Genomic DNA, 57,671 nt, shown 5'->3' with positions numbered 1-57,671 from the left:
GACTGGACCAGGCCAATGAATATGAGCTTATTGAGGTATTCGGCAAAATACTAAATACAGTCCGAGGTGTAATGGATACCAGAAGATATAATCAGAGAATCGTTAGAGATAATCCCCAGGCCTGTGTCACCGAATGGGAAGTGGAAATTGATCCCAATACCACAGATCCCTTCCGCCTTCAGTCGAATATCATGAAAATGGTGAACGACATTCTTGATGCCGGCGGCACCATACGAATCAACAATGTTCCCTATCGATATTCTCCCTCTGAAATGAAGCTGATGATGGGGGTTTTTCCAGGTGAAGCCACGTCAAGATCCATTCAGTTTATTATTAATAGAGAAAGGGTCAGGGACAGAGAGTTTAAGGGCCGACATGACCCTGAAAGAGCGACTCAATATTCCACTCACGATCAAATTTTTGAGTAATACCCATGGCAAATTGATTTACAACAAAAAAAGGCGTGTTCATAACTTGTTTGAAACCGCAAACATCAAGATTGATTCTATCGTATCTGATTTATTCGGTGTTACAGGCCGAAATTTGATCTCTTTGTTTCTAAAACTTACGAATACCCAGATACAATGTATCAAGATCAATTGAGAAAAATACCGGGATCTGCTAATAACAAATCATGAACATACGATTAAAAGATATCATTGATCTGGATTATCTCATCAGCATGGATGATGCCCTTGAATCTAAAGAAGAAATTACCTCCAGGGCCATGAAAGATAGAAAAATTTTCAGTCAATGCAAAGCCGGGTGCAAAAACGATACTGCTCTTCTATTGTCATGGCTGAAATTCAGGAAAGCGGAATTTGTTCAGGATAGAGACAAAAAAGGACTGGCCCTGCTGCCCGGCACTTTTTTTTCTTCCCTTTACACCTGGGTGGTATATGCCATGATATTCTTCGGGAGCATGGCAGGCATATCACTGGCTTATTCATTCCTGGCCTACCACGGGACCCGTCCGATCAATGTGGCGGTGTTTATTGCCTTGTTTGTCGTATTGCAGGTGGTGTTGATTCTTCTCACCCTGATACTGCTGGCAAGAAGAGCAGCAGGAACAAAAAACAGGGAAAACCTATTTCACACTTCCATCATTCACACACTGATAGCTGCATTTTTTTTTAATGTCCTGCCCAAAATCCTGAAAAAAGCAGACTGGCCTGTTTTCAAAAAAAGTCTGGATACCCTGGAATATACGTCATCTCTCATCCGAACAAAAAACAGGGAATACATGCCTCTTTTTTTCTGGCCGTTTTTTATTCTGACATCCGTGTTTTCTTTTGGGTTTTCAACGGGTGCCTTTGCCGGCACTTTTTTCAGGATTATTGTCAGCGACATGGCGTTTGGATGGCAGTCCACCATCATGACCACAAGTAGCAGGGTCCATGATATGGTGTCCTTCATTGCCCTGCCCTGGTCCTGGTTTATGCCGGCATCACTTGCCCATCCAAGCCTTGAACAGATAGATGGTTCCAGGATCATTTTAAAGGACGGAATCTCCGTGCTGGCAACACAGGATCTTATCTCATGGTGGCCGTTCCTGTGCATGGGCATCGTGTTTTACGCGGTCATACCCAGGGCAGTTCTTATGATTACGGGGATTTTTGCCCGGAACCGTGCCGTCAAAAATTTTAATTTTGAAAGGCCCAGGTTCAAACAGGTGATAATCCGCATGCAGTCTCCTGTTGTTGACATTGATACCCATAAAACCCAGGTGAGCCGGGCTGTTGAACCCAACCCGATCAAGGAGATGAGCAACGCCCTGCCTGTGGCAACAAAACCGGAAACTCCGAATCATACAAAGGATCAGATAAAGGTTCAAATAGAAGTTCAGACTGATCAGCCAAAGCCACTGAATCATCAAAAGCCACAGGATCAACCCAAACCGTCAGCTCAAACCGCATTGATCCTTGCGTCAAAGACGGCCTATACAGATGCTGCCATTGAAAAAGTAATCCAACAGATTAAAGAGTACTTGTTTTTTGATGTGAACAAGAGCATAGGAATCCAGTTTGATTTTAATACCGATACTCAAGCCGTCCACCAGGTAAAAACCGGTGATGAAAACCAGGTGATACTGGTACATGAAGTATGGCAGCCGCCCATAAGGGGACTTCTCTATTATATTCAACAGATACGATCGGCCATGCCTGAAAACAAAACCTTGTGGATTTTGCTCACCCAGGATACGGGACAGGAAAATCTTTGTGTGGACGACACGGACATTAATTTTGAGATCTGGAAACAAGCCGTTTTTAAGCTTGAAAATCCCGGCATAGTGCTAAAAAGGTTTATGTAATGATCATACCCGAATTTGCAGTATTGGGCCACCCCAATGAAGGTAAGTCTTCCGTGGTCTCCACCCTGACCGAAGACGACCGGATCAAAGTCAGCCGGATTCCTGGTGAAACCACAGTATCAAAAGCCTATACGGTAAAAATTGACGGGGAAGATATCATCCGGTTTGTGGATACGCCGGGATTCCAGGTTCCCCGGCAGACCCTTGCCTGGTTTCGAGCCTTTGACGGTGATCCGGACCTGATTGTTGAACGGTTTATTGATACCTTTAAACAAGATCCTTTTTTTGCAGATGAGTGTGAACTCATGGGGCCTGTGGCCAAAGGAGCCGGTATTATTTATGTGGTGGACGGCTCAAGGCCGGTGCGGGATGATGACCTGGCTGAAATGGAAATTTTAAGACTGACAAGCCGCCCGAGAATGGCCATTATCAATTCCAAAACAGACGGAAAAGACTATACATCAGACTGGAAATTTGAATTTAGAAAACATTTTAATGCCATACGGATGTTCAATTCCAATACCGCCAATTTCACTGAACGCATTAAAATGCTGGAAAGCCTGAAATCCATTGATCAGGAATGGGAACCTGTTTTGTCCCGAGTGATCCTGGCCTTTAAAAAAGACTGGCAGAAAAGAAACCGGTTGGCCGGTGCCTGCATGACCCGAACCATTGAACAAAGCCTGTCTTTTTTTATCTGTGAAACCATCACTTCCACTGATCAGGATCAAATTAAAGAAAAGCTCAATGAAAAATACCAGGCCCATATCAAAGATCTGGAAAAACAAATGTTTAAAAAAATCCGAACCCTGTTCAAACACAATCTGTTTGAGGTTCACCTGCCTGAATATTCTATCCTCAGGCATGACCTGTTTTCAAAACAGACCTGGGAGTTGTTGGGACTGACAAAAGAACAATTGGCAGCCACAGGTGCCATTATCGGCGGCACTGTGGGGGCGGTACTCGACACTGCGGCAGCCGGGATTACTTTTGGTGTATTTACAGCCATTGGCGGGATTTTAGGAGCTGGTTCCGCCCTGTTCAGCGGGAGGAAAATAGCTGCAAAGAAAACCGCAGGCATGCGGCTGGGCGGTGATAAACTCCAGCTGGGACCTAATAAAAATATTCAGTTTCTGTATATTCTCATGGACCGGGCATTGATTTATTATTCCCATATGATTAACCGGCCCCACGGCCGAAGGGATTTGACGGATCTGCCACAAAATACAAAATCGGGAAAAAAAGGCTTTTCCACAGGATTTACAAGCCGCCAGAGAACGGTGTGTGCAAAATTTTTCAAAGCCGTGAACGGCCGGTCCCTGATCAAGGAAAAAACAGCCCTGTCGGATTTTGAAGATTTAGTCGAAACTATGTTAAAAAACATATCCAGTCAATAATCTAAGGAAAGCAAAAAAAACTTAAAAACTTTTATCCAGATGGATAATTCACCTATATTACGGGGTGGACCCAAAAATATTGACGGATAATTTAAAAGGAAGTCAAACCCATGTTATCAAATCTTTTCAGCCCGATCCGAATCGGCAGCATGACCTCAAAAAACAGGCTGATGATGTCTGCCATGAGCATCAATTTTGGTGTGGATAATAATTGCTGCGTAACAGATCAGTTGATTGAATATTTCGTACAAAGAGCAAAAGGCGGGGTAGGCATGATGCTGGTGGGCGGCGGCGGTGTCCATCCCGGAGGCCAGGAACTGCCGGACCTGCCCCAGATGTATACTGATGATTGCATCCCTGCTCTTAAAAAAATGGTTCAACAGATAAAACCCTATGGCACACTGTTTGGGGTTCAGCTGATGCATGGCGGCCGCCAGTCTTATCTTCCCCAAAAAGTGGCACCCTCTCCCATTCCGGCACCTGCGGTCGTAAAAGGAGAGGTTCGGGCGCTTGAAATTCATGAGATAAAAGAGCTGGTTGCCTGTTTTGGGGATTCAGCCAGGCGATGCAGGGAAGCGGGATTTGATTTTATCGAACTTCACGGTGCCCACGGGTACTTGATCAACCAGTTCATGGCGCCCAATTCCAATATCAGGACAGATGAATACGGAGGATCTTTTGAAAACCGGACACGGTTTTTATTTGAAATCATAGCTGATATTCAGGCAAAAACCAAAAAAGACTTGCCCATCGGGATACGCATTAATGGAAACGATTATATAGAAAACGGATGGACACTTGAGGATACGGTAAAACTTGCACCGCTGCTTGAAAGCGCCGGCATTGTATATCTTCACGTTTCAGGCGGGGTATACGGCTCCACGGAACTGACCATTCCCTCCATGTACACCCCCCACGGGTGCTTTGTACATCTGGCCGAAGAAGTTAAAAAACATGTTACCATTCCCGTGATTACCGTGGGACGAATCAAGCACCCTGACCATGCAGACGACATCATAAAACAGGGCAAAGCAGACATGGTGGCTATGGGCCGGTCTTTTCTGGCAGACCCCTTTTATCCTGAAAAGGCGAAAAAAGGTGATTTTGAACAAATCCGGCCGTGTATCGGCTGCTGTCTGGGTTGTATTCATGCAGTGCTGGCCAAAGAACCTGGTTCCTGTGTGGCTAATCCTGATGTGGGAAGAGAGTATAAACTCAAATCGGAAAAACCGCCGGAACACTCGCTGAAAATCCTTGTTGCCGGAGCAGGTCCTGCCGGAATGGCAGCTGCAAGACAATTTGCCCTCCAGGGGCACAAGCCAATTGTGTGTGAGAAAAAACCGGAATCAGGCGGTTTGCTGGCCCTTGCCTCAACAGCACCTGGGCGCGGGGAACTCAATGATATCCTGGAGTTTTTTAAACAGGAGCTGAAGCGCCTGGCTGTGGAAGTCCGTTATAACACAGAGCTTTCCCTGGATCTGATCAATGGAATCAATCCTGACAAGGTTATCCTGGCCACAGGATCACTGCCGGACATGCCGGTGATCAAAGGGCTGTTTCAAACAAAAATGGACCTTGCTACAAATATTGATGTGATCAGCGGCAAAGAACCTGTTGGAAACAAGGTGGTCGTGCTGGGCGGCGGCATGACAGGCTTGATCACAGCGGATTTTCTGGCAGACCAGGGAAAACAGGTGGTTGTCTTGAACCGGAAAAAAAGTTTTGCAGAAGAAATGTCCAGCAATGACCGGTATTACTTAAGAGAACGGCTGAACAAAGAAACCGTATCCTTGTATAAAAATGTGTCGATCAAACAGTTCACAGACAACGGGGTAGTGTTTAAGGCCAATGGAGAAGAGATCACATTAACCGGTTTTGACTCAGTAGTGATTTCAGAAAAGCAAAGCGCTATAAGGGATGCAAAAGAACTTGAAGGAAAAACAACAGCCTTGTTTCACCTGATAGGAGATGCCAAAACACCACGGCATTTGATGTACTGCATCAGTGAGGCCGAAGAAATCGCAAGGTCGGCATATTGAAGCAAAAAAAATAAGACTGCCTGCAAATCAGCAGGCAGTTGCAGCGTTTATCAGCCATGGGTTGCTCCCTTACTGCTGATAAACGCCGGTTACGATTATTTCATTTAAGAATCCGATAGGCTGGCAAGTTGCTCTTTGATGGCATTAAGTTCGGATTCCAGGATGTCTGCCCGCTGCTGCAGAACCTGCTTGGTAACAGGCGCTGAAGCTGTGACAGGCACCTGGGAATACCATCGTCCACATCCAGGTCCCCGGCCAAAACTTCTGCCTCCCCGGCCCCCTCTGAATCCAGATCCAGGGCCTGCGAACCGTGCATTTCCAAACCCGGCTGCCCCGGCCATTTGACCATTGGCGCAAGTTCCCCGGCCTCCTCCTGTCATGGGTCCCTGATTCATGGGTCCCTGCTGATTAAATCCCGGCATAACTACCTCCTTTGCTGATAATTGGTTTGTTTTGAATTAGCGATTACCGCGTCTGCAGCCGCCGCTCTGACCCCGGCCCTGACATCCTTGGCCCTGGCATCTTTTACCCTGACCTTGGCCTTTGCCCTGGCCTCTTTTGCCCTGGCCTTGTCCCTGACCGCCTCCCTGGCCTCTGCCTGTTGCGGCTCCTGAATCCCGGCTGTTGTCTTTTTTCTGGTTTTCCATAATGTTCTCCTCTTCAATGTTTTTATTGCATCCGCCTCTTCTCCTGCGGCCTCTCCCCTGCATCTGATAACATCCGCCGGTGACCTTGAGGCGTTTGCCGGTCACAAGGGCTTCGGAGAGATTGTACCTGGCCTGTTTTAAAATTCTTCCAAAGGTCTGCCTTGACACATTCATCTGTTCTGCTGCCCGGGACTGGTCCAGTCCCATGTAGTCGCTGAGCCGGATAGCTTCAAACTCTTCAATAGAGAGAACCGTCTCTCCATTGTGAGAAATCCCATCCGGGGTAAATCCCTGTATATCGGGATGGGATTGAATGTATCTCGGGCGTTTAGGCCTTGGCATGATTACTCCTTGGTTTTATGACAATTGTTGGTTAGCGGTTGTTTGACCAATAATCGAATTGATCATTTGACTATAATGATAAGCGTGTTATAATTCGTTGTCAAGAAAAATAATGGTCAAATGACCAAAACAATAGACATGGCAGATTGACCTGCCACAACAAATAATGAAAGATGTTTAATTTCAGCAGGTTAAAAATTCTTTCATATAACTGCCACGGGCAGACCTGGCCTTTCGCTCAGATTTGCCCACAACAAAACATGAAGGTGATGATGAAAACATACAATGACTGTATTCCATGCCTTGTACGCCAATCCCTTGGGGCGGCAAGGCTAGTGACCGATAATGAGGACGTGCATCGCAATGTGCTGAAAAAAACACTGGCTGCCATGGCCGTCATGGACATGAAACAATCCCCCCCTATGATGGCTCGTCTTATACAGCAGACCATCGCCGAGATGACCGGCAATAAAGATCCTTACAAGGAGGTCAAGCAGCAATTCAACCGATTTTCCCTGGAAATTTATCCTGATCTTGAGGCCAGGGTAAACCAGTCAGACCTGCCGCTTAAGACGGCTGTTCAACTTGCCATTGCCGGCAATATCATTGATTTTGGTGCGATTTCAAACCTGGACAAAAAGACGGTTTTTACCACCATAGACCATGCATTGACTCACGAGGTTAAGGGAGATATGGACAATTTGATCCAGATCTTTGACAAAGCCAGGCACATCCTCTGGATTGCAGATAATGCAGGTGAAATCGTATTCGACCGGCTGGTGCTGAATCTGATTGACACAAAAAAAGTGATCTTCGTGGTCAGGGGTGGTGCCATCCTCAACGATGCCACAATTGAGGATGCAGACAAGACCGGTATCAGAGACCTGGTGACGACAATTGACTCTGGAGCCGCTATTCCAGGAACCGTTCTGAATGAATGTTCAAAATCATTTCTACAGGCTTTTGACCGGGCAGACCTGATTATTGCCAAGGGCCAGGGAAACTACGAAACCCTGCCCCATGACGACAAGCGGATTTTTTTCCTGTTCAAGGCCAAATGCCCGGTAGTAGCCGAATTGGCACAGGTGAATCTCAACGACATGGTGGTCTGGAATCAAACAAGAAAACACGGTTTTCAGTCGGGTACTATTTAGCGATTAACATTATAAGGAGAATAATAATAAGACTCACCACACCAGGGATATGACTCACATCGTACAATATGACCATAATAAGGTGTGGCGTAATAACTGCGTATGTGATTAGTGTTTGCATATGAAGGAATTATATTTTTACCCAGTCCAGAAGGCCACCATATCAATTTGTCATAGATAAAAAATACCCTGACCTGCATATTTGCAGTATAAACACCATGCCCATTCGAAGCAACATCCATTATTTCAACCCCTTTTAAATACGATTGCGTTTGGGCTGTAATCTTATCCATGTTAATATCGGTTCCATTTCTACTGGAATATGAATTGATCAATGTTCCCTTCAATTTTTCCGAAAGCTGTCTGTAACCGTCAAGTATTGCCGATCTCTCCCCTAAAATTTCTGCCTCCCCGATCCTTACAGCGCTTTCAGGAGCAAGCCCTTTACCGGTAACCTTGAAAACCACTATTCGTTCATTGCCTCCTCCTGCATCACTTTCCTGTATAACGCTCCGGCCATCTATTGAAGCCATGTCAGCAGAATAATATGGCGCGCATGAACACAAAAAGGATAAAGAAATTAAAATCACTAAAATACGTTGGCCTTTCATGAACTTCCTCCTTGAACAAAAATCAAATATACTATCTCTATTCTTTTCATTGTGCAACTATTTGGACAGTTAACAATACTTTTTCACTACTTGAGAACATCGGCATATGAAAAAGATAACTTAACCCAAATGTACTCTTTTCTCAAAAATTTTCCCATAGAGATTTTAACATCAACTTCAATTATCCCTTGTGATAACCAGCCTGAATCCAATATGATCACTTCTCATACCAGGTATGGATTTATCCCGGTTCGTGCATCTGAGATGTGATGTATTATCCTTAAACGATCCTCCCCTGACAACCCTTGAAGACCCTTTTGAGTCATAAAACGGGTTCTTCCCGGCATGTTTTGCATAGGCCTTTTTGTGATAGACATCCAGGCACCACTCTTTGACATTACCACCCATATCATACAATCCCAGGTCATTGGAAAAAAAGCTGCCAACCGGTGCGGTTTGTCCATGAAACTCACCTGAATTACAGGTGGCACAGTTTTCTTCGGGACGCCAGGATTCATTGCCCCAGGGAAAGGTCACCTTTTGCCCGCCATTTCTACAGGCGTATTCCCACTGGGCTTCCGTAGGCAATAAAAATTTTTCACGGGTTTTTGCATTAAGTCTCTGAATGAACCTTTGAACGTCATCAAAAGAAACCGTTTCAACCGGGTGCCGCAAATCACTGGAAAACCTGGATGGATTCTCCCCCATGACACGATTCCACTGTTCCTGGGAAACTTCATATTTGCCCATCCAGAACCCATCCACACAAACTTTATGGGCAGGCCTTTCATCTTTATTACAGTTTCCCGAATGTTTATGACATCCCATTATAAAACACCCTTTGGGAATAAAAACAAATGCCATTCCCGTTACAGGCTCGTTAAATGTTTCCCCTTTTGAGAATTCCGGCAGTGTTTCATCATCAAATGTCTGGTCACAGTTTCCCGAGTACCGCCACAACTCCAACTTTGCCCAGATTTTTTCAGCCCGCACGGAGCCATTGTCATATGCTTTTTTAATCCAGCATTTGGCTTTAAACGGATCCTTTAATGTTTTTTTCCCGTAAAAATATGCAAGTCCAAGATCACACATGGCCTCAACATCCCCTTTTCTTGAATTTTCCAGCATCAAAAAAAAATCCTGATGATTCTCTGCATGGGAAATTGAAATAACCAACCCTATCATGACGATAAAGGACAATAATTTTTTCATGGCACTCCTCAATATATTTTCCTTAAAAGTTTTATTTATTTAAAAAAGCAAGTCAAGAAAGAATATCTGCTGAAAACAAATTTAATCGCTTTAAAAAAACAGGGGATTATAGTATTAATAATACTTTATATGAAAGCCTTAAAAAATTCAAACTATGACTTTCATGTTTTGTTGTGGACAAACCGAGGTTACCGGATTGCAGTATAAAAAAGCCATTTCTGCCGTGGCATTTATTCAAATAAAGATTCTTGAGCAGACCCAGATAAATTTGACCCCGGCAAAGTTTGCTGATGCAGAAAATTGAGTGATATAATTTAAGATTCAAGAAACCATTAACAGACAAAGGAGAACAAACTTATGGCAAGTTTAAAAGGAACCCAGACCGAAAAAAACCTGTTAACCGCATTTGCCGGTGAATCCCAGGCAAGAAACAGGTACACTTATTTTGCCAGTGCGGCCAAAAAGGAAGGCTTTGTTCAAATTTCTGATATTTTTACAGAAACAGCCAACCAGGAAAAAGAACATGCCAAAAGATTTTTCAAATTTCTTGAAGGCGGAGAACTTGAAATTACAGGTGCATTTCCTTCAGGCGTGATCGGAACAACACTTGAGAATCTCAAAGCCGCAGCAGCAGGAGAAGAATATGAATGGACCAAAATGTATCCTGATTTTGCAAAAACAGCCAGAGAAGAAGGATTTAATGACGTTGCCGCAGCATTTGAAATGATTTCCGTGGCGGAAAAACAACATGACAAAAGATATACAGAGCTGGCTGCCAATATTGAAAATGGAACGGTTTTTAAAAAGAACCAATCTGTCAAATGGAGATGCAGAAATTGCGGGTATGTTCATGAAGGCGATCAGGCCATTGAAATGTGCCCTGCCTGTGTACACCCGCAGGCTCATTTTGAACTGCTTGCTGAAAACTGGTAAAATTCAATATTTTCTTGACCACTTTTAATCTTAACTGCATTGAAGGGGTAAGCCGGCTTTGATTAGCTTATCAAAAACGGTTACCCCTTTTTTATGCTGCAAAACGATATTGATTAATTGACAATGAATAAATAAGAACATATATTTTCAAGATTATGTTTTAATCGTAAACTTAAATTTAGGACGGCTGCAATGACACAAAATATAATTGAAATTGAAGATGATGAATTCGAAGAAAAAGTTCTCAAATCAGACAAGCCTGTAATGGTGGATTTCTGGGCACCCTGGTGTGGACCCTGTAAAGCCATTGCCCCTACGGTTGATGCCCTTGAAAAAGAGTACGGCGATAAAATGACATTTTTAAAAGTCAATGTGGATGAAAATCCGATCAGCCCCAGCAAATATGGTGTCCAGGCAATCCCGACGCTGATATTCTTTAAAAACGGGGAAATAGCAGATCAAATAACCGGAATGGTTGCCAAAGAAAAACTTGAAGAAACCCTCAAAGGAGTCTTGTAAGGAGAGAGACCATGACACAAACGGACTATGACCTTGTTATTATCGGTGCAGGTCCTGCCGGTCTGACAGCAGGTATCTATGCTGCCAGGGCGAGAATGAATGTCCTCCTTTTGGAAAAAACCGTGCCGGGCGGCCAGATACTGGTAACCGACTGGATAGAAAACTATCCTGGTTTTCCCGAAGGCATATCAGGATATGACCTTGCTGAAAAAATGAAAATCCAGGCAGAAGAACTGGGCTTGAAGATTGAAACAGCTGAAGTTCATTCTCTCAATCTTTCCGGGCAATCAAAACAGATCGTCCTGAAAGACAGGAGCATTACCGCCAAAAGCCTTATCATTGCATCAGGCGCATCCCCGAGGAATCTCGGTATTGGCGAGGATAAATTCATGGGAAAGGGCGTCTCTTTTTGTGCCACATGTGATGCACCTTTTTTCAAAGAAAAAACGGTTGTTGCAGTTGGCGGCGGTGATACAGCAGTGCAGGAAGCCATCTTCCTGACAAAATTTGCCAAAAAAGTATACCTGGTACATAGAAGAGACGAACTCAGGGCCGCCAAAATACTTCAGGAAAGAGCCTTTGCAAACGACAAAATTGAGTTTGTCTGGGACAGTGTTGCAACAGGTATGGAAGGTTTTTTCGGCCTGGAAGGGGTCAAGGTAAAAAACCTGAAAACCAATGACGAAAGAACCCTGAAGGCAGACGGCTGCTTTATCTGGATCGGCATTTTGCCAAACACTTCTTTTTTGAATAATGCCGTTGAAACAGATGAATTTGGCTTTATCCGTGCGGATGCAACCATGCAGACATCGGTTCCCGGCGTATTTGCTGCCGGTGATGTCAGGGACACCCCTTTAAGACAGATATCAACTGCTGTGGGTGATGCTGCCATTGCGGCTGTTTGTGCAGAACACTTTATTGAGAACCTGTAATAATGAAAAAATTAATTTTATTCTTTATGATGGCGTTGTGGTTTTCCGGATGTGCCTGGTTTGAAACCTCGCACGAAATGGAGAAAACTGCGGAACAGCTTGTTTCAGAAGGATCTTCCGCCTTTGCTGCAGGAGACTATAAAGATGCTGTAAAAGCATATACGGATTTGAAAGACTGGTATCCGTTCAGCAAGTACGCAATTCTAGCCGAGCTTAAAATTGCGGATGCCCATTATGAGCTTGAAGCCTATGATGAAGCGATTTTTGCCTATGAAGAATTTGAAAACATGCATCCAAAAAACGAAGCTGTCCCCTATATTATTTACAGGATCGGGCTTTGTTGGTTTAATCGGCTTGATTCCATAGACAGGGATCACGCACCTGCTAAAAACAGCCTGACCCAGTTTCACAGATTAATCGACCAGTTTCCGGAAAGTGAGTATGCCCAAAAGGCGGAAAAAAATATTCAAACATGTATAGAAAGCCTTTCCAAGCATGAACTCTATGTTGCCAATTTCTATATGAAAACAGGAAAATACAAGGCTGCATTAAAAAGATATGAGTATCTTATCGAAAATTATCCGGATTCAGAGGAAAGCAAACAAGCATTAAATAAAATGCCCAGATGCAGGGAACTTGCCAACAAAAAATAAATTTTTCTTTACTTTTATTTTTTTATGGTATATTAATTTCAGGTTATTTTTTTTGTTAAAAAATTTTTCTTTTAGGAGTATAAAAATGTCGAGAATATGTGCAATTTGCGGAAAAAAACCAATGGTTGGCAACAATGTCAGTCACGCCCATAATTTGAATAAGAGAAGATTTAATCCAAACCTTCAAAGAGTTCGTGCAGTTATCAAGCAAGGTTGTGTCAGAAAAATAGATGTTTGCACAAGTTGCATTAAAGCAGGAAAAGTAACGAAAGCAGCATAAGCCACCTCTTTTTTCAGGTCATTTCAATGATCCAAAGAAAACGATTCAAAATAACCGGCAGATTATTTTAGAACAGCCGGTTATAAGAATTCAGTCAAATTAAACGGCACAACCGGTTTGACGATAACCGTCTGCCGGTAAAGCCGTTTGTTTTCAACAACGATATTGCAATAAAACTCATGGTCAATAAAAAATTTTTATTGACAAACACTATGAATTTCAAATAGTAAGACATAAGTTAGCTCACTGGGGGTGCTTTTTTAAAAAAGCTGAGAGAAGTTGAAACTTCAACCCTTGGAACCTGATGCGGTTAGTACCGGCGTAGGGAAAGTGTATGAAACAACACCTTTTTTTAATTTTCAGTTTTATCCTTTCTTATATCCCGAAACATAATATCCAGCCGCTCAGATACCATAAAAATAGATGCCATAAAAATGAACATGTTTACAGTTTGGAGGTTTTATGGAAATAAACCTGAACGGAAAAAAATTGACGTCAAACAGCCTGACCCTTATGGATCTTGTTCTTGAGCAAGGGTTTAAGCCTGAGTCCCTGATTGCTGAAGTCAATTTTGAAGTGATCCGGCAGGAAACCTGGAAGCATGTCTCCCTCTCTGATGGAGACACTATTGAATTATTAAGTTTTGTGGGAGGCGGATAAATGACGGACATTAAAAATGACAGACTCATGCTGGGCGACATTGAATTTACAAGCCGTCTGATTACCGGAACAGGCAAATTTTCATCCAGGGATTTTATCGCTCCCATGCTTGAGGCCAGCGGGTCACAGATGATCACGGTTGCACTCAGACGGGTGGACCCCACAGCGAAAGATGAAAACATATTAACGTATATTCCTGATTCAGTCACTTTGCTGCCCAATACGTCAGGAGCCAGAACCGCATCCGAAGCAGTCCGTATCGCAAGGATCGCCAGGGAAGCCGGATATGGAAAATTCATTAAAATAGAAGTGATCACGGATATGCAATACCTTATGCCGGACAATCACGAAACTCTTTTGGCAACACAGATTCTGGCAAAAGAGGGGTTTATTGTTCTCCCCTATATGATGCCGGACATTACCGTGACCAAACAATTGTATGATGCCGGGGCTGCGGCGGTAATGCCCCTTGGTTCCCCCATCGGCACCAACCGTGGACTTGAAATGAAACCCATGATCAAGCGAATTATTGAAACCAGTAAAATCCCCGTGGTGGTGGATGCCGGTATCGGCAGACCGTCCCAGGCAGCGGAAGCCATGGAAATGGGTGCGGATGCAGTGCTTGTCAATACCGCCATTGCCACCAGTAATGATCCGGTCCTGGCGGGCAAAGCATTTTCCCTTGCCGTAAAAGCGGGCAGGATGGCCTATCTTTCCCGCCTGGCGGACAAACAAGCGTATGCCCAGGCGTCTTCGCCCCTGACCGGATTTTTAAGGGAGTGACACAATGTCTTTTATGAAATTGATAAACAGGTTTGAATCTTTTGATTATGACGGATATTTCAAAACCGTTACAAAAACAGATATTCAAAAATCTTTGAACCGTGATATTCTTGAGCCTTACGATCTTCTCAACCTTTTATCCGAACCGGCCCGGGAATTTTTAGAACAGATGGCTCAAAAGGCGCAGCAACTGACCCGCCAGTATTTTGGCAGGACCATCGGGATTTATGCGCCCATGTATATTTCCGACTATTGCTCCAATCACTGTACCTATTGCGGATTTAACTGTGCAACCCAGTTTAAAAGAACCAAACTCTCCCTTGCGGAAATTGAACAGGAATCAAAGGCAATTTCAGACCTGGGTATCCGGCATATCCTTATTTTAACAGGAGAAGCACCTGCTAAAACACCCATGTCTTATCTTGAAGATGCGATAGGAATCTTGAAAAAATATTTTTCATCCATTGCCATTGAAATCTTTCCCATGGATGAAGACCAGTATCGCATCCTGAAAAACGCAGGTGCTGATTCTTTGACCGTGTATCAGGAAACATATGATCAAGATCTTTATAAAAAGGTCCATCTGAAAGGAAAAAAAACAGACTATAAATACCGGTTATTAACCCCTGAAAGGGGTGCTGCCGCAGGATTCAGAGCCGTAAATATCGGGCCTTTGTTCGGTCTTGGAGACCCTGCACCAGAAGCCTTTTTGACCGGTCTTCATGCCAAATACCTGGAGCAGGAGTTCCCTGATGTGGAGGTCTCCTTGTCCCTTCCCAGGATGAGACAGGCAACCGGTGCGATCAAACCCAAAAACATATTGTCAGACAGCCGTTTTGTCCAGTTCATGCTGGCCTGGAGGCTGTTCATGCCAAGAGCCGGGATCAACATCTCCACAAGAGAGTCTGCCGATTTCAGAGACAAAATCATTCACCTGGGTGTCACACGTTATTCTGCAGGATCAAAAACCGATGTGGGCGGCTATTCATTAGAATCCAATGATGCAACAGTCCAGTTTGATATAACCGATACCAGGAATGTGGCCCAAACAATTGAAATGATCAAACAAAAAGGGTATCAACCTGTTTTCAAAGACTGGGAGATCTTCTGATGAAAACAGGAATTGCCGGTATAGGCGGGATTGGATCAAACGTGGCCAGACACCTTGCCCAGTCCGGGGTCAAAGAGATCAAAATTGTTGATTTTGATGCTGTTGAAGCCTCAAATCTGAACCGCCAGTTTTATTGTTTCTCCCAGGTGGGGTTAAAAAAGACCGACTGCCTGGAAAAAAATCTAAAAGCCTTATTCCCGGGTATGGGCATTGAATCGGTTGAAAAAAAAATCAAACCCGGAGATGCAAAGCAAATTTTTTCAGACTGTGACATTGTGGTGGAAGGGTTTGACAACAAAATCTTAAAAAAAATGCTCATTGAAGAATTGTGCGGAACCGGCAAAATATTGGTGTCGGCTTCTGGAATTGCCGGGGATAATATGGAAAATATCACAACCCGGAAAATGGGCAATTGCCATATTGTCGGGGATTTTGTATCGGACCAGGCAGACCATGCGCTTTTTGCGCCAAAAGTTACCATGATAGCCGCTGTCATGGCAGGGATTGTTTTAAGGCATATAAAGGAGAAATCACATGACTGAAACAAAACGATTGGATACAAATATTAACCGGTCTGTCAAAGGATCAAAACAGCTTCCTCATGGCATCTACGGCATTTTAGGAGAAAAATTTTCCCTTGGACTGAGCAATGTGCAAGTGGCAAGACAGATGGTGGATGCCGGTGTTGATGTGCTTCAGTATCGCGAAAAGCTAACCGATAAAAGCCTGAAGCAGATGTATGAGGAATGTTGTGAAATCCGGAAAATAACACAGGATGCAGGGGTTCCTTTTATCATCAATGATCATGCCGATATCGCCCTGATGGTGGGGGCTGACGGCATTCACCAGGGACAGGATGATCTGCCCGTAAAAGAGCTTCGAAACATCGCCCCTGACATGATGATCGGGTGTTCCACCCATTCGCCGGAGCAGGCAAAAAAAGCCATAGCAGACGGTGCTGATTACCTTGGTGTAGGCCCCATATTTGCAACCCAGACCAAGGAGGATGTCTGTGATGCAGTGGGATTTGACTATCTTGAGCATGTTGTAAAAACCCATGACATTCCCTTTGTAGCCATTGGCGGAATCAAGCGGCATAACTTAAAGGATATCCTGTCAAGGGGTGTAAAAACCGTCTGCCTTGTCACGGAAATCATAGGCGCCCCGAATATCACAAAAAGAATCAAAGAAATCAAACAGATATTAGGAGAGATAAAATGAAACAATCTTACACAACCCAGATGGATGCCGCAAGAAAGGGAATCCTCACCCACCAGATGAAACAGGTGCTTGAAAATGAAGCCATTTCACAAACCGATCTCATGGAAAAAGTGGCTTTGGGGCATATTGCCATCCCAGCCAACCGGAACCATCTTAACATTGCGGCAGCAGGTGTTGGACAAGGGCTTAAGACGAAAATAAATGTTAACTTAGGAGTATCCAAGGATGTCTGTTCATTTGATGCGGAGATGAACAAGGCAAAAATGGCCATAGAGTTCAAGGCGGATGCTGTCATGGATTTAAGCGTGTCCGGCGATACCGAAGGCTTCAGAAAACGTCTGGTCAGTGAAATTCCAGTGATGATAGGTACTGTCCCCATCTATGACACCCTGACCCGTACCGGCAAACCCACTCAGGACATTACCATAGAGGACTGGTTTGAAACCGTTGATATCCATGCCCGAAACGGCATTGATTTTATCACCATCCATGCCGGACTTACCAGAAAATGCGCCACAAGCATCAGGACAAACCCCAGGCTTTGCGGAATTGTCAGCAGGGGCGGAGCCATATTGTTTGAATGGATGGAAAAAACCGGCAATGAAAACCCCTTTTACGAACATTTTGACCGGCTTCTGGACATCTGTGAAGCCCATGATGTCTGTATCAGCCTCGGGGACGGACTTCGACCAGGTGCCATTAAGGATTCAACCGATGCTCCCCAGATCGAAGAACTCATCACCCTTGGAGAATTGACCAAACGGGCATGGGAAAAAAATGTCCAGGTTATGATAGAGGGACCGGGTCATGTCCCACTCCATGAGATTGAAATGAATATGAAACTGCAAAAAAAACTGTGCCATAACGCACCTTTTTATGTTTTAGGACCCCTTGTGACAGATATTGCTCCAGGTTATGACCATATTACATCTGCCATTGGCGGGGCACTTGCGGCAATGCACGGGGCGGATTTTCTGTGCTATGTCACCCCTGCCGAACATTTGCGGCTGCCCACAGCTGATGATGTAAAAGAAGGAATCATGGCGTCAAAAATTGCAGCCCATGCCGGGGATCTTGCCAAGGGAATAAAGGGCGTTGAAGAGCTGGACCATAAAATGAGCAAGGCCCGGGGAAAACTTGATTGGGACGGTCAGTTTGATTGCGCCATCGACCCTGAAAAGGCCAGGGAGTATCGAAAATCTTCCCAGCCGTCCGGATCTGACAAAGATGTATGCACCATGTGCGGTGATTTTTGTGCTGTAAAACGAGTTGAAAATCTTTTATAAAAGTCTCTGTATAAATTTTTCAAGACTTGCTTATAATCTTAAAACTTATCCTAACCTTCCTGAATTTATGGAAATTTCTTCATTGTGGCTGGCTTTGACGGGTTGACCACAATGAAGATTGATTAAAAATAACGATAACATCTCTTTTTTACAAAACGGACAGAATGCTGTTGCCAGATTGTTGTTATCCATAATTGATTCTGCTTTAAAACTCATCTCAAATTGAGTTGCTCCCGGATAACTGCAACTTTTGTTTTTACAAATGAATTTGATTCCCATTTTATACTCCTTTGTTTAAATTATGAATCAAAAAAAGCTTGCCAAAAACAGCAGCTCTGTTGCATAGATTATCTTCCTTTGATGTTGTGTCAGTATTCGGACTTGATAAGAATTTGATGTGTTTAGCGAAACTATCATTTTTATGATGCAATAATAGTTCCGCTAAAAATTTAAAAAAATTTTATATTTTCTGCTCAACCTTGTGAAAACAAGGAATACAAAGATTTTTCCCGTCAAACATCCGGACTCTCGATTCCATTGTCATCTCCCCGCAATCATCGCATTGAATGCTTTTCAGTATCCGGGCTGGCCTGACCGGTGGAACATCTACATCTTCCGTCAAAAAAAGATCTTTCAGATCCGCCTCTAAAATCCGTTTGATTCGATCTTCCCTGTCTTGATCTCTGGCAAAATCATCTTTGAACACGGCCCTGAAACCTTTTTGGGTGTCCCTGTCATAAAATGTAAATGCGGATTTTCCAAAATCTTTGTGGATCAGATTCCCCTTGCCAAAAGAACATCCGGTCAGAAACTGGATGGCATCTACGCCGCACATATCTGTTTCAGTGACGCATACTGGTTCTTTTGTATTCCGTATATCCAGCTTTTCCATTGCCAGTTCGGATGCCCGAAGCCCTATGGCCAGCCCCGGACAACTATGGCCATGAAATTCAATTGTTTTTTCAATCACCTCTTTTTCCAATGAACATGCCATTATACTATCTCCTTTTTATTGATTTTGCTGTTGCTTGCGGTAACACATAAAATCCATTATACATTTGATGATCGCAGAATGAAGCAAAAAATGCATTTCAACTGTTATTTTTCTCTGACAAAATAAATTTCTTTAAAAAGGCAATTTCATCAGTCCAAAGTGTATTGTCAGGTGTTTCCAATATAAGGGGAATATTGTCCCATTGAGGAGAAACCATGATGCGCCGGAAAACCTCCATTCCCAGGTTGCCCTTACCCAGGCTTTCATGCCGGTCCACTCGGGAGGCATATGCCTTTTTTGTATCGTTAAGGTGCATTCCCCTCAGATATTGAAACCCGATGATATCGTCAAATTGCCGCCAGGTATCTTCAAATCCTTTGGCTGATTTCAGGTCGTATCCTGCGGAAAAAGCGTGACAGGTGTCAATGCACACCCCGATTCGATCTTTGTCCTCCACCCCCTCAATCATCTGTGCAATCTGTTCAAATGAAAATCCCACGTTGGTCCCCTGGCCGGCCGTATTTTCTATGACAGCCGTCACCCCTTTGGTCTGATCCAGCGCCAGGTTCAAGGATTCTGAAATGGTTTTCAGGCATTTTTTAATACTGGTGTCTGTCATGGCTTTTCCCTTTTGCAAATGGCTGCCGGGATGGAAATTCAAAGAGGTCAACCCAAGTTGCCTGCACCGCTGCAACTCATCTATGAATGCAGCCCTGGATTTTTCCAGGGCAGATTTCTCCGGGTGACCCAGGTTGATCAGATAGCTGTCATGGGCCAGTATCCGGTCCGGTGTATAGCCGTATCTGCTGCAATTTTCCCTGAAAGAATCAATGGACTCTTCTGCCAGTGGAGGGGCATGCCATTGTCGCTGGTTTTTGGTGAACAGGGCAAAAGCCGTTGCGTTGATGCGGTGGGCGTTTACCGGGGCGTTTTGCACCCCTCCCGCGATACTGACATGGGCACCTATATATTTCATGAGTTTTCCTCTTGCTGGTTATCAATTTTATGCTCGATATACTTATAAATGAATAACAGTTTTTTATCAATGATCCGACCTGCCGTAAATTGAGTGAAAAATCAATTTAAAATCAACGAAATATCCAAATTTCACCGCATTCCCATAAAACGCTACGGTATTAATTGCTGGTTGAATAAATGTTCTCAATTGTATGTACTTTTTGTAACAATATTACATTTATTACATAGAATAATAAAGTTTCTTAAATAGCTGTAAATACGACCAATTAAGACTCTTGTAGGATTGTAAAACCGGTGCATTTATTGCATGAATCATTACAAAGAAATGATAAAGCCAAACCCGTTGAGAGGCAGGGGCGGAAAACCACGGATCTTAAAGAGACAGCCGGATTGCCTATGGGAGGTGACTCGGCTTTTTTTTTTGTTAATTTGGAAAACCAAAACAGGATGGCTGGATGCCGAAATGCATTAACAATGAAAAAAGGAGGAAATGATTATGACGTTTCAAAAAATGATTGCAACCATGATGTTCCTGTTGTTTGCATTCGTGGTTTTTTGAGCAGGCACGGGTGCGGCTAAGGACAATGAGCAACCAAATCCACTTACACTAAAGGAACAATTAGGCAAGGAACTATTTTTTGACAAGATTGCAGATCCGGACTGGGTTTCCTGTGCAACGTGCCACGCACCGAATGTGGGCTGGACAGGCCCTTTCCCCGGCATTAACCTTGATGGAGCGGTATACAGAGGGGCGGTTCCCCAACGCTTTGGCAACCGGAAACCACCCAGTGCGGCGTATGCTACTCTTAGTCCTGTTTTCCACTACGATGAAGAGGAAGGTCTTTTTGTGGGCGGAAACTTCTGGGATGGCCGAGCAACCGGTGAAGCTCTCGGGAATCCGGCTGCTGACCAGGCATTGGGCCCTTTTTTGAATCCGGTGGAGATGAATAACGCCAGCAGACAGGCGGTATTGGAGCAGATAGCGGCCTCAAAATATGCCTCGCTTTGGGAAATAGTCTGGGGAGAACCGATCAGTTATGAAACCGAAGCGGATGTCGACAAGAACTATGACCGCATCGGATTGGCGATCGCTGCTTATGAAGGTTCACCGGAAGTCAACCAGTTTTCTTCCAAATATGATTATTATCTGGAAGAAGAGGCTGATCTGACGGAACAGGAAACATGGGGGCTTGAATTATTTGAGGGAAAGGCGATGTGTTCAGCCTGCCATCCCAGCGAACCGGGACCAGACGGGGAATCTCCATTGTTTACGGATTTCACGTTTGACAACCTGGGTACGCCTAAAAACCATGCGAATCCGTTTTACAATATGGATGAGGTCTTTCTTGATGACGGCACCCCGATCAATCCCGTTGGGGCAAACTGGATCGATCCCGGCCTGGGTGGCTTCCTTGAGACCCAGCCTGAATGGGCTGCCGTCGCGGCGGAAAACATGGGCAAACACAAGGTTCCGACCCTTCGAAACGTTGCCAAAGTGCCGGATGACAGTCTTTTCCCAAAGGCCTATCTGCACAACGGGGTTTTCAAATCTCTGAAAGAAGTGGTTCATTTTTATAATACCCGCGATGTCGAAGACTGGCCGGCACCTGAAGTAGCTGACAATGTCAATACGGATGAACTGGGTGATCTTGGATTGACCGATGAGGAAGAGGACGCCATCGTGGCCTTCATGAAGACGCTTTCCGATGGATATGTCATTCCCAAAGTAAAAAAATAATCCCCTATCCGGTAGTACAATGAAATAGCCGACCATCCCCTTCCTGATCTTTGATTCGGTGGGGGATGAATCGGGATTTTCAGTCGAGTTTCCCTGTTACCGCCTGGCAAATCTCCAGAACAGCCTGGGATATATGTGGCCCCTCAAGACTCCTGACCACTAAACAAATTCTTTTATCATAGAAGACGACTGGACAGAGGGTTGGATGTTCAGAGTGTGTGGATTCCATCATTCTTTTTGTGCTGAATTTAAAAAACACTTTGTTTTCAACAGAATTTTTTTTATTATCATCCATACATTAACCTGCAGGATTTAAATTTATCTATTATTAAAAAACAAAGGAAAAAAATGAAAAACCCGATTGATAATTATTGGAAACTTAAACTTGAAAATGTAAAAGAGGCCCTTGAGTCAAATAATTTTGAAGTGTTTATCACGGATAATTCAGCAGACGCCTTAAAACTTGCTTTGGAAACCATCATACCGGCAGCCAATGTTAAAAGCATATCATGGGGCGGTTCCATGACGTTTATAAAAACAGGCCTTTATGAACATCTTAAAGATCAAAAAGAGTTCGATATTCTTGATATCTTTGATAAATCCCTGTCCAATGAAGAAAAAGCACAAAAAAGACGACAGGCGCTTTTAACCGATCTTTTTATCACCGGAACCAATGCCCTGACCGAGGATGGATATCTGGTCAATCTTGACATGATAGGCAACAGGATTGGCGCAATTACATTCGGGCCCACAAATGTTCTAATCCTGATCGGCCGCAATAAGATCGTGCCGGATATAGAATCCGCCATGGACCGGATTAAAAACTATGTGGCACCCGCCAATGCCATGCGCCTTGATATGAAAACGCCATGCGTTAAAACCGGGGCCTGTTCCGAATGCAGCAGCAAAGCCAGGATCTGCAACTCATGGATCATCACGCAAAAATCTTTTCCCAAAAAGAGAATTAAAGTGGTACTGATAAACGAAGATCTCGGGTTATAAGAAATAAAACGGCCGCCTGTTAACAGGTGGCCTTCCCTTTCTTATGTTTCAGGCATTGAGCAACCCTGAACAATAAAGCATTATATGCTCTGAATCGGCGATCTTATATATCTTTTAATATTTGTATGAGACTGATTACCCAATCAAGACAGGGCTCATCAATTGGTGCTTGCTCACGTCTTTTTTGACCAAGATATTCACAATATATTTGAACCCATTTACATGAAAGGTCTTTCTCATTGGTGAAGTTACTTGATAAGCATCTTTTATAAATTTGGCTTACCCATGCACTAAATGTTAAAACTTGAAAATTAACAGAATATAAATTTTCAATTTCTTCAATTCTTTTGTTAATTTCTTTTGTTCGATCAATAGCCGCAGTCGTAACAAATCCAATTGTTTCAACATAGTTATGATTTTCCAACTTTTCAACGGCTTCCTCAATCTCCTCTCTTAAATAGCCTTTGCCATATTTTGCATCCCATGATTCAATAATGTCATTATTTTCCAATAATTCAATATCTCCAATATTCCCATGTTTTTTGTTTGCCGACCTCATCTGTGACAAAGGCTTTACTTCAACATCACCAAATGCGCCTGTTGAGACAGCTGCCTGCATAAGAGAGTGCATGCTGATTTCTAATAATCGAGCAGCATAATCAGAAGATTCCGAGTGTTTTTCAACAAGCGTAATCACTGCATTTTTTTCGGCAAATTTCTTACATTTTTTCTGTGCCATCTCTATCAAATCATTGGTTTTATCATTAAATTCAGATGCTGCATTTAATAACTTGGAAAGTAAATATTTTAAGGATTCAATGGGTTCGGTTTTTTCTTTTTCCAGCTCTTCAACAAGATTTAACCATTGATCTCTTGCACCACGAAGATTTGCCTTGTACAAATATGTATAAGGATAATTCTCAGCAAGGCTTCGGGTCATCATAAAGCCATCAGCGTTAAGCCTTAATAAATCATATTTCCTTAAAGCGGGTGTTACAAAATTTTTATCCAATGTTCGCATTGAAATGCCTTCAACCCATGAAAAAGAACCACGATTTGAACTGCCTTTATGCAATCGAACATTTTGCTTTGGAACAATTGATTTCACACAAAGCTGCATTACCGAAAGTCCAATAAGAGCTCTACCCACTTGACTTGTCAAAGAATCAACCAATTCATTAAGGCTGTTTTGTGCAGTTACACTAACCTTCTCGATATCTGCTACAATTTTATTCTCTCTCAAATCACATATTAATTGATTAAGAAATCCGTTTTGAAAGATCTCTTTAACATGCTTAATTCGCATCTTTGCTTCATTCGAAACTACACCCTCTTTAAACTCTTCAATACAATTATTATCCGAATGATATTCACTTTTATTGATAAAAACCCTCAGATGTTTTTCTTTTTCATTATATTTCATATTATAATTCCGTAAAACGCTGAAGGCTTCTTTCATTAAGACTTGGAAAAACATAAGGAATAAGTATCATATTGTTAGAAATCTGTTTATTTGTCTTATCGTTTCTAATTTCAAACCCAATTTTTTTAAGCTCCTTTAATACAAGAATTAGTGTTTCTTGAGGAACTCCATAACAATTGGACAATTCAGCAATATGTAAAATTTTGCTTATGCTATTGCCTGCGCTAACCTGAGATAACACTTTCCAAAACGGCTTGTCCATTAAAGAATCGTCAAATAATTTCATATTAACAATATAGTTTTGCCTATAGTGATAATACCCAAAAAGTTGAACTAAATCGTCTTTATGGCAATGATCTTTCACAATCTTCTCTAAATATTTCCACAAAGCTAAAATAGATCTTTTGTTATTTGAATAGGATTGCATTTTAATAGTCTTGATTCCTTGAGTTGCAAGTAAGGAGTCATTAGACTGAATCTTCAATTCATACTTTTTAATAGTATGTTTATCAGCTTGGATGTCTTGCAGTTTCAAAATCCATTCATCATTTTGAGCCGTATATTGTATAAAATAATCTGCTGAATCACTTTTTGAGGATAAAATCAATTGAAAATCATCGGTAACCCTTACATATCCGATACGTTCACCAACATATTTTTTTTTAACTTCATCTTTTGGCAGGCATGAGATCGCTTGAGCAGCTTTTTGAGCATAAATTTTTGTTACGTCACGTTTTCTTGCCCGAAAACCCAATTTAAACGAATCAGGCATTAAATCAATTTCAAACGGTAGTGAGATATCAAAAACTTGTTGTAAAATGCTCAACCCTAAAATTCTTGCTAATTGTGGTGGTACGGAATTACCTATCTGATGGATTGTGTTTTGCCGATTTCCTACAATTTTATAATTATCCGGGAATGTTTGCAGACGTTTCAATTCCTCTATGGTGAAAGGTCTATTTTCCCAATGGAACGGACCTGTATATTGTCCACCCTGAGCTTTAATCGTCCTCACAGGAGTTCCATGATCAGCTTTATATAAATAGTCTGAAAATTTAGACCGCCAACCGAAAATTGGCTTGGGATGGCCTAATTTTTCAGTATAGAAACTATAGTTAAGGCCGGGCGGGATATCATTTAACAAATGTCCATGCCTTCCACCAAGCTTGAATACCGATATTTTTGAAGCCAAGCCATCAACAGCCTTACCTGCAGTGTAATACCCACGCTGGTCAGTGGAATCCGGGCCATGGGTAGGAAAAGGAAATTTATACGTCCCCTCTTTTAAGCCTACAATGATAAGCCGTTCCCGAAATTGTGGAACACCATAATCGGCCGCATCAATAACTCTCCAATACAACTTATAACCAACATCTTGGAAAGCCTTCCGAATTTCCTTCCAGGGCTTGCCTCCCTGGGCCCCTACTATTCGATAAACATTTTCAAAAAGAAAGCCCCGTGGTTTTATCTTTTTAAGAATGCGAACATATTCTTTAAAAAGATTTCCTCTTTCATCATCCGTGCCGTTTACACCAGCAGCTCTTGCACCAGCCGCTGAAAACGTCTGGCATGGGGGACCACCTATAATAAAATCAATATTGTCTGGTTCAGGATCATATTTTCTAATATCCAGACAGATAATATTTGAATCTGAAAGCAGTCTATTTGCTTGTGAATTTTCCAAAAGAGTAGCGGCAAAATTTTTTTCTATTTCATTACATTCAACTATTTGAAAACCGGCATCATGGAAACCTATATCTATACCGCCTGCGCCGCTAAACAGACTTAAAACCCTAATTGGTTTTCTTTTATTTTTTGAATTCCATTTGATTATAGCATCTCCGAAATCGTCAGGCCACGCAGGTTTTTCCGAAATGCCTAACACCTCCAAAGCCTTGGAAAACCAACTATTGTTTGATGCTATTCCGACTTGTTCAAATAATGTCATTTGTTTCAATATAGGCATTCAAATCCTTATTTTTTTAAATTAAAAAGCAAAAAAGATATATCAAAAATTTAATTAAATAGCATCTAATTCTTTGAGCTATAAGACTTTGAATATTTCAAGGGAGGAGAGTCAAATTCAGGGGATTTGATTGTTTTTATTCTGACCGAGAATGAACATCTGCTTAACCTTGACATGGTCGGCAACAGGAGGCTGCTACTGGAGTTTCACACACACTTGGCCATCCTGCTCTTAAAACCTTTATTGCAAAAACACTTTCCTGTCTTAAATTATATTTAAAAGCAAGCAAAAAAGGCTGCATCTTAATAAGGCTAAGGATAAAAACCATAAAAAAACGAGAGGGGGATTTTTGGATATTCTGCTTTCCGGGATCAGTAAAACCTTTGATGACAATAAAATCAAAAGGGTTATTTTCAACGATATGACAGCCTGTTTTTCCTCGGGCCGGTTTTTTGTGATCATGGGAAAAAGCGGAGTGGGAAAAAGTTCGTTGCTCAACCTGATCAGCGGAATTGATGTGCCGGACAAAGGAAGTATCCGGGTTGACGGCACCTGTGTATCCGACATGAACGACACCCAAAGAACCTTGTTCAGGCGAAGGCATATCGGGTTTATTTATCAGTTTTTCAACCTGATTCCTGTACTCACTGTACTTGAAAATGTTACCCTGATCTGTGAACTGGACGGCATGCCGAAAAAAACCTGTCTTGACCGGGCAGCCTCCCTGCTGAAAAAAGTGGAGCTTTTTGACCGGCGAAACGATTACCCGGACCGACTTTCAGGAGGAGAGCAGCAAAGGGTTGCCATTGTAAGATCCCTGGTCAATGATCCGCAAATTATTCTTGCGGATGAACCCACGGGAAACCTTGATGCAGAAACCGGTCAGGTTATCCTTGAACTGATTTCAGACCTGGTGAAAAACAGCGGAAAGACCCTTGTTATGGCCACCCACAGCCCGGAAGCCGTTTCATATGCTGACCAGGTTTTTTCTGTTCTGGGCCGGACATTGGTGCCTCAATACAATGAATTGATACACCCATGATCCAAAAACCATTGATAAAGACCTGTTTTCGCCAGAGCCGCAACAATATGTTACGGACCTTTCTGCTGATATTCGGCATTGCATTGGGGGTTGCCGGCGTCATCGCCATTGATATCGCCAAAACCAGTGTGAGCAAGTCTTTTGAACTGTCAACCGCTGCCATAACCGCACGATCCACCCACCAGATTGTGGGCAGCGATTTCAAAATCCCCCAGTCTGTTTTTACGCAACTTAGAACCAATCTTGGAATTAAACGATCCGCACCGGTCATCTCCACCCACGTCAGTGTCAGGGAACTGGATCAGCAGACCCTGACACTCATGGGGATCGACCCTTTTTCCGAAATGTATTTCAGGGATTTGACGGTGCAGTCCCGATCCGGGTCCTGGACATTTGGCAATGATCTTTCAGGCCTTTTAACCCGCACCTCAGGGGTGCTGGTATCAAAAAACCTTGCCGCGCAATATGGCATCAATCAAAATGACTCCCTCACCCTTTCATTTGGATCACGGCAGGTTCAAACCTTTATTTCAGGCTTTCTCAACAGCAGCGATACCTCAACCAACATGGTGTTTCAGGGGCTGATCCTGGCGGACATCTCCCTGGCCCAGGAAATTCTGGGATTTGGGGATGAGATCACCCGTATTGACCTGATCCTGGCAGACACATCCCAGGCAGAACAGATCCAAAAGATATTGCCCAAAGGTGTTGTGCTTGTGGAAACAAGCCAGCAGAACCATATTGTGCGCCAACTGTCCCGGTCCTTTGAAACCAGCCTGACCGCATTTTCCATGCTGGCCCTGTTCATGGGAATTTTTTTAATCTATAACACCGTGTCCTTTTCCATCACCCGGCGCAGGCAATTGAACGGGACCCTCAGGGCACTGGGCGCAACCCGGGGTGACATTTTTTCAACCGTAATGATCGAAGTGATGATCTATGCACTGGTTGGCTCTGTCCTGGGCACCTGCCTGGGCATCCTGCTGGGCAAGGGTGCGGTGCAGGCCGTGTGCAGCACAGTATCTGACGTCTATTTCGTATTAACGGTAAGCCAGACCCATATCACCGCCTCAACCATTGCAAAAGGCCTGCTGGCCGGCATCCTCTCTTCTTTTGTTGCATCTATTTTTCCAGCAATAAATGCCGCACAAACCCTGCCCATTACCCTTATGCAGCGGTCGGCTGCGGAAAGCTCACTGAAAAAACACCTTCCCTTTCTCACCCTTGCCGGAAGCCTGATCATAGGTGCAGCAATTTTGATTCTAACCGTTTTCACCGATCGCCCAGGACTTGATTTTATCGGGGTGTTCCTGATCTTTTTCGGATCTGCCCTGCTGGCACCAATAATCATACTGCTATCGGTCATGGGATTGCTTGCAGTGTTTGGCCGGTCATGGGGAGTCATGGCAAAGATGGCATTGAGAAATATTGTCCGGTCCTTAAGCCGAACCAGTGTCCTGATAGCGTCTCTCATGGTGGCTACCTCCGTATATATCGGCATTGACATAATGACCGGCAGCTTCAGGTTCTCCATAATTGACTGGGTGGACGGCCATATCGGCGGAGACATCCATGTGTCGTCTTCCGACACACTCAACAGAGCCTTAAGCCCTGAACTGCTCAAAGATATCCAGGCTTTGCCGGAAGTGGCGTCGGTGTCTGCCTACAATATTCACCGAAATTTTTCCCGAACATCAGGTGAAGTTCATATTTTTTCCTATCTTACAGATCTGTCAACCAAGCACTGGTCATGGACAGCTGCAGAGGAAAGCCAGCTGCCTGATATGCTGGAAAAAGGATGGATCTTTGTTTCTGAAATCTTTGCCCAGAAAAACCATATTGAATCAAAGTCCGGGGCCAAGGTGATTCTGGAAACCCGAAAAGGGCCTAAGTCCTTTAAAATAGCAGGCATTTTCAGGGATTTTTTCATGGGCGGAGGCAGGATTGTAGTAAGCCGCAACGTCATGAAACAGTTCTGGGGATATGAAGACATCACGTCAATGCAGGTGTTTTTAAACCCAAATACGGCAGTGAATCCCGTGATTGAAACCATCCGGTCGTTTATTCCGGAAACTGCCGGTATCAGGGTTGTGTCCGGGGCTTCCATCAAACAAAACATCCTTGACGTATTTGACAAAACCTTTTTGATCACCTCAGCCCTGCAGGTGCTGACCGCCATTGTAGCCCTGACCGGTATTTTAAACTCGGTGATGGCCATGCTGCTTGAACGGACAAGGGAACTGGGCATCCTCCGGGCATGCGGTGCAAAAACCCGCCAGGTCGCCAGTCTGTTATTATGGGAATGCGGGCTGGCAGGTTTCATATCAGGTGTAATGGCCCTGCCCCTGGGTGTGTGCCTTTCCTGGGTCCTGATCAACATTGTCAACCGCAGGGCTTTTGGATGGACCTATGACATGGTGATTTCGCCGGAAATCTTGATCCAGGCCGTGGCCCTGTGCTGCCTGGCCACTGTTGTGGCCGGTATTTTTCCCGCCATCCGGGCTGGCAGAACAGATATCGGAAAAGCCCTTCACATGGAGTAAGAAATGATACGCTGTTGTCCATCACAGATACTTTTAACACTGATTTCATGTCTCTTGCTGCTAACGGCTTTTGGATGCAGCTCTCCGCAGGAGCAAGATCAAATTAGTATTGACCGGATCAATATTATGCAGGCCCTTTCATCCACTGCCGGAGGGGAGTGTTATGATAAAGCCGATGCCCCCAGGCCCATTGGCTTTCCAAAGGACGCAGGTTCCCATGACGGGTTCAGGACAGAATGGTGGTATTATACCGGAAATCTTAAGAATGACCAAGGACGGCATTTTGGATACCAGCTGACCTTTTTCAGGCAGGCCCTCTCCTGTGAACCAGTGAAAGGAGCCTCAAAATGGCGAACCCGTCAGCTTTATTTTACCCATCTCGCCGTGACCGACACCCGGTCCGGCACCTTTTATTCAGATCTTCGCATGAACCGGCAGAGCCTTGGGATTGCAGGTTCGCAACAAAACCCCTACACGGTTTGGATAGATGACTGGCGTGTCCGGCAGGTCAATGACCGCCTGGTTCTGACGGCCAGAGGAGATGGGATATTGCTTGAACTGGTTTTAACCCAAGAAAAACCCGTTATCCTGCAAGGCAACCAGGGGCTTAGCCGGAAAGGCCGCAAACCTTTCAATGCCTCTTTTTATTATTCACTGCCCAGACTTAAGACAAGCGGCACCCTTCAAGTCGGCCCGGATATACATAAGGTTGACGGCAACACCTGGTTTGACCACGAATGGAGTACCAGTGCCCTGGACGCTGACGTGGCCGGATGGGACTGGTTCTCGGCCCACCTGGATGACGGACGCGATTTCATGGTCTGTCAAATCAGAAAGCCCGACGGAACACCCAACAATTATGGCTTCGGCAGTCTCTGCTTTCCTGACGGCACCTATGAAATCCTGAACAAAGATGATTTTACTATTCAAACAAAGGGGTATTGGACCAGCCCGGCAACAGGCAGGCGATATCCGGGAGCATGGGAGATCACCCTGCCCGGCCACGGCATTAAAATGGCCGTCACCCCCGTGATCCCGAACCAGGAACACATCCATATGTTCCCCTACTGGGAAGGGGCGGCCCGATTCTCCGGCAAAGAGATAAACGGCTTTGGATATGTGGAGTTGACCGGATATTAGGTCAAATCCTCTCAGGACTGGTGAAAGAAACTTTCTCTCTAACCTCCTATATAATGTTGAGACCAAGCGGACTTGGCCATTTTATAATACAATCAAAAAATATTATTCAAAAAAACACTTGATATTTTTGCAAACTTCTATATGTTTCTGTCGATAGAAACATATGGGCATGGGTGTCATATTGGAGATAATCTGTTTAAAAAAAATCGCCATTGACATGTTTTAAGACAGTGTGGACACATGGTGTTACAGGTCGTGCAACGAAAATGTTGATTTTTACTTTGTCGTTTGATGAACAGAATTGTTCGTTGTTCCCACCATATTATAGATTCTGTCAAACTTTATAAAAGTTTGGCCCCCGGCAGGGCCGCCGGAGGCGCTATTTCAACGTTTTTGTGATAAGGAAGAATAAATGGCTGAGAATAAGGCTTTAATGGTTGATCCGATGAAATGCACAGGATGCCGATCCTGCGAGATGGCCTGCTCTTTGTACAATGAGCAAAAGTGCAGCCCGGCTCTCTCACGGATACGGATAACAAAATTTGAAAGAACCGGAGTGAGTTTTCCCGGCATCTGTTTCCATTGCAGCAAACCCCAATGCATGTCGGCTTGTCCCACCGGAGCCATTGTTCGGGATAAGGTAACAGGTGCTGTGGTGATTGATGAGGAGGCATGCATGGGGTGTCGTCAGTGTCTCCAGTCCTGCCCCTTTGGACAAATCGGTTTCCATCCCGAAAAAGAGGTGGCCTTCAAATGCCACTTGTGCGGGGGGGAGACCATATGCACCACATTCTGCGACTCGGGTGCCCTCATGTATGTTTCCGCTGAAGAGTACATGTCCTCCAGGCGTCGGCAGTCACACCAGAGACACATTGCGGAGGAGGAAAATTATGCAAGGGTATAACGGTAAAAGATTGCGTATTGATCTGACCGGCGGGAAGGTCACGGTGGAAGAGATATCAAAGGAACACTTGAGAAAATGGCTCGGAGGACGGGGCCTTAACTCGGAACTTCTCTACCGTGAAACAGAACCGGAATTGGATCCTTTTTCACCTGAAAACCGGCTTATCTTCGGCGTCGGTCCCCTCACGGGAACCTTTGCCCCCTCCAGTGGCAGATGCACGGTGACCTCCAAATCGCCGGCACAGGACCCCGCCGGTTTCGGAGATGCCAACATGGGTGGGCACTGGGGTGCGGAACTCAAATATGCCGGATACGATCAGCTGGTGATTCAGGGAAAGGCTGACAGTCCGGTATATCTTTATATCAACAACGGCCGGGTTGAAATACGGGATGCCGAACATCTGTGGGGAAAAAACATTCCTGAAACAGACACGCTCATCAAAAACGAGCTGCAAAACCATGAACTCCATATTGCCCTTATCGGGCTGGCCGGCGAAAACCTGGTTCGTTATGCCTGCATCATTAATGATGTGTACCGGGCTGCGGGCAGGTGTGGCATGGGAGCGGTCATGGGTTCCAAAAATCTGAAAGCCATTGCTCTTCGGGGGACCAATCCGGTTGAGATTGCCCGGCCCCGGGAGTTTTTCGAAATCTGCTCCCGGGCCCGGAAAAAGATGCGGCAGGATGCCATGGTTCAGATGCTCAACGACCAGGGGACACTGCTTCTCACCACACCGGCAAATCATGACCAGGGTTGGTTCTGCTGGAAAAATTTTCAAAAAGGGCATCACCCCGATGCTGATCTGCTGAACGGTGAGAACCATCGGGATCGATTTCTGGCTCACCGGGAAGGGTGCTTTGCCTGTTCCATCGCCTGCGGAAGGTTCAGCAGGATCTCCAAGGGAGAATATGCCGGTGAGATAACAGGGGGGCCGGAGTATGAAACCGTTACTGCCATGGGGCCCCGAATCGGTTTGTTGGACCCGGCTTCGGTGATTCACAACAACAGACTGGTCAACGAACTGGGTATGGACTCCTGCTCCTGCGGGGGAGCCATTTCATGGGCCATGGAGTGTTACGAAAAAGGGCTGCTCACCAAAGAGGAGACCAATGGGCTGACACTCAGGTGGGGTGATCAGGAGTTGATCGACAAGCTGGTCCGGATGATTGCTTCCCGGGAAGGATTCGGAGATATTCTGGCTGAAGGGGCCCACCATGCGGCCAAAAAGCTGGATTGCGGGCATGAATATACCATGAGCATTAAGGGACATACCATGTCCCAGGACGATCCCCGGGGCCTGGGTTTTGCCTTTGGCATCGGTTTTGCCACCGGACGGCGGGGGGGAGATCACCTCCAGGGACTGGCCTGCCTGGAACTGACCGGGGCCTTCTATCCCGGCCTGGTGGAGAAAACCCTGGGAGATAAGGCGGCTGAAAAACCCCTTTCAAAAGTGAAAAAACCGGAAATGGAAAAATATCAGGAGGATCTCAAAGCGGTGGGCGACTGCCTGACCCAGTGCAGCTTTACCCACAGCTGGTCTTTTGCCGTTCTTCCGGAACATATGGCAGCCATGCTTTCCGCAGCCACCGGCATGAACTTTTCACCGGAAGAGCTGCTGCAGATCGGAGGCCGCATTGTCCATCTGGAAAGAGCCTACTGGAACCGTCTGCTGGTGGGACGGCTGGAGGACAAAAACCCCCGGCGTTTTACCGAGGAGCCCATGCCCGACGGCCCCAACAAGGGAAGCCTCTTTCCTGAGGCGGAACTCATTCCCCTCTACTATCAGGTCCGGGGCTGGGACCCTGAAACCGGTTTTCCCACCGCTGATGTCCTGAACGAATACGGTCTGCCGGATATTGCCGATGAGCTGGAGCCTTACCGCATCAAATACCTTGAATATGTATAATTTTTAACCCCGGCAGCCCTGCCGGGGCCAGAGGCTTGACAAAGTCAGCACCGAGTTCCTGGCGAAACAGCCGCCAGGAACTCCCAAATCAACCCTTATTGTTATGGACACATAAATTAAACCTTTTTGTATGGGTTCTAAACCAATGGAAGATTGGCATTAGACCAGGCAAATATTCCGCCGGCCAGGGACTTTAAATTCGTGAACCCTGCTTCTTTAAAAAAACTTGCTGCAATGTTGGATCTATAACCACTGCCACATTGTAAAATGATTTCCTGATTTTTATCCATATCAGGTATATTACCCTCTAAAATATCTGTAAGCGGCAGGTGCCTGGCCTGATGTATATGACCACTATCCCATTCTGCAAGAGTACGGACATCCAGAATTTTTGGACAATCAGGACCAAGCAGAAGCTGTAGTTGCAGTGGTGAAATCTGGGTCAATTGCTCTACGGGACGACCGCTCATTAACCAGGCATTAATGCCCCCTGACAAATAACCTATAATCGCATCGTAGCCAATGCGGTGAAGTTCTGTGGTCATCCGGTCATAGGCTTCCCGGTCATCCACCACCAGAAGAAGCTCTGATTTTGGATCAATAACCATTCCCACCCAGTTGGCCAATTGTTTTTCAAAACCAATGTTGATACTGCCGGGGATGTGAAACCCTCCATACGCAGCACTGCCCCGTGTATCCAATATCAAAGTGCCTTTATCTTCCATCAATTCTTGGAAATGCCTTGGCGTCAGCCTTTTGTCCATGGTACACGCATCCAGCAGGTCGGCACCTTTCCTATTGGTGGCAATAATGTGGGCAAAACTTTTAGGCTTTACGGGAAAAGCAGATGTAATATCGTTTTTAAATTCCTCAAAAGAATTAAAGCAAAGCATGTGGTTGGCTTTTCGTTCATACCCTAAGGTGGAGCTTTTTTTAGCACTCATGCCTCTACCGCACAACGAACCTTCAGCATGGGCAGGATAGACTTCCAAATGATCAGGATAGTTGGCCAGGGTTTTATACAGGCTGTTATACAGATTCTCTACTTGTTCATCGAGAATTTCAGCACCAGGGAGATCCGGCCGTCCTATATCACCAACAAAAAGCAGATCTCCTGTTAGGATCATCTGGGGTTCACTGGATCTGGATGTGTCCGTCACAACAAGGGAAATTGAATTCGGGGTATGTCCGGGCGTATGCAATACCTCAATTTTAGCCGCGCCCAAAGTAAGGATGTCACCATGTTCGATATTTTTATGGGGATAATTGATCTCTACACTGTCATTAATATAGATATCGGCACCAGTTGCTGCACTTAATTCCTGATCGCCGGAAACATGGTCGGCGTGCAGATGGGTATTGATAATATGAGTGATATTCATGCCTTCTTGAAAGGCAATCTCCAGATAATCTTGAATATCTCTTTTTGGGTCCACAACCATCATTGTTTTAGCGGCTGGACAACCGATGCAATAGGACTGACACCCGAGTCCTACGACAGAAATTTGGTTAAAATACATTTATTCACCTCTCCTAATAGTATTTTTCAAGTTATAAATATTCCAAACAGCTGATATTAAACATCACAAATTTCATTTTAAAAAAATTTATAAATCAAATTAGATCAATAATGCAAATATCAAGCCATAAATATACAATTTCCTGGAATGTCAAAAAATTATCAGATAACTACTTGCAAACCACTAAATTTATATGAAAGAATTTCCATCCTCTTGAAATTAGTGCCTTACTCCTCAGTTTCTGTTTAAAAAAAACAAGAAAATGAGGATAGGCCATGAAATTTCAAAACAATATCAGCGTTTGAGTACAAATAATAAAGCAAACTGGTCGCAATATAAAGACGTTGTGGTTGCGGCTTTGCTAACTATCGTAAAATAATCGACCAATAATGATGTCGGGTTTGTGCATTAACAGGCTGTAGAGTCAGTCCTTTCAGGGGAAGGGTTGAATTATTTGGGATATGAGGGGGGGGGGGAGAGGGGAAAACACAAAGGCCTTAATTCCCCTCTTTTGGTCTCTTACCCTCCAATTTGTAATTTCCCGTGCCAGGCGCATCTATTACAGAAGGCCTCACTTTCATCCGTTAACTCTGGCAGGGTTGAGCTATCAAGGTCAGGTTCGAATGAGACATTACCGTTCCGGATGGTAAAAGTATAGATTTCATACTCATCATCCGAATCTTTAACATAAAATTTATCACATCCGCATGTGGGACACTTCATAGTATTCTCCTAGTGAACAATGTCATATAGTACAGAATCGGTGGTATTGATTTTTACAGCTTTTCAGCGATAGCTTTAGCATAATCGTGGCAAGCTTTCACTCCTTCATCGTTGCTCATTATCTCTTCGGTGAGATTCAGAGGGCCAAGGGTTGTGACATCCATTTTAAAAACATGCTGCATGGTGTCAAATACCATAGGAGCGGCCTCACCGCTGTGGGTGTGAGATCCAAAGGCACCGGCAATTTTTCCTATTAGATTTGCTCTTTCCGCCTTGAAAAGAAATTGTTTCATTCCGCCGGTCATATCCTTATGATATGTGGGACATCCGAAGAGATATGCATCATAACCTGATATATCTTTTTCATCCTTGAGCGTGGAAATTTTTAAGGCCTCAACCTGATTGTCTGACATTCTGAATCCTTCTGCAAGGTAATCGGCCATTTTCTGCGTGGTACCTGTCCGGCTTGAATACGCAATCAATACTTTTTTCATTATACATTCCTTTTCTTTAAAAATTAAAAACAAACAGTTTAGATATTTTTGAGCGTTGAATATCTCTATTACAAATTACATGCCAAGAGGGAATAAGCCCTGTTGGCAAGGGGAACCGGATCAATGCCGTAGTTTGATACACTTTATTGAGGCACAACTGTATCAATGAGTATCAATTCAGTATCTTTTTTAAACAGAGCCTGCCGCTGGAACAGATAATGGGATCAAATAAAACAGCAAAGCAGATTATAGGTTGTATATGCAACCTTGTTGGATGTTAAGGGCGGAAGAGATTATTCCGTTTAAGGCACAGGTTATCCTCGGCCGAAAAAAAATGTAAAAATTTAAGAGATTGATTCCCAAGGATCATTTTGGTATTTTTCAACCAGGCAATAGGGTCAGACAATCTATTGAGATACACAAACACCCGAATCTGCACTGATTGACGTCAGCTTTAGAGAGAGAATGAAACAAAAAAAGAATGGATAACAGCATTTATTGATTATGAGAGTGTGTATATGGGAAAAGATCAATTAATATAGCATTAAGAGTGGCAAAATGATGTTAAAACAGAACCTTAAACAATTGATACATGAAGCAGAAAGGCTTGGAGCAAGTGCTTGTGCTGTCATATCGTCCAAAGAGATTCAGGTTAAAGATGACTTGGCAGCACTTTGTAATGGAGAATATACCTGCCCAAATTATGGGCTTGCATCAAGTTGCCCACCTTTTGTTAAAGGCCCGGCTGAATTTAGAAAATGGCAGTCACAGAGCAGATATTCAATTACAGTAAAAATAGAATTGCCGGCATCAGTAATGTTTTCTGATGAACGCAAAAGTGTGATGCAACTGCTTCATCAGATTGTAGCAGCAGTAGAGCAAAAAGCCATCAAAATAGGTTTTGGAAAGTCAAAAGCTTTTGCCGGAGGATCATGCAAAGAATTATTTTGTGACGATCAAGAAAAATGCTGCGTTATAGCAGAAAACAGACCCTGCCGTCATATAGAGTTTGCTCGCCCATCAATGTCAGGTTTTGGTATCGATGTCATCCAATTAATGAAGTCTTCCGGATGGTCAGCTCAAAAAGCGAACAACGCGAATGTATCAGATAAAGATGCCATAAGCTGGGTTGCAGGCCTAATAATTCTTGCCTGAACCATATGAATTTATGGCATGGTTCAAATCAGAGCAACACTTTTTGTGAATCGTTTTTTCACCGAAAAAAAAGGCTTAAAAAAAATTAAGGTAAAAATTTAAAGAAAATTTTATGAAAACCATTATCATCACATCCACAGTCATACTTGTCAGTCTGGCAGTCCTTTTTTCCTTTCCATCATCTTATAAAATCAAAAATGCTGATCCAATTGGGGAAACCATTGTTTGTTTCGGAGATAGCCTGACCTATGGTACTGGAGCAACAAAAGGTATGGATTACCCGTCCCAGCTATCCAGATTGATTGATATTGAAGTTATCAATTCAGGGGTGCCGGGAGACACAACTGAAAAAGCACTTAATCGTATTGATAAAATAATTAATATGAATCCACGTATTGTGTTGATCACCATAGGAGGTAACGATCTTAAAAACGGTGTCAAAAAAGAAATTGCTTTTAAAAATATTGAGCAGCTGATTCATATAATACAAAAAAACGGTGCCTTAGTAATCCTTGGTGGGATTGACGTTCCTTTTTGGGGACGAGGATTTGGAAGGGGTTATATTGAATTAGCAGAAAAAACCGGTTCGGTTCTCGTTCAGAATATTTTTAAAGATATTTTTGGAAAGCCTCGACTAATGAGTGATTCGATCCACCCTAACAATCAGGGATATACAATTATGGCCAAACATTTTTACAAGGCTCTAAAGCCATATTTATAATGCCAAAGAAAACAATTTAAGGAGGAGTTCCAAAAATGTTTCAAGTCGCTGCCATTCAGATCACACCTATTTTAGGTGATATTCAGGCCAATTTAAAAAGAGGAATTCAGTTTATGAGACAGCTCGGCCAGGAAGCCGATCTAATAGTTTTTCCTGAACTCTGGACCACGGGTTACTATCTGTCCAGGCAGGCGTTTCAACAATTGGCTGAAACAAGAGACGGACCTTCCATTAATCAACTCAGAGAAGAGGCTCGACGCGCAAAAGCCGTGGTGATCAGTTCTTTTGCAGAAAAAGATTCCGAAAATCAATTGTTTATTTCAGCGGCTATTATCGATCAAAAAGGAGAGATATTGGGTGTTGTGCGTAAAAGCCTTTTATGGGGGCGCGAGAGCGAAATATTTAAAAAGGGTGAGATAAAATACCCCATTTTTGAAACAGAACAGGCAAAAATAGGGGTGTTGATCTGTTATGAAATGGAATTTCCTGAACCATCACGGCTGTTGGCATTGGAAGGCGTGGAACTGATTATTTGCCCTTCCGTATGGAGTGTCTCTGCATCGCGGCGTTGGGATATCCAATTGCCAGCACGAGCCTTGGACAATACCGTCTTTATTTTAGGCGTTAATACCGTTGGTAATAACAGTTGTGGAAAAAGCAAACTGGTTGGCCCCATGGGTGACATTCTGGCAGAGGCTTCTGATGCCAGAGAAGAGGTTCTGTTAAGAGCCGTTGATATTCAATCCTTATATTGGGCGCGCGATGAGAATCGGTATTTGGAAGATTACCGGACCAAATTAACACCAGGAGGAAGCACTATACCAACTCCCATTATTTAACCTCAACCCACCCAGCCTTTGAACTATGCTGAGTTGTTAGTGGTCATTCTCATCATCAATTTCCTGATAAAGCTTATTCATGCATTCCGGACATATGCCATGGCTGAATTTTGCTTCTGAGTGGGCATGGATATATGCTTCGATCTGGTTCCAGATTCCTTGATCATCCCTGATTTTCTTGCAGTAGGAACAGATGGGAATAATTCCTCTTAGTGCGTTGACCTCCTCCTTTGCAGCCTTCAGATCAAATTCAACTTTTTGAAAATTGAGTACAATTAAGCCAATGATAATAAAAATATTTCCACTGAAGAAAACCACTATTGTAATGCCGTAAAAGCCTGATGCGTTCATATAATCAACTATAGCGCCTTCAATGAAAACTGAATGAATAACTCGTAATACATTCCAGAAAGCCTGGATAACAAAAACAACTTCCAAAAAAGTGTTTCGATCATTGATCAATCTTGGAACATACATATGGACAAGATATCCAGAGTATCCATAAATGATTATAATTATAGCTGAAATAATAATTATACGCGAATTCACATCTGGAGAGTAATAGGTGAAATAAAGGAATAATATGACCGTTAATATGGTAAGAGATGTAAAAAGCCATATTCTCCTGGTACTATTTGTAAAAAGTTCTAAACCATATGCGATAAATCCGAACCCTGCTATTAAAAGCATGTTCGCAACAATGATTGATATAAAGTCAGGCAGGATAGATCTCAAACTCATAAAAACCATTCCAAAGCTATATAGAATGGAGGCGATTGTCCATTGAGTAAATCCGTTGTATGTTTTACGGGTTGTAGAAATGTAGATCATACAAATGCAAAGAACCAGGCTTATGATACTGGAAATAAAAGATAGTGTTCTTATGTCAATTACAAAAAGCAAATACCAATCCTATACCGATAGCCTTTATTATAGATGTTGCCGGGTCTGCAGATACAGATCAAAACTTCACTTTTATTAACCCAAACATAAACAAATCCTCTAAAATCCGGAAGATTATCTCCAACCTGACACAGGCACAACATGTTATGCATCTGTATCAGGTACAACCAAATGAAGGCAAGAAAAAAAATCTTACCGTGCAGCAATGAAGGATCTACATAAGTAAAATATAATTTAGAATCGCTTATCTTTATAACCATTGAGATAGAAAAAAAGCTGCGCTATAATTATTTGAGATAATCTAAAGAAGCTGTTAACTGACAAATTAGGAGAAATAATGGATGATTTATCAAACCCGAATGAACCACTGGTCCAGAAATTAAGAACTATCGTTCGCATTGCAATCAGATTATTGGCCATTCTGATGACCACTGTTATCATTTGGGGTGTGGCCGATGTTATTTTAGTAATGTATCAGGAACTGAAAGCTCCACCGTTCATGCTGCTTACCATCTCAGACATTCTGGCGTTGTTCGGTGCTTTTATGGCTGTTTTGATTGCCGTCGAAATACTGATCAACATTCTTATTTATTTACGGGATGATGTGATCCATGTAAAGATTGTCATGGCCACAGCACTGATGGCCATTTCCCGAAAGGTCATTATCATGGATTTAACTAAAATTTCAGCTGAATATGTCCTTGCCATAGCGGCAATGACGCTTGCCATGAGCGTCGGCTACTGGCTGGTTGTGGTCAAAGGCAACGAAGATGGCAAAATCTGTATTAGTGATATAGAAGAACAATGGAAGAATAAGTCATGACACGATTGAATAAGCTAATATGAAATAAAAATCAAAAAAGATGGATTTCTCGTGTTTTTGAGTTTATCAGAAAACAACCTCTTGTCGCGGTGACAAGAATATAGAAACTGTCAGTTAAGGGGAAGGATCTGGCCCACATCCATTATGTTGAAGCGAAACAGATCAAGATTATTTTTTCGGATATGGCGGATAAGATCCAGGCCCGGGAACCCGGCAGGCTCGCTGCCCAGATGAAAGGTTCCCCACTGGGTAGGAATAAAAAATCGCGCACCAAGATCTTCAAACGCTTTGACTGCCTCGGGGATGTTCATGTGCTGGTATTGCATGAACCACCTGGGGTGGTATGCAGTGATCGGCATAAACGCGTAATCAATATCCGGATATTTGCGCCCGATTTCCCGGAATCCTTTAAAATAACCGGAATCACCTCCAAAATAAAGGGTCGCCTTTGGGGTTTTCAGAAGCCAGGCTGCCCAGAGGGAACGGTTCCGGCCCTGGCCGATTCTCATGGACCAGTGCTGGGCCGGAAGACAGATCAATGTTGACCCTTTCCCGGTGTCCACTGCTTCCCACCAGTCCAGTTCCCGCACGTTTGTTTTGTCCATGCCCATCACATAAGTTTTCAGCCCCCTGGGAACAAATACTGCAGCATCCCTGGGAAGCTGTTTCATGGTTGACCGGTCCAGATGATCATAATGGTTATGGGAAATCAAAATATTGAGATCTTTAACAATCTCATTCAACTCTTTCAGACTAAGGGCGGGAGGTGTCAACCTTGCCGGCAGCAGGGCCCGCTTGGAAAAGACCGGGTCCGTTATCCAGTAGACCTTGTCAATCCGGATCAAAAAGGTGTTGTGCCCGATCCAGAGAATAAAATCGCCCCGGACCTGATCAAGACGTTCTGCCGTATCAGGAGTGACCCTGGGCAAAAAATCTGTTTCCTCACTGGTATAATGAGTTTTTGAAAACAGCTTCCATCCCAGTACATCCAGAAAACTTTTATCCCCCATTTCCATCCAGGGAGTATAAAACCGTCCCTCATTAAAATGGGGGGCATACAGATCCTCAACCCGGGTGTCTTCCACCTTTTGTTTCCATTGGATTTCTGAAAAAGATTTTTTATCCCTTGAAGAACACGAAAAGATAACAAAAACGATCAATAGAACAATGCCCAGTACGGCAGCACCAAAGAGTTTAAACGTTTTCACGACTCAAGTTCCCCGGTATCACAGGTGACGATTCCCAGATATCCGTCCACTGTCACCTGGTCCCCGGTCCGGATCAAGCCGGTAATGTGAGAGGCCCCGGTGACACAGGGCAGCCCATATTCCCTGGCAATAATGGCCCCGTGAATCAACATTCCGCCGCGTTCTTCGATCACGGCTGCAGCCAGGGGAACCACAAAGGTCATGTTGGGGTCAACCCCCTGGCAGATCAGAACCTCTCCTTGCTTAAACTCAAGCAGGTCGTCCTGTTCCAGAATAACCCTGGCACAGCCCTTTGCAATCCCCGGTCCTGCCGGATGGCCCACAACCTGGCGGGCCTTTAACCAAAGATCCTTTACCCCGGATGCGGTTTCTTTTTCGGGTGACGGAACCGGCCCCTCAAGGGGTGAAGACAATGCAGGCAGTTCCGCCAGCCGTTCCAGGTCAAATGGATATGCATCCGGGTCTGCCAACCTGTTCCGGCCTTCCCGGACAGCTTCAAACAGCCGGGCTTCAATCCGGCCCAGGTGAATATTATCATCATCCCGCAACCGGTAACTGGCCCGCCCCAGATGCAGGATATCTTTGGCAAACGCCTGCTTTTCGCTATAAAAACAGGCCAAATATTTTTCCCTTAGGGCATGGATATCGGTCTTATCATTTTTTAAAGCGGGCGCTGAAGGCCGCCGGGCAAATTGAAGGATAATCCGTATGATGGCGGTATTCCCCTGGTAACATTCACTGGCACCAGAGGTCTGGCAGGCCAGGTCACCGAACTTTGAGACAAACTCTTCCAGAAGAACCATAAACAGATGATCACCGGCCGGTTCATCCCCGATCGCCAGTGTCTCATTCAGATCAGGGTCCTGACGAATTACATCGGCCAATTTTTCCAGCAGCCGGTTCCTTTCAATACTTTTCAGACCGGTTTTCTCTAATAATTTCATAAATTCATAAGGATCTTCCGGCCGTACAGCATCATTATAAACCTGACCAAACAGCCGGATGCCGTGGGCAAAAGGAATGAAATCCGCCCAGTACACCTTAACCCAGTGATCATAGATCTCCTGCCGGGTTTTAATTTCATTGGCAAGAGCCGCGTTGGTCATTTCTGGCAGATGGATCTGCCCCATTTTATCGGCTGTCAGGATCATTTCCGGAATCAGGCTATTTTCAATTTTATCATGGAGAGTCTTTAAATTTTCATGGCTTCTGTGAAGGCTTAAGTACCATGCCCGCTTATCATCGCTGTCCTTAAACCCGCTGCTGGTAACGGGCCTTGCCTGCAGCACCACCAGCCTGTCCCGGCTGAAGGCCCACTCCATATCCTGGGGTCTGTTGAACAGACGTTCCGCCTTTATTCCTGTTTCCCATACCTGCCGAATCTCTTGTTCGTTCAATGGCGGTTTGTTTCGCAGATCTTCCGGCAAAGACTCAAGACTCACTCCATCCAGTACAGGCAAGGCATAGTGATCCCGCATGGGTTCAGTATGCTTGAGAATATTTCCCGAAAACCGGTCAATGATCCAGCGATCCGGATCAATATCGCCATCCACAAGCCCCTGGTTCAACCCATAGACCGACTCCAGAACCGACTGGGCCGAATCCGACGGGTTGATGCTGAAAAACACACCGGACCGGTCAGAGGGTATCAACTCCTGTATAACTACGGCCATTGAGCTTTTACTGATATCCAGGCCCAACTCTTTCCGGTACAACAACGCCGCATCCGAATACAAAGAAGCCCAGACCAGCCGGATGTGTTTCAAAATAGCATCTGTGCCGCTGACATTTAAAAATGATTCATGCACTCCTGCAAAAGAGGTGGACTTGCCATCCTCTGCCGGGGCAGACGATCTTACCGCAACCGGAGCTGTCCCGCAATGAGTGTGAATTTCACGGGCAAGGGATTGACCGAGGCGGCCGGGAATGGGGGTGGTCAGAAAAAAATTGCGAATGCGAAGCGATACATCCCAGATCTCTTCCCACCTCATCTTTTCAATCGCTTTGCGGTTGATTTCCATAAGGATTCGATCCTTGAGCCTGGTGCCTGACAGATAACTGTCATAAACATGGCATGGAACACAAAATGTTTTGGGCACCCGGATCTTGTGCTGATGAAGCCTGGCAAGGGCAAGGGTTTTGCCGCCAACCTGCTCAAGATCCCCGTCCGTTATATCGTAAAGCTGCAGAAAAGATTTCATGATCCCACCTTTATCTCAACAACATTCTGAAACCGGCTCACCATGATATACCGGTCCACTGCCATACTCACCAATGCGGTGGTTGGGGCTGCTGCAAAATCCTTGAGATGAGGATGCCGTTCAAGGTAGATGTCTAAAAGCCTTTTTTTATCATCGCCTTCAACCGTAGAGGCCCTGCCTGTGGCAGTGACTGATATGGCATTGTAAAAATCCTCGGCCAGGTTCCGGCTGTTATTGATCAACATGGCCACCCTGGGGCTGGCTGTCAGGTTATCATATTTCCGGGTGGTGCTGGGAGTTAAAAAAATGATCTGTTTCAGGTCAGAGGTTGAAGCAAATGCCACAAGGCTGGAATAGGGCTGCCCGTTTTTCTGCGTCGACAAAACCGACAGGGTTTCGGTGTCAAACAATGCTCTGATTTTGTTCAATGCTGTCTCTTTTGAAGGTTCCATAATAATTCCTCAACTTGTGGTTTTATATGAAATAAATTTTAACCTGCTGAAATTAAATATCTTTTATTATTTGTTGTGGCAGAGTGATCTGCCATGGCCGTTATATGAAAATCTTAAAAAATTCACACCGAGACTTTCAATATTTGTTGTGGGCAAACCAAACTGAAATAACAGATCTGCCCGTGTAAATTATTGATCAATTGTTTTGCAGGATCTGTTTATTTTCGGCGTAAAGCGTTTCGGCGATGACAACAGTTCCAGTCCTGCCGCTTTTACAATTCCCTTGAGCATGTGAACAAACACATATTGATGAAACGGGTAAAGTCCATACCAATATAAAATACCCGGCAGCCCTTTGGGCAGGAAACGGGAAAAAAGCGTCAAGTCGCATTGGTGACCGTCCAGTGGATCGACTCGAATCTCCAGCAGGGCCTCACCCGGTGTTTTCATTTCAGCCACGAGCAACAGTTTTAAAGGCGTATCCAATTCAAGAACCCGCCAGAAATCCAGGGCATCTCCCACCTGGAGGTGTTCTTTTGACCTTCGTCCCCGGTTCAGACCCACGCCACCGGCAAGCACATCAAAAAATCCACGAATCTGCCAGAGGATATCTGCGCCATAATAACCGGTCCGGCCTCCCAGCCTTACAATGGCCGGCCACAGAGATCGGGCCGTGCCGTTTACTCTTGCCCGGTAACCGCATTCAAGAAGAGTTCCGCCGGAATAATCAGAATCCCCGCAATGGGTCCATTCAGGATAGATCATGGCACCGGCATCAGTCCAGCAGGTATCCACCTGTTCCCGGCGGACACGGTCAAGGGCCCGACGAATAGCCTCACGGCAATCGATCAAATCCTGGGGAATAATTTTTCGGATGGATGTTTCCGTACAGACCGTGGGAAGGCTCAATCCTTCCGTCAGCGGTTGTGCAATGGCGGCCGGAACCGGTGTTACCAGATGAATCCACAACGAAGACAGTTTGGGGGTTAATACTGGAACCGCAATCATTACAGGTTTTGGCAGGCCTGCCACTTCGCGGAAAATCCAAAACAAATCCCGGTAAGTAACCACATCCGGCCCGCCAATATCAAAAGTTTTTCCACGGGTTTCAGGATGTTCCAGACACCCTTTCAGATAGCCCAGAACATTGGTAATGGCAATGGGCTGTGTGGGCATTCTCACCCATTTGGGAGTTATCATGACAGGCAGTCTTTCCGCCAGATATCTTAATATCTCAAAACTTGCACTGCCCGAACCCAGGATCATGGCCGCCCTCAGCACGGTAACCGGCACAGGTCCCTGTTTAAGAATTTGGGCCACTTCATTTCGTGACAGCAGGTGTTTGCTGATGTTATTGTGGGTGATATCCCCAAGCCCCCCAAGGTATATGATATGATCCGCACCTTGATCTGCTGCGGCCCGGACCATGTTTCGGGCGCCTGTCCGGTCCGCATGCCGGTATTTTCCCTTCTGCGATATCATGGAATGCACCAGATAGTAAACCGTGCCGCATCCTTTTACGGCACGATTCAGGGATGCTATATCCATGATATCCCCTTTCACCAGTTCAACAGACGAATGGCAGCCCCAGGAGCGGCCTGCCATTTTCTCAATGGAGCGCCCCATGGTTCTTACCCTGTATCCTGATTCCAGCAGCAGCGGCACAAGCCGTCCGGCCACATATCCGGTTGCCCCGGTCACCAACACAGGTTTTTGCTTTTGGAAACGGTCGTCATCAAAACCATTTGTCGGGTTCATTGCTTATCCTTTTTAAATTGCCATGGTGATGCAAAAAAATCGATAAATATCAAGAGAGAATCAACCACCAGATCGTAACCGCTATCATATTTTAAAAAATACAGTTTCAATAACAGTTAAAATCTATATAATGAATAGAATAATGTCAATAATCGCTTTTTTTAACCGTTATCTGAATGCATCATTCAAAAAACACAAAACAGGAGAATTCTATGCTTACCCCCATAAAAATCGGTATCAGTTCTTGTCTGCTCGGCAACAAGGTTCGATATGACGGTGGTCACAGTCATGACCGGTTCCTGACACAGACGTTGGGACTGTTTGCCGAGTATGTTCCCGTGTGCCCGGAAGTGGAATGCGGCATGCCCATTCCCAGGGAAGCGGTAAGACTTGTCGGAACCCCTGAAAACCCGAAGCTTGTCACCCAAAAGACAGGGCAGGATAAAACCCGGCAGATGAAAGACTGGATACCTGCACGATTAAAAACTCTTGAACAAGAAAATTTGTGCGGATTTATTTTCAAAAGCAAATCCCCGAGCAGCGGGTTGTACCGGATCAGGGTATATGGAGACGACGGCAAGGTGCGTAAAACCGGCACAGGCCTGTTTGCCAGGGCGTTTACACAACATTTTCCCAGGGTCCCGGTAGAAGAGGCCGGCAGACTCCATGATCCCGAACTTCGCGAAAATTTTATTGAAGCCATCTTTTCGCTCCAGCGCTGGCGGGATCTGCTGAAAAAAAACAGAACGCCCGGAGGGCTTGTTGATTTCCATACCCGGAACAAACTGCTGATTCTTTCCCACAACCAGGATCTGTACAGAAAGCTTGGAAAACTTGTCGCCCAGGGGAAAACCCTGGATATGAATCAATTGTTTGATGCCTATGAAAAAATTTTATTAAACTCCCTGAAGTTGAAAACAACGGTGAAAAAAAACATCAATGTACTGCACCATATCCTGGGATATTTCAAACGGAATCTGACCGGTTCGGAAAAACACGAATTGTTAACCATCATTGATCAATACCGCTCAGGATATGTTCCCCTCATCGTCCCCATTACCCTGATCCGGCACTATGTCATGAAATACGACCAGCCCTGGCTGAAAATCCAGACCTATCTGAACCCGCACCCGTTTGAACTGAAACTGAGAAATTACTTTTGATATCAAAGGCCTGCAAAATCGACTGTTTTTTTCAAACAAAATATGCATCAATTAATTTTTGTCAGCAAAATTTCGGCACTGCACTGGTTCAGTTTAATCAACCAAACCAGTGCAATTGAAGTTTCTACCCTCCAACATTTCCAGGAGGAAGGTCTTTCCAGGCCCGATCAACACCGCTGCCAATCGTTCCAAACAAATCATCCAGTTCATTTTTCATGGGTGACCAGTCAGACGGACACTCTGTTTTCAGCTGATCCACCCTCACCTGAGCAGTAGTCACCTCCTGTTCCAACTGGCCGATAAGCGGAAGGATTTTTTCTTTTTCTTTTGAGCCATAGGTGTCAGCAACTTTTTTCATAGCCTCAAGTTTCTCTTTCCAGGCTGTAACTTCGGCCAGCATTGCTTTGCAATAATCTTTTACTTCCATGATTTCTCCTTTCTTGACGGTTATCATATGACCGAACAATAATATTTTATCAATGTTCAGTATTATATTTCCTGCCAAACATTAATTTAGTGAAAGAACAGGAAACATGAGGTTAAATCATAAATCAATCAGGCTTAAACGTATTAAAGTAACAATATTTAAAAATTAAAAAGGTATGTAACAAACATCAGATCAGAATCGTAAACATCCAAGATCGGTAGAATATTTTTTTCCAGAAATTTTATATACACTTTTATGATTACATCAAAAAATCAATATGGGCAAGAAAAAATAAAAATTTAGCCCGGCTGTATAGAACGGCTGTAAAATCATCAAGGACGGTATTCCTGACAAAAAAACACATGAAATTCTTTCTGGCCCACATATGCTCATTTTTGCAGACTATAGCATATTTAATTCTTTCATGAGTTTTCGTATCGCCAGTTCCTTGGCCTTTGCTTCCACCTCGATTGTAATATCCATTGAAAGCCAGATTACAGGCAAATCGTTTTTATCTATATAGTCATGATGTTTTCGGATATTTGATGCTCCCCAGCCGTCCTTGGGTGACGAGATATGAAACAATGGTTCCCGGTCCCAGGTTTGAACACAGCGTTTTGTTGCCTGCTCTATTGAAAACCGGTCTTTCAAACACCTATGATGGTGTACATCGTAAACCAGAGGAATTTTCATATCATGACAAACAGGAAAAAGATCCTCCGGCGTATAGCTTTTGTCATCATTTTCAAGAGTCAGTCTTTTCCTGACCGGATCATCAAGGGTTTCAATCGTTTGGGCAAGCCGTTTGAGTGCAGCCGGTTTGTCGCCGTAAACACCACCGGCATGAATGTTGATTACATCCGCATTAACCCATTGGGCGACCTGGGTCTGATAATTAAGTTCGGCCACAGAACGCTTCACCACATTTGGATTCGGAGACGATAGAACAATAAACTGATCCGGGTGAAAGGACGTTCTTATATTGTTTTTAAGACTGTAAGCACCACAGGCCCTGAACGCTTTGATGATATGATCCGAACCGGGCAGATCATCAATATCATACCCCACATCCGGGTGGGTTTTTAACGGCATAATCTGGCTGTTAATCCGAAAGGCCCCAATCTTGTTGTGATAACAAAACTCCAGAGCTTTCAATAAATTTCGGGCATTGGTCAGGCACAAGTCTGACAGGCGTTTTTTTTGCACGTCAATAGAAAACTTTGAAAGGTATTTAGCGGTTGTTTTCCGAAATTTTATGGGGTGTTCTTTAAATATGCAGCACAGGCCGAATCTGATCATTTTTTTGTCCATTCTTCCTGGTTATTTGCGTGCAGCCATAAGCAATAGTGTGAATCATAGAGTATAGACGATTTTTATTTATTGTTGAAGTCTTTTAAATCGTGGCCATATTTTAAAGTACAATTAAATTAAACCTGCCACCCTTAGAAAACAATTTTTAACCAAAGGGGACGACATGATAGTATTAAATGAATCCATCCTTGTTCAAAAGCCCATAGAAAGCGTTTTTAACTACACCAGTGAGTTTTCCAACATACAGAACTGGGATCCGGGTGTGGTATCGTCCGTAAAAAAAAGCCTGGGAGATGTCAGTGCGGGAACTCAGTATGATTTGATACTCAAATACGGCCCGTTTCGGCCCAAAATGCAATATGTGGTGACAGAATATGAACCTTTTTCCAGAGTGGTTCTGAAGGGCAAAGGGACTTCATATTCCGCCACAGATACCATATTGTTTATCCAAACGCCATCCGGCACTCGAATTGATTATCAGGCAACAATTGAATTTTCCGGGTTTGCAAACATCATTGAACCCTTGCTTGTGCCTGTGATAAAGCGAATCGGAAAAATCGCAATCCAGGGGCTTGAAAAAACCTTGAACCCGGATTTTAATTTTCCCCGGAAAGGCAAAATGTTTTCTTCAGGATCAAATATAATTGATTATATTGCAGACCATACTATTTTACCCGGTATGATGATGTTCAGCAAATTTGGATATGCCATAGGAAAACGGTTCCGGACAAAGAACACTGATATTCTTTACGGCAAACGCGTTGTGATCACGGGTGGAACATCCGGTATCGGAAAAGCAGCGGCTTTTGAAGTTGCCCGAAAAAATGCCTTTTTAACCATCATTGCCCGAAATCGTGAAAAAGCCTTAAAAATTCAACGTGAAATAATTGAACAGACCGGCAATACCCATGTTGATTTTTTAGTGGCCGACCTGAGCTTGATGGCGGATATTAAACGTGTTTCCAAACAGCTTGCAGAAAAAAAGAAAACGATTGATATTCTCATCAATAACGCAGGAGCATTGTTCAATGAACGTATGGAAACAAAAGAAGGATTTGAAAAGACTTTTGCCACAGATCTTTTGGGCGTATTTTACCTGACTCAAAATCTGATTCCTGTTTTTTGCAAGTCAGGTGGTGCCAGGATCATAAATGTTTCTTCAGGCGGAATGTATACGCAGAAAATTGATGTCAACGATCTCCAGAACAAGATATTGCCATATGACGGATCAAAGGCATATGCAAGAGCCAAGCGGGGGATTGTCATCCTGACGGAACTTTGGGCAAAACGCTTGAAAAATAAAAAAATTGTTGTTCATGCCATGCACCCTGGATGGGTTGACACACCGGGAATCGAGTCTTCATTACCAAGATTTCACTCATTCACCCGCTCAATTTTAAGAACACCACAACAAGGTGCGGACACAATTGTATGGCTTGCTTGTGCCAAAGAGCCGGGGCTTTGTTCCGGCTGGTTCTGGCTGGACAGACGGCCCCGCGAAACCGTTGTTTTCCCCTGGACCCTTGGATCACAAATCAAAGACCATACACTCTGGAACAAGCTGGAAAAATTGACCCGGCGATTCTAAAAACAACATGAATTTCACTGGTTTTTAAACTTTTGCATTATCAATATCTATCGAGTTGGCTTCATCTGTGCATAGCCATTTGAATGCCGTCAATGGCCGAGGTCTTAAATCCGGCCTCACAAATACTCAGATAATAGATCCATTTTCTGATAAATGCCCTGTCAAATCCCATAGCCTCAACATCCTGACGGCACGAGATAAACCGATCCCGCCAATGGGCAAGTGTTTTGGCATAATGCAGACCGATGTGGTCAATAACGGTAATTTTAAAATCCGTGTGTTGGCTGATGGCATCATTCAAAACCTTCAAGCAGGGCAGATGGCCGCCCGGAAAGATATGTTTTTGAATCCAGTCGCGTTGCCTGCAATAGGTATCATATCGTTCATCCGGGATCGTAATGGCCTGGCAAACCATTGTCCCTCCGGGTTTAAGCAGTTTGCAGCACTGTTGAAAATACTGCCCTAAAAACTGCGGCCCGACAGCTTCGATCATTTCAATGGAAACGATTCGATCATAAACTCCTTTGGTGTGACGATAATCCTGAAATAAAATATTGACCCTGCCGGTTAATCCTTCTTTTTCAACCCGTTGACATGCTTTTTCATATTGGGCTTTGGATACGGTGATACCCGTTACGCGACACCCGGTAGAAGCTGCGGCAAAAACGGCAAATCCCCCCCAGCCGCAACCGATCTCAAGCAGGTGATGGGTTGAATCAACCCCGGCCATTTCCAGGATTTTTGTCATCTTTTGGATCTGGGCATCTTCCAGGGAGGCTGTTGTATCACGAAAAATACCGCTTGAATAGATCATTTGCCTGTCCAGAAAAAGTTGATAAAACTCATTGCTCAAATCATAGTGGGCTGCAATGTTTTGGCGGGTATTTTTGATGGTATTTTTGCGCTGGTCATGGGCAAGTTTCTCTCTTGTCCGTGTAAGGATGGAGGTGAACAGATTTCCATCGGAAAATTTATCCCTGTTGTGGATCAATACTTCCAGCAGCTTTACCAGGTCAGGTGTCTCCCATTCCCCATGCATATAGGCTTCACCAAATCCGATTTCACCATCCATGACAACCCTGGGAAAAAATCCAAAATCTTTTATATCAATCCGGGCCTGCGTATCCCCGCCTGACCGGCAAAACCGTATTGTTTTACCGTTGGGCAGGCGCATGGTTAAACAACCGATTGTAATTTTTTTAAACGCATCCACAAGAATTTTTTGGCAGATGGATTCGATCAGGCCTGGTTTTTGTTTGGACAGAGTCATGGAATTTGCTGGTGCAGGTTTCGGGTTAAAGGTTAATTTTTTCTGAAAATAAAGTTTATAGGCATGTGTGTAGATTCTAGGGATACTCAAATGAGGAGCAAAAGGGTGCTTTAAAAGGGTTTTAAAATGATTTTTACGCGTCAAGGGATTGGCACGGGCCTTTAAGACCGCTTCCATTATTTTTTTTTCTTTGTGAACAAGTGTGATCCTGATGTCGAGTTGTTCTCCAATATCGGAAAAACAAAAATCATAATTTCCTTCAATCCGGTTAAACGGTGACACATGGAATACTTTGGGTGTAGTATAACGCACAAGACAACCTTTTGACGGCAAGATTTTTTTTGTCAGCACATAATGATGGCGTTCGCCATAGGTATTATTTACTTCTGCCACAATACCGATGAGAGCCTTATTCTTTGAAAAACAATAATAAAAATTCACCGGATTAAACACATAGTTGAAATATCGGGCAGATGTGACCATGATCACTGATATAATGGATTCATCAATCCTGTATTGATCAAACAATTGATTCAATTTTTGTTTGATGGACTGGTTGCCCGAAGACAGGTAATCTTTGTTATGGATGGCACTTACACCGAACCGGTTAACCCCGAAAAACGGAAACCATTGATCAATTAGCGGCAACTCATCAACATCAAGTGCATACATATAGATTGGATAACACAAACGATGGTCAACAGGAGTAAACCTCCGATGTTCAATGGTCCCTGTGTAGATCCTGGAGTTCATAATTCAATCCCGAATTTTTTTCCAATTTCCAAAGCAGATCTGACGCCGTCTTCATGAAACCCAAACCCGAAATAACTGCCGCAAAAAAATGTATTTTGCGGTCCATTTAATATGGAAAGATCTTCCTGGGATGAAAAGGCTTCAAATGAATATTGTGGATGTGTATATTCAAATTCCCCTGTCACATGCCATGGTGGTATGGGAGTAATCGGGTTAAGGGTCACAAAATAAGAGCGGGTGGCGGTAAGTTTTTGCAACCGGTTCATATCATAGCTGACCGTTACAGGAGACGCAGCTCCGGATTTTAAGCTCCGTGTATAATTCCAGCTTGCCCAGGCCCTCCTGTTGGGAGGCATAACACGGGTGTCTGTATGCAAAATCGTATGGTTTTGTGAATATGTCCATGAGCCAAGCAGTTCTTTTTCCTTGCATGACGGATTTTCCAGAAGATCCAAAGCCTGATCTGCATGAGCTGCAACAACAACGGCATCAAATATTTCCGGGTGACGGTCTTTGAAATAAAGGGTGATATTATTTTTGTCTCGATGGATGGTATCGACTTTGCACCCTTTCAATGCCCTGCCCTTGAAACTGTTTAAAAACGCTTTCACATAAGTATGGCTGCCGCCTTCAACAACATACCAGGACGGATGACCGCTTACGGCCAAAAGGCCATGGTTTTCGTAAAACTGTGCAAATGTTCTGATGGGAAACCGCCCCATCTGCATATCAGACCCTGACCAGATGGCAGCGGCCATGGGAATGATAAATTTTTCAACAACGTCTTTGTGAAGACCCTTTGCTTCAACGTACTCGGACAAGGTTGCTTCAGCCAGAAGATTATTCAGGTAATCGTGCCTCAATGATTTTAAAAAGGTGATCATCTCAAAAACAAATCGCCAATATCGCGGGTTTATCAGATTTAGCCGCCGGGCAAATATTGAATTGATATTCCTGGTGGCATAATAGCAACCTGTTTTTTTACAATAGTAGCCAAATGACATCTGTGCAAGACGCTTGTTCACTCCAAGACGGTCAAGAAACCTGATAAAATTCGGGTATGTCCTCTCATTAAAAACAATAAAGCCGGTATCCACCGGGGTTCCTTTATCCGGCCCTTCCGGGATTATCACCGTATGGGTGTGCCCCCCGAAATAAGCGTTTTGTTCAAAAAGAGAAACCTTGTGACGTTTCTGAAGCAGGTAAGCCGCGCAGATCCCTGAAATACCGGCACCGACTACTGCAATGTTCAGATTGCTCTGGTTCTGTAAATTCATGGTAAATTGTTGTCCTCTTTATAAGAAGGTCTGATTCCATCAATTACAGCTTTAAATTTAAAAATATTATATATTTAACCGCTTCTCCATGAAAATTTCAATGTTTTTTCCTGTTTGCCAGCTTTTATTTTTATATGAAAGTCTTCAAAAATACAAACAGCGACTTTTATGTTTTGTTGTGGGCAAATCTGAGCGAAAGACCAGGTCTGCCCTTGGCAGTTATATTCAAAAGGACGGCAGGTCAGATACCCTGGAAATGATTTTAATACCTGCTGATCTCATTTCTTCCAATGCTGATGCAGTGGTGTCCAATGCAACTCCTTTACAAAGTTCCTCAACCAGGATCACCTTGAACCCGGATTTAAGTGCATCCATGGCGGTTGCTTTTACACAATAATCTGTAGCAAGCCCGTAGATCAAAAGCGTTGTTATACCATGCGACTTGAGCAAATCATCCAGCCCAGTGGCCATACCGCCATCATCGAAAAAGCCTGAATAAGAATCATATTTGGGGTTCATACCTTTTTGAATTGTGGCGGTAAACAAATTTTTATCTATTAAAATCTCGGTATTTTCAGCCCCCCGGACACAATGAGGTGGCCAGAGAACCTGGGTTCGGCCTTCTACATCAATGGTTTCGTAAGCAGATTTGTTTTTATGACTGGTGTAAAAAGAGATATGATTTTCAGGATGAAAATCCTGGGTGGCAAAAATTTTATATCCCTTGGATTTCAGTTGTTTTGTTGCGGATAGCACTGCGTCAATATAGTCCTGATCCGTATTTTGAACCGCAAGAGACCCTTTTTTGAAATGGGTGAAATCTCCCTGTACATCCACAACAATCACACCTGTGTGATCTTTATCCATTGAAACCTCCATCTGTATGCCTCCCTTAAAAATTTTCATGCCTGCACCGGCAATCATTTTATTTATCATATGATAAATCTTTTAACCTGAAAATAAAATAGGGTTGCTTTTTATTTAAATATGAAGACATTAAAGCATGGAGCGGTTTTTATTAATCAATGACACAGGGAGTTGCGTTGTTATGATCCAAAGTATTCTGGACAATGATCTTTACAAATTTACCATGCAGCAGGCGGTTCACATGCTCTATCCCAGGGCCGAGGCCCAGTATGAATTTATCAACCGGGGCTTGACCCCTTTCCCGGACGGATTTGCACAAAACATCAAAACTGAAATTAAAAAAATGGCAGACCTTCGGCTGTCTGTTGATCAAAAAACGTTTCTTGAAAAAACATGCTATTTTTTAACCCCAGTATACCTTGACTACCTTGAGTCCTATACCTTTGACCCCAGCGAAGTCATAGTCAACCAGGACAAGGATATGTTAAGCCTCAAGATCAAAGGCCCCTGGTACAGGACGATTCTGTGGGAAGTGCCCTTAATGGCCATTATCAGTGAGATATTTTTTAAAATGAGGGGCTCAAAAAAACTCAGTGACAGGGAAATAAAGGCAATCAACCTGAAAAAAGCAAAAATTTTGGGAAATAATGCTGTTAATTTTTCAGACTTCGGTACCCGACGGAGGTATTCCGCCAGGAATCAGCAACAATTGATTATAGACATGTTAAGCGTTAAAAATTCAACTCTGAACGGAACAAGCAATGTTCATTTTGCCCACCAGTTCAATATAAAGCCCATCGGCACCCTTGCCCATGAGTGGTTCATGTTTCATGCGGCCCTGCACGGATACCGGATGGCAAATCCTTGTGCCCAGGATGCCTGGGTAAAGGTTTTTCACGGGGATCTTGGCATTGCCTTGACAGACACATATACAACTGATGTGTTTTTATCCACTTTTGACACCTTTTATGCCAAGCTTTTTGACGGGATCAGACAGGATTCCGGGGACCCGTTTGCGTTCACAGATCTAATGATAGCACACTATGAGCGGCTTCATATTGACCCGTCCACCAAAACCATTGTATTTTCAGACGGTCTTGATGTGGAAACAGCTGTACAGATTCATAACTATTGCAATGGCAAAATCCGGGATGCATACGGCATCGGCACCAACCTGACCAATGATGTTGGGGTGACCCCGCTGAACATGGTTATAAAACTGAACAAATGCAGGGCTTCTTCTGACAAACCATGGCGAAGTACGGTCAAGCTTTCCGATGACAAGGGCAAACACACGGGTGATCCACAAGAGCTGAAAAACTGTATGAATATTTTCAATCTTTCGACCAAATAAACAACAGAAAACAGATACAACTTTTAATTCCATATAACTGCCACGGGCAGACCTGGTATTTCAACTTGTTTTGCCACAACAAAAATTGAAAGTCGCTGTTTTAATTTTTAAAAACTTTAATAGAAACTACTTATCACAGATAACAGCAAAAAAACCATACAAGAGACAGGTTAGGTGATTTGCACTACAAAACACTTCTCAAACATGAATATCAAAAAAAGTTTTGGTGACTATTGTTTTGAAAAGCAATGGCAATAATTTTTAAATTAAGATAAAAAGAATTCATATTAAAAGACAAACCCGTTAAAAAAAATCTATTTAAGTTTAGATAAGGACATAAATATGACCAATAATGATATTCTGCGCCGTATCCGCTATACCTTCGACTTGGAGGATTCAAAAATGGTTGCTATTTTCGGCCTGGCCGACCTTGAGGTAACCCGCTCCCAGGTCAGTGACTGGCTTAAAAAAGATGATGATCCTGCATACCGGGAATGCAGCGACATTCAGCTGGCAATTTTTCTCAATGGTTTGATCAACGAGAAACGAGGTAAAAAAGAAGGTCCTCAACCCGAGCCGGAAGAATTGTTGACCAATAACATCATTTTTAGAAAATTAAGAATCGCATTGGATCTGAAATCAGATGATATCATAGAAATTCTGGAGAAAGCTGATATGAGCATCAGCAAACACGAATTAAGCGCATTTTTCCGCAAACCCGACAATAGACATTACCGGGACTGTAAAGACCAGGTCCTGCGTAAATTCTTAAAAGGTATTCAGCTTAAATACCGTCCGGGCATATGGCCTTAATATACATTCTAAATAACTGCCACGGGCAGACCTGGTGTTTCATACTGGTTTGCCCACAACAAAAAATAAAAATATTTACCTTGGTGGGTTTAATCAATTTGTTTGACTATTCTTAACTCAACTTTCGGAGTTGACAAAATTTAGATAACGAAAAGTTACCATTTCTTTGGATTATCCACGATTAGTTTGCTGGATGGATAAAGAATTATAAATAATACAAATCCAATTTTAAACGCAAAAAGCCCTGACCATTGCAATAATGATCAGGGCTTTTTAAAGAATAATCCGGCGGCGTTCTACTCTCCCACACAGTCTCCCATGCAG

53 protein-coding genes, 1 pseudogene and 2 riboswitches (1 of these 56 running past the window's edge) are annotated in these 57,671 nt (G+C 43.8%); of the genes and pseudogenes, 31 read left to right on the top strand and 23 right to left on the bottom strand.

Annotated elements, in window-relative coordinates; translation table 11 throughout:
- From BLT94_RS18330 to BLT94_RS18315, 4 genes are all read left to right on the top strand, one after another.
- Positions 1 to 428, top strand: the final stretch of a protein-coding gene (locus BLT94_RS18330; protein ID WP_092237329.1) for a hypothetical protein. 676 nt of this gene lie to the left of the window's left edge; only the last 428 of its 1,104 coding nucleotides appear in the window; the start codon falls outside the window, past its left edge; the stop codon is at positions 426 to 428.
- A 206-nt stretch (positions 429 to 634) separates the two neighbouring features.
- Entirely contained in the window at positions 635 to 2,311 is a 1,677-nt protein-coding gene (locus tag BLT94_RS18325; protein ID WP_092237327.1) for a DUF2868 domain-containing protein, read from the top strand.
- The gene (locus BLT94_RS18320; protein ID WP_092237324.1) at positions 2,311 to 3,708 is read left to right on the top strand and encodes a DUF3482 domain-containing protein; all 1,398 of its coding nucleotides are present in this window, start codon (positions 2,311 to 2,313) and stop codon (positions 3,706 to 3,708) included. The genes BLT94_RS18325 and BLT94_RS18320 overlap by 1 nt, the downstream gene beginning before the upstream one ends.
- 110 nt (positions 3,709 to 3,818) lie before the next feature.
- Positions 3,819 to 5,747 carry an oxidoreductase gene (locus BLT94_RS18315; protein ID WP_092237321.1) on the top strand — a complete coding sequence of 643 codons (1,929 nt, stop codon included), beginning with the start codon at positions 3,819 to 3,821 and terminating at the stop codon, positions 5,745 to 5,747.
- Between the two features lie 104 nt (positions 5,748 to 5,851).
- Here the strand turns inward: BLT94_RS18315 and BLT94_RS18310 are convergent, their stop codons facing one another.
- Complete coding sequence (locus tag BLT94_RS18310; protein WP_092237318.1) at positions 5,852 to 6,169, bottom strand: DUF5320 domain-containing protein; 318 nt, start codon at positions 6,167 to 6,169, stop codon at positions 5,852 to 5,854.
- Between the two features lie 36 nt (positions 6,170 to 6,205).
- Entirely contained in the window at positions 6,206 to 6,736 is a 531-nt protein-coding gene (locus tag BLT94_RS18305) for a DUF134 domain-containing protein (RefSeq protein WP_092237315.1), read from the bottom strand.
- A gap of 272 nt (positions 6,737 to 7,008) precedes the next feature.
- Between BLT94_RS18305 and BLT94_RS18300 the strand changes: the two genes are divergently transcribed.
- On the top strand, positions 7,009 to 7,890 hold the full coding sequence (locus BLT94_RS18300) for a damage-control phosphatase ARMT1 family protein (protein WP_092237511.1): 882 nt from the start codon (positions 7,009 to 7,011) through the stop codon (positions 7,888 to 7,890).
- Here BLT94_RS18300 and BLT94_RS18295 read toward each other — a convergent pair.
- Together BLT94_RS18295 and BLT94_RS18290 are read right to left on the bottom strand one after the other, a co-directional pair.
- The gene (locus BLT94_RS18295) at positions 7,887 to 8,501 is read right to left on the bottom strand and encodes an LPP20 family lipoprotein (RefSeq protein ID WP_092237312.1); all 615 of its coding nucleotides are present in this window, start codon (positions 8,499 to 8,501) and stop codon (positions 7,887 to 7,889) included. The two genes, BLT94_RS18300 and BLT94_RS18295, sit on opposite strands and share 4 nt — an antisense overlap.
- Positions 8,502 to 8,678: 177 nt before the next feature.
- The gene (locus tag BLT94_RS18290; RefSeq protein ID WP_092237309.1) at positions 8,679 to 9,713 is read right to left on the bottom strand and encodes a formylglycine-generating enzyme family protein; all 1,035 of its coding nucleotides are present in this window, start codon (positions 9,711 to 9,713) and stop codon (positions 8,679 to 8,681) included.
- A 357-nt stretch (positions 9,714 to 10,070) separates the two neighbouring features.
- Here BLT94_RS18290 and rbr point away from each other — a divergent pair, with 357 nt between their 5' ends.
- The 11 genes from rbr (at position 10,071) to thiC (ending at position 18,091) form a co-directional block, all read left to right on the top strand.
- Positions 10,071 to 10,646, top strand: coding sequence for a rubrerythrin (gene rbr, locus BLT94_RS18285; RefSeq protein WP_092237306.1), 576 nt, complete (start codon positions 10,071 to 10,073; stop codon positions 10,644 to 10,646).
- A 192-nt stretch (positions 10,647 to 10,838) separates the two neighbouring features.
- On the top strand, positions 10,839 to 11,165 hold the full coding sequence (gene trxA / locus BLT94_RS18280) for a thioredoxin (RefSeq protein WP_014955593.1): 327 nt from the start codon (positions 10,839 to 10,841) through the stop codon (positions 11,163 to 11,165).
- 11 nt (positions 11,166 to 11,176) lie between these two features.
- Positions 11,177 to 12,097, top strand: a complete 921-nt coding sequence (gene trxB / locus BLT94_RS18275) for a thioredoxin-disulfide reductase (RefSeq protein WP_092237303.1) — start codon at positions 11,177 to 11,179, stop codon at positions 12,095 to 12,097.
- Positions 12,098 to 12,099: 2 nt separating this feature from the next.
- Positions 12,100 to 12,750: an outer membrane protein assembly factor BamD gene (locus tag BLT94_RS18270; protein WP_092237300.1), complete on the top strand. Its 651-nt coding sequence runs from the start codon at positions 12,100 to 12,102 to the stop codon at positions 12,748 to 12,750.
- Between the two features lie 85 nt (positions 12,751 to 12,835).
- Complete coding sequence (gene rpmB / locus BLT94_RS18265; protein WP_092237297.1) at positions 12,836 to 13,030, top strand: 50S ribosomal protein L28; 195 nt, start codon at positions 12,836 to 12,838, stop codon at positions 13,028 to 13,030.
- Between the two features lie 238 nt (positions 13,031 to 13,268).
- Positions 13,269 to 13,376: riboswitch (TPP riboswitch) on the top strand.
- Between the two features lie 116 nt (positions 13,377 to 13,492).
- Positions 13,493 to 13,690 carry a sulfur carrier protein ThiS gene (gene thiS / locus BLT94_RS18260; RefSeq protein ID WP_092237294.1) on the top strand — a complete coding sequence of 66 codons (198 nt, stop codon included), beginning with the start codon at positions 13,493 to 13,495 and terminating at the stop codon, positions 13,688 to 13,690.
- Positions 13,691 to 14,473 carry a thiazole synthase gene (locus BLT94_RS18255; protein WP_175530407.1) on the top strand — a complete coding sequence of 261 codons (783 nt, stop codon included), beginning with the start codon at positions 13,691 to 13,693 and terminating at the stop codon, positions 14,471 to 14,473.
- Positions 14,474 to 14,477: 4 nt separating this feature from the next.
- On the top strand, positions 14,478 to 15,584 hold the full coding sequence (gene thiH / locus BLT94_RS18250; protein ID WP_092237291.1) for a 2-iminoacetate synthase ThiH: 1,107 nt from the start codon (positions 14,478 to 14,480) through the stop codon (positions 15,582 to 15,584).
- A complete protein-coding gene (gene thiF / locus BLT94_RS18245) occupies positions 15,584 to 16,126 on the top strand; it encodes a sulfur carrier protein ThiS adenylyltransferase ThiF (protein WP_092237288.1) in 543 nt (180 codons plus the stop codon). The genes thiH and thiF overlap by 1 nt, the downstream gene beginning before the upstream one ends.
- On the top strand, positions 16,119 to 16,805 hold the full coding sequence (thiE, locus tag BLT94_RS18240; protein ID WP_092237285.1) for a thiamine phosphate synthase: 687 nt from the start codon (positions 16,119 to 16,121) through the stop codon (positions 16,803 to 16,805). Before thiF ends, thiE begins: the two co-directional genes overlap by 8 nt.
- Positions 16,802 to 18,091 carry a phosphomethylpyrimidine synthase ThiC gene (gene thiC / locus BLT94_RS18235; protein WP_092237282.1) on the top strand — a complete coding sequence of 430 codons (1,290 nt, stop codon included), beginning with the start codon at positions 16,802 to 16,804 and terminating at the stop codon, positions 18,089 to 18,091. Before thiE ends, thiC begins: the two co-directional genes overlap by 4 nt.
- A 45-nt stretch (positions 18,092 to 18,136) precedes the next feature.
- Here the strand turns inward: thiC and BLT94_RS18230 are convergent, their stop codons facing one another.
- From BLT94_RS18230 to nfo, 3 genes are all read right to left on the bottom strand, one after another.
- On the bottom strand, positions 18,137 to 18,370 hold the full coding sequence (locus BLT94_RS18230) for a hypothetical protein (RefSeq protein WP_092237279.1): 234 nt from the start codon (positions 18,368 to 18,370) through the stop codon (positions 18,137 to 18,139).
- Between the two features lie 181 nt (positions 18,371 to 18,551).
- Entirely contained in the window at positions 18,552 to 19,085 is a 534-nt protein-coding gene (locus tag BLT94_RS18225; protein ID WP_092237277.1) for an FmdE family protein, read from the bottom strand.
- Positions 19,086 to 19,182: 97 nt separating this feature from the next.
- Positions 19,183 to 20,061, bottom strand: a complete 879-nt coding sequence (gene nfo / locus BLT94_RS18220) for a deoxyribonuclease IV (RefSeq protein WP_092237274.1) — start codon at positions 20,059 to 20,061, stop codon at positions 19,183 to 19,185.
- Positions 20,062 to 20,386: 325 nt separating this feature from the next.
- Positions 20,387 to 20,461: riboswitch (cyclic di-GMP riboswitch) on the top strand.
- 224 nt (positions 20,462 to 20,685) lie between these two features.
- Here nfo and BLT94_RS18210 point away from each other — a divergent pair.
- Positions 20,686 to 21,801 (top strand): annotated as a pseudogene (locus BLT94_RS18210) (cytochrome-c peroxidase); the annotation flags it as partial.
- 79 nt (positions 21,802 to 21,880) lie between these two features.
- On the opposite strand, the gene BLT94_RS18205 reads toward BLT94_RS18210, so the two are convergent.
- Entirely contained in the window at positions 21,881 to 22,096 is a 216-nt protein-coding gene (locus BLT94_RS18205; protein WP_092237265.1) for a hypothetical protein, read from the bottom strand.
- A gap of 53 nt (positions 22,097 to 22,149) precedes the next feature.
- Here BLT94_RS18205 and BLT94_RS18200 point away from each other — a divergent pair, with 53 nt between their 5' ends.
- Positions 22,150 to 22,803 carry a lactate utilization protein gene (locus BLT94_RS18200; protein WP_092237262.1) on the top strand — a complete coding sequence of 218 codons (654 nt, stop codon included), beginning with the start codon at positions 22,150 to 22,152 and terminating at the stop codon, positions 22,801 to 22,803.
- 103 nt (positions 22,804 to 22,906) lie between these two features.
- Here BLT94_RS18200 and BLT94_RS18195 read toward each other — a convergent pair whose 3' ends face one another.
- Both BLT94_RS18195 and BLT94_RS18190 read right to left on the bottom strand, forming a co-directional pair.
- A complete protein-coding gene (locus tag BLT94_RS18195) occupies positions 22,907 to 24,226 on the bottom strand; it encodes a hypothetical protein (protein WP_092237259.1) in 1,320 nt (439 codons plus the stop codon).
- A 1-nt stretch (position 24,227) separates the two neighbouring features.
- Positions 24,228 to 26,192, bottom strand: a complete 1,965-nt coding sequence (locus BLT94_RS18190) for a DNA cytosine methyltransferase (RefSeq protein ID WP_217641251.1) — start codon at positions 26,190 to 26,192, stop codon at positions 24,228 to 24,230.
- A gap of 349 nt (positions 26,193 to 26,541) precedes the next feature.
- Between BLT94_RS18190 and BLT94_RS18185 the strand changes: the two genes are divergently transcribed.
- The 5 genes from BLT94_RS18185 to BLT94_RS18165 all read left to right on the top strand — a co-directional run bounded on the left by BLT94_RS18185 (position 26,542) and on the right by BLT94_RS18165 (position 33,727).
- Positions 26,542 to 27,234, top strand: a complete 693-nt coding sequence (locus BLT94_RS18185) for an ABC transporter ATP-binding protein (protein ID WP_014955575.1) — start codon at positions 26,542 to 26,544, stop codon at positions 27,232 to 27,234.
- Complete coding sequence (locus tag BLT94_RS18180; RefSeq protein WP_092237256.1) at positions 27,231 to 29,777, top strand: ABC transporter permease; 2,547 nt, start codon at positions 27,231 to 27,233, stop codon at positions 29,775 to 29,777. The genes BLT94_RS18185 and BLT94_RS18180 overlap by 4 nt, the downstream gene beginning before the upstream one ends.
- Positions 29,778 to 29,780: 3 nt before the next feature.
- A complete protein-coding gene (locus BLT94_RS18175; RefSeq protein WP_245743179.1) occupies positions 29,781 to 30,917 on the top strand; it encodes a lipocalin-like domain-containing protein in 1,137 nt (378 codons plus the stop codon).
- 412 nt (positions 30,918 to 31,329) lie between these two features.
- On the top strand, positions 31,330 to 31,821 hold the full coding sequence (locus BLT94_RS18170) for a 4Fe-4S dicluster domain-containing protein (protein ID WP_014955572.1): 492 nt from the start codon (positions 31,330 to 31,332) through the stop codon (positions 31,819 to 31,821).
- Entirely contained in the window at positions 31,808 to 33,727 is a 1,920-nt protein-coding gene (locus BLT94_RS18165) for an aldehyde ferredoxin oxidoreductase family protein (RefSeq protein ID WP_217641250.1), read from the top strand. Before BLT94_RS18170 ends, BLT94_RS18165 begins: the two co-directional genes overlap by 14 nt.
- 137 nt (positions 33,728 to 33,864) lie before the next feature.
- Here the strand turns inward: BLT94_RS18165 and BLT94_RS18160 are convergent, their stop codons facing one another.
- The 3 genes from BLT94_RS18160 to BLT94_RS18150 form a co-directional block, all read right to left on the bottom strand.
- Positions 33,865 to 35,247, bottom strand: a complete 1,383-nt coding sequence (locus BLT94_RS18160) for an MBL fold metallo-hydrolase (RefSeq protein WP_092237250.1) — start codon at positions 35,245 to 35,247, stop codon at positions 33,865 to 33,867.
- Positions 35,248 to 35,766: 519 nt separating this feature from the next.
- Positions 35,767 to 35,970: a hypothetical protein gene (locus tag BLT94_RS18155; protein ID WP_014955569.1), complete on the bottom strand. Its 204-nt coding sequence runs from the start codon at positions 35,968 to 35,970 to the stop codon at positions 35,767 to 35,769.
- A 53-nt stretch (positions 35,971 to 36,023) separates the two neighbouring features.
- Positions 36,024 to 36,464: a flavodoxin domain-containing protein gene (locus tag BLT94_RS18150; protein WP_092237247.1), complete on the bottom strand. Its 441-nt coding sequence runs from the start codon at positions 36,462 to 36,464 to the stop codon at positions 36,024 to 36,026.
- Between the two features lie 558 nt (positions 36,465 to 37,022).
- Between BLT94_RS18150 and BLT94_RS18145 the strand changes: the two genes are divergently transcribed.
- The 3 genes from BLT94_RS18145 (at position 37,023) to BLT94_RS18135 (ending at position 39,179) form a co-directional block, all read left to right on the top strand.
- Positions 37,023 to 37,619, top strand: a complete 597-nt coding sequence (locus BLT94_RS18145; RefSeq protein ID WP_041279156.1) for a DUF2284 domain-containing protein — start codon at positions 37,023 to 37,025, stop codon at positions 37,617 to 37,619.
- 112 nt (positions 37,620 to 37,731) lie between these two features.
- A complete protein-coding gene (locus tag BLT94_RS18140) occupies positions 37,732 to 38,340 on the top strand; it encodes a GDSL-type esterase/lipase family protein (RefSeq protein WP_014955566.1) in 609 nt (202 codons plus the stop codon).
- Positions 38,341 to 38,375: 35 nt separating this feature from the next.
- The gene (locus tag BLT94_RS18135) at positions 38,376 to 39,179 is read left to right on the top strand and encodes a nitrilase-related carbon-nitrogen hydrolase (protein ID WP_092237244.1); all 804 of its coding nucleotides are present in this window, start codon (positions 38,376 to 38,378) and stop codon (positions 39,177 to 39,179) included.
- A 36-nt stretch (positions 39,180 to 39,215) separates the two neighbouring features.
- Here the strand turns inward: BLT94_RS18135 and BLT94_RS21825 are convergent, their stop codons facing one another.
- Entirely contained in the window at positions 39,216 to 39,920 is a 705-nt protein-coding gene (locus BLT94_RS21825) for a hypothetical protein (protein WP_139169065.1), read from the bottom strand.
- A 499-nt stretch (positions 39,921 to 40,419) separates the two neighbouring features.
- Here BLT94_RS21825 and BLT94_RS18115 point away from each other — a divergent pair, with 499 nt between their 5' ends.
- Positions 40,420 to 40,905 (top strand): phosphate-starvation-inducible PsiE family protein, encoded by a 486-nt coding sequence (locus BLT94_RS18115; RefSeq protein WP_014955563.1) that lies wholly within the window; start codon positions 40,420 to 40,422, stop codon positions 40,903 to 40,905.
- Between the two features lie 110 nt (positions 40,906 to 41,015).
- Here the strand turns inward: BLT94_RS18115 and BLT94_RS18110 are convergent, their stop codons facing one another.
- From BLT94_RS18110 to BLT94_RS18095, 4 genes are all read right to left on the bottom strand, one after another.
- Positions 41,016 to 42,113, bottom strand: coding sequence for an MBL fold metallo-hydrolase (locus BLT94_RS18110; protein ID WP_092237232.1), 1,098 nt, complete (start codon positions 42,111 to 42,113; stop codon positions 41,016 to 41,018).
- Positions 42,110 to 44,314, bottom strand: coding sequence for a PEP/pyruvate-binding domain-containing protein (locus tag BLT94_RS18105; RefSeq protein WP_092237229.1), 2,205 nt, complete (start codon positions 44,312 to 44,314; stop codon positions 42,110 to 42,112). Before BLT94_RS18105 ends, BLT94_RS18110 begins: the two co-directional genes overlap by 4 nt.
- Positions 44,311 to 44,766 (bottom strand): pyridoxamine 5'-phosphate oxidase family protein, encoded by a 456-nt coding sequence (locus tag BLT94_RS18100; RefSeq protein WP_014955560.1) that lies wholly within the window; start codon positions 44,764 to 44,766, stop codon positions 44,311 to 44,313. Before BLT94_RS18100 ends, BLT94_RS18105 begins: the two co-directional genes overlap by 4 nt.
- Positions 44,767 to 44,955: 189 nt before the next feature.
- Complete coding sequence (locus BLT94_RS18095; RefSeq protein ID WP_092237226.1) at positions 44,956 to 46,524, bottom strand: SDR family oxidoreductase; 1,569 nt, start codon at positions 46,522 to 46,524, stop codon at positions 44,956 to 44,958.
- Between the two features lie 212 nt (positions 46,525 to 46,736).
- Here BLT94_RS18095 and BLT94_RS18090 point away from each other — a divergent pair, with 212 nt between their 5' ends.
- Entirely contained in the window at positions 46,737 to 47,687 is a 951-nt protein-coding gene (locus BLT94_RS18090; protein ID WP_092237223.1) for a YbgA family protein, read from the top strand.
- 124 nt (positions 47,688 to 47,811) lie between these two features.
- Here the strand turns inward: BLT94_RS18090 and BLT94_RS18085 are convergent, their stop codons facing one another.
- The gene (locus BLT94_RS18085; RefSeq protein WP_092237219.1) at positions 47,812 to 48,114 is read right to left on the bottom strand and encodes a sll1863 family stress response protein; all 303 of its coding nucleotides are present in this window, start codon (positions 48,112 to 48,114) and stop codon (positions 47,812 to 47,814) included.
- A gap of 402 nt (positions 48,115 to 48,516) precedes the next feature.
- Positions 48,517 to 49,425, bottom strand: a complete 909-nt coding sequence (gene uvsE / locus BLT94_RS18080) for a UV DNA damage repair endonuclease UvsE (protein ID WP_092237216.1) — start codon at positions 49,423 to 49,425, stop codon at positions 48,517 to 48,519.
- Between the two features lie 163 nt (positions 49,426 to 49,588).
- Here uvsE and BLT94_RS18075 point away from each other — a divergent pair, with 163 nt between their 5' ends.
- Complete coding sequence (locus BLT94_RS18075) at positions 49,589 to 51,013, top strand: SDR family NAD(P)-dependent oxidoreductase (protein WP_092237213.1); 1,425 nt, start codon at positions 49,589 to 49,591, stop codon at positions 51,011 to 51,013.
- Between the two features lie 61 nt (positions 51,014 to 51,074).
- Here the strand turns inward: BLT94_RS18075 and BLT94_RS18070 are convergent, their stop codons facing one another.
- From BLT94_RS18070 to BLT94_RS18060, 3 genes are all read right to left on the bottom strand, one after another.
- Entirely contained in the window at positions 51,075 to 53,036 is a 1,962-nt protein-coding gene (locus tag BLT94_RS18070; protein ID WP_092237210.1) for a DUF1365 family protein, read from the bottom strand.
- Complete coding sequence (locus tag BLT94_RS18065) at positions 53,033 to 54,313, bottom strand: NAD(P)/FAD-dependent oxidoreductase (RefSeq protein WP_014955553.1); 1,281 nt, start codon at positions 54,311 to 54,313, stop codon at positions 53,033 to 53,035. The genes BLT94_RS18070 and BLT94_RS18065 overlap by 4 nt, the downstream gene beginning before the upstream one ends.
- A gap of 225 nt (positions 54,314 to 54,538) precedes the next feature.
- The gene (locus tag BLT94_RS18060; protein ID WP_175530406.1) at positions 54,539 to 55,249 is read right to left on the bottom strand and encodes an isochorismatase family protein; all 711 of its coding nucleotides are present in this window, start codon (positions 55,247 to 55,249) and stop codon (positions 54,539 to 54,541) included.
- A 112-nt stretch (positions 55,250 to 55,361) separates the two neighbouring features.
- Here BLT94_RS18060 and pncB point away from each other — a divergent pair, with 112 nt between their 5' ends.
- Positions 55,362 to 56,534 (top strand): nicotinate phosphoribosyltransferase, encoded by a 1,173-nt coding sequence (pncB, locus tag BLT94_RS18055; RefSeq protein WP_092237205.1) that lies wholly within the window; start codon positions 55,362 to 55,364, stop codon positions 56,532 to 56,534.
- Between the two features lie 342 nt (positions 56,535 to 56,876).
- On the top strand, positions 56,877 to 57,347 hold the full coding sequence (locus tag BLT94_RS18050; protein WP_014955550.1) for a YehS family protein: 471 nt from the start codon (positions 56,877 to 56,879) through the stop codon (positions 57,345 to 57,347).
- Positions 57,348 to 57,671 lie beyond the last annotated feature (324 nt).

Origin of the sequence: Desulfobacula phenolica (assembly GCF_900105645.1) — a bacterium.
Lineage (GTDB): Bacteria > Desulfobacterota > Desulfobacteria > Desulfobacterales > Desulfobacteraceae > Desulfobacula > Desulfobacula toluolica.
This window is presented reverse-complemented; position numbering and strand designations above follow the sequence as displayed.

Bases quoted from the DNA above. Each gene is read 5' to 3' on its own strand.
- BLT94_RS18095 (WP_092237226.1), bottom strand. From the start codon at position 46,524: ATGAACCCGACAAATGGTTTTGATGACGACCGTTTCCAAAAGCAAAAA.
- BLT94_RS18060 (WP_175530406.1), bottom strand. From the start codon at position 55,249: ATGATAAATAAAATGATTGCCGGTGCAGGCATGAAAATTTTTAAGGGA.
- thiS (WP_092237294.1), top strand. From the start codon at position 13,493: ATGGAAATAAACCTGAACGGAAAAAAATTGACGTCAAACAGCCTGACC.
- rbr (WP_092237306.1), top strand. From the start codon at position 10,071: ATGGCAAGTTTAAAAGGAACCCAGACCGAAAAAAACCTGTTAACCGCA.
- BLT94_RS18115 (WP_014955563.1), top strand. From the start codon at position 40,420: ATGGATGATTTATCAAACCCGAATGAACCACTGGTCCAGAAATTAAGA.
- thiE (WP_092237285.1), top strand. From the start codon at position 16,119: ATGACTGAAACAAAACGATTGGATACAAATATTAACCGGTCTGTCAAA.
- BLT94_RS18225 (WP_092237277.1), bottom strand. From the start codon at position 19,085: ATGGCATGTTCATTGGAAAAAGAGGTGATTGAAAAAACAATTGAATTT.
- BLT94_RS18270 (WP_092237300.1), top strand. From the start codon at position 12,100: ATGAAAAAATTAATTTTATTCTTTATGATGGCGTTGTGGTTTTCCGGA.
- BLT94_RS18295 (WP_092237312.1), bottom strand. From the start codon at position 8,501: ATGAAAGGCCAACGTATTTTAGTGATTTTAATTTCTTTATCCTTTTTG.
- BLT94_RS18105 (WP_092237229.1), bottom strand. From the start codon at position 44,314: ATGAAATCTTTTCTGCAGCTTTACGATATAACGGACGGGGATCTTGAG.
- BLT94_RS18140 (WP_014955566.1), top strand. From the start codon at position 37,732: ATGAAAACCATTATCATCACATCCACAGTCATACTTGTCAGTCTGGCA.
- thiF (WP_092237288.1), top strand. From the start codon at position 15,584: ATGAAAACAGGAATTGCCGGTATAGGCGGGATTGGATCAAACGTGGCC.
- uvsE (WP_092237216.1), bottom strand. From the start codon at position 49,425: ATGGACAAAAAAATGATCAGATTCGGCCTGTGCTGCATATTTAAAGAA.
- BLT94_RS18150 (WP_092237247.1), bottom strand. From the start codon at position 36,464: ATGAAAAAAGTATTGATTGCGTATTCAAGCCGGACAGGTACCACGCAG.
- BLT94_RS18315 (WP_092237321.1), top strand. From the start codon at position 3,819: ATGTTATCAAATCTTTTCAGCCCGATCCGAATCGGCAGCATGACCTCA.
- BLT94_RS18145 (WP_041279156.1), top strand. From the start codon at position 37,023: ATGATGTTAAAACAGAACCTTAAACAATTGATACATGAAGCAGAAAGG.
- BLT94_RS18205 (WP_092237265.1), bottom strand. From the start codon at position 22,096: ATGGATGATAATAAAAAAAATTCTGTTGAAAACAAAGTGTTTTTTAAA.
- rpmB (WP_092237297.1), top strand. From the start codon at position 12,836: ATGTCGAGAATATGTGCAATTTGCGGAAAAAAACCAATGGTTGGCAAC.
- BLT94_RS18100 (WP_014955560.1), bottom strand. From the start codon at position 44,766: ATGGAACCTTCAAAAGAGACAGCATTGAACAAAATCAGAGCATTGTTT.
- BLT94_RS18320 (WP_092237324.1), top strand. From the start codon at position 2,311: ATGATCATACCCGAATTTGCAGTATTGGGCCACCCCAATGAAGGTAAG.
- BLT94_RS18290 (WP_092237309.1), bottom strand. From the start codon at position 9,713: ATGAAAAAATTATTGTCCTTTATCGTCATGATAGGGTTGGTTATTTCA.
- BLT94_RS21825 (WP_139169065.1), bottom strand. From the start codon at position 39,920: ATGAGTTTGAGATCTATCCTGCCTGACTTTATATCAATCATTGTTGCG.
- BLT94_RS18065 (WP_014955553.1), bottom strand. From the start codon at position 54,313: ATGAATTTACAGAACCAGAGCAATCTGAACATTGCAGTAGTCGGTGCC.
- pncB (WP_092237205.1), top strand. From the start codon at position 55,362: ATGATCCAAAGTATTCTGGACAATGATCTTTACAAATTTACCATGCAG.
- thiC (WP_092237282.1), top strand. From the start codon at position 16,802: ATGAAACAATCTTACACAACCCAGATGGATGCCGCAAGAAAGGGAATC.
- trxA (WP_014955593.1), top strand. From the start codon at position 10,839: ATGACACAAAATATAATTGAAATTGAAGATGATGAATTCGAAGAAAAA.
- BLT94_RS18085 (WP_092237219.1), bottom strand. From the start codon at position 48,114: ATGGAAGTAAAAGATTATTGCAAAGCAATGCTGGCCGAAGTTACAGCC.
- BLT94_RS18165 (WP_217641250.1), top strand. From the start codon at position 31,808: ATGCAAGGGTATAACGGTAAAAGATTGCGTATTGATCTGACCGGCGGG.
- BLT94_RS18180 (WP_092237256.1), top strand. From the start codon at position 27,231: ATGATCCAAAAACCATTGATAAAGACCTGTTTTCGCCAGAGCCGCAAC.
- BLT94_RS18190 (WP_217641251.1), bottom strand. From the start codon at position 26,192: ATGCCTATATTGAAACAAATGACATTATTTGAACAAGTCGGAATAGCA.
- BLT94_RS18170 (WP_014955572.1), top strand. From the start codon at position 31,330: ATGGCTGAGAATAAGGCTTTAATGGTTGATCCGATGAAATGCACAGGA.
- thiH (WP_092237291.1), top strand. From the start codon at position 14,478: ATGTCTTTTATGAAATTGATAAACAGGTTTGAATCTTTTGATTATGAC.
- BLT94_RS18070 (WP_092237210.1), bottom strand. From the start codon at position 53,036: ATGAACTCCAGGATCTACACAGGGACCATTGAACATCGGAGGTTTACT.
- BLT94_RS18200 (WP_092237262.1), top strand. From the start codon at position 22,150: ATGAAAAACCCGATTGATAATTATTGGAAACTTAAACTTGAAAATGTA.
- trxB (WP_092237303.1), top strand. From the start codon at position 11,177: ATGACACAAACGGACTATGACCTTGTTATTATCGGTGCAGGTCCTGCC.
- BLT94_RS18230 (WP_092237279.1), bottom strand. From the start codon at position 18,370: ATGGGAATCAAATTCATTTGTAAAAACAAAAGTTGCAGTTATCCGGGA.
- BLT94_RS18305 (WP_092237315.1), bottom strand. From the start codon at position 6,736: ATGCCAAGGCCTAAACGCCCGAGATACATTCAATCCCATCCCGATATA.
- BLT94_RS18195 (WP_092237259.1), bottom strand. From the start codon at position 24,226: ATGAAATATAATGAAAAAGAAAAACATCTGAGGGTTTTTATCAATAAA.
- BLT94_RS18300 (WP_092237511.1), top strand. From the start codon at position 7,009: ATGAAAACATACAATGACTGTATTCCATGCCTTGTACGCCAATCCCTT.
- BLT94_RS18090 (WP_092237223.1), top strand. From the start codon at position 46,737: ATGCTTACCCCCATAAAAATCGGTATCAGTTCTTGTCTGCTCGGCAAC.
- nfo (WP_092237274.1), bottom strand. From the start codon at position 20,061: ATGAAATATATAGGTGCCCATGTCAGTATCGCGGGAGGGGTGCAAAAC.
- BLT94_RS18135 (WP_092237244.1), top strand. From the start codon at position 38,376: ATGTTTCAAGTCGCTGCCATTCAGATCACACCTATTTTAGGTGATATT.
- BLT94_RS18255 (WP_175530407.1), top strand. From the start codon at position 13,691: ATGACGGACATTAAAAATGACAGACTCATGCTGGGCGACATTGAATTT.
- BLT94_RS18160 (WP_092237250.1), bottom strand. From the start codon at position 35,247: ATGTATTTTAACCAAATTTCTGTCGTAGGACTCGGGTGTCAGTCCTAT.
- BLT94_RS18325 (WP_092237327.1), top strand. From the start codon at position 635: ATGAACATACGATTAAAAGATATCATTGATCTGGATTATCTCATCAGC.
- BLT94_RS18175 (WP_245743179.1), top strand. From the start codon at position 29,781: ATGATACGCTGTTGTCCATCACAGATACTTTTAACACTGATTTCATGT.
- BLT94_RS18155 (WP_014955569.1), bottom strand. From the start codon at position 35,970: ATGAAGTGTCCCACATGCGGATGTGATAAATTTTATGTTAAAGATTCG.
- BLT94_RS18050 (WP_014955550.1), top strand. From the start codon at position 56,877: ATGACCAATAATGATATTCTGCGCCGTATCCGCTATACCTTCGACTTG.
- BLT94_RS18075 (WP_092237213.1), top strand. From the start codon at position 49,589: ATGATAGTATTAAATGAATCCATCCTTGTTCAAAAGCCCATAGAAAGC.
- BLT94_RS18310 (WP_092237318.1), bottom strand. From the start codon at position 6,169: ATGCCGGGATTTAATCAGCAGGGACCCATGAATCAGGGACCCATGACA.